Annotated in this window: 42 protein-coding genes and 1 other annotated feature; of the genes, 29 read left to right on the top strand and 13 right to left on the bottom strand. The window is 38.5% G+C overall.

Annotation, left to right across the window (positions count from 1 at the left end; genetic code table 11):
* Positions 1–123: 123 nt before the first annotated feature.
* From ACTQ46_RS09135 to ACTQ46_RS09110, 6 genes are all read right to left on the bottom strand, one after another.
* On the bottom strand, positions 124–1,110 hold the full coding sequence (locus ACTQ46_RS09135) for a siderophore ABC transporter substrate-binding protein (protein ID WP_441749203.1): 987 nt from the start codon (positions 1,108–1,110) through the stop codon (positions 124–126).
* A 15-nt stretch (positions 1,111–1,125) separates the two neighbouring features.
* Positions 1,126–1,878: an iron ABC transporter ATP-binding protein gene (locus ACTQ46_RS09130; RefSeq protein ID WP_441749201.1), complete on the bottom strand. Its 753-nt coding sequence runs from the start codon at positions 1,876–1,878 to the stop codon at positions 1,126–1,128.
* Positions 1,878–2,876 (bottom strand): iron chelate uptake ABC transporter family permease subunit, encoded by a 999-nt coding sequence (locus tag ACTQ46_RS09125; protein ID WP_441749199.1) that lies wholly within the window; start codon positions 2,874–2,876, stop codon positions 1,878–1,880. Before ACTQ46_RS09125 ends, ACTQ46_RS09130 begins: the two co-directional genes overlap by 1 nt.
* A complete protein-coding gene (locus ACTQ46_RS09120; protein ID WP_441749207.1) occupies positions 2,876–3,871 on the bottom strand; it encodes an ABC transporter permease in 996 nt (331 codons plus the stop codon). Before ACTQ46_RS09120 ends, ACTQ46_RS09125 begins: the two co-directional genes overlap by 1 nt.
* 418 nt (positions 3,872–4,289) lie before the next feature.
* Entirely contained in the window at positions 4,290–5,402 is a 1,113-nt protein-coding gene (locus ACTQ46_RS09115; protein ID WP_441749198.1) for a 5-bromo-4-chloroindolyl phosphate hydrolysis family protein, read from the bottom strand.
* 127 nt (positions 5,403–5,529) lie between these two features.
* Positions 5,530–8,424, bottom strand: coding sequence for an insulinase family protein (locus ACTQ46_RS09110; protein WP_441749196.1), 2,895 nt, complete (start codon positions 8,422–8,424; stop codon positions 5,530–5,532).
* Positions 8,425–8,510: 86 nt separating this feature from the next.
* Between ACTQ46_RS09110 and ACTQ46_RS09105 the strand changes: the two genes are divergently transcribed.
* Genes ACTQ46_RS09105 through ACTQ46_RS09095 form a run of 3 tightly spaced genes read left to right on the top strand, consistent with a single transcriptional unit; the run spans position 8,511 to position 11,457 of the window.
* Positions 8,511–9,275 carry an exodeoxyribonuclease III gene (locus ACTQ46_RS09105; RefSeq protein ID WP_441749194.1) on the top strand — a complete coding sequence of 255 codons (765 nt, stop codon included), beginning with the start codon at positions 8,511–8,513 and terminating at the stop codon, positions 9,273–9,275.
* 35 nt (positions 9,276–9,310) lie between these two features.
* Positions 9,311–10,156: a dTDP-4-dehydrorhamnose reductase gene (rfbD, locus tag ACTQ46_RS09100; protein WP_441749192.1), complete on the top strand. Its 846-nt coding sequence runs from the start codon at positions 9,311–9,313 to the stop codon at positions 10,154–10,156.
* An 11-nt stretch (positions 10,157–10,167) separates the two neighbouring features.
* Entirely contained in the window at positions 10,168–11,457 is a 1,290-nt protein-coding gene (locus ACTQ46_RS09095) for a dicarboxylate/amino acid:cation symporter (RefSeq protein WP_441749190.1), read from the top strand.
* 130 nt (positions 11,458–11,587) lie between these two features.
* Here the strand turns inward: ACTQ46_RS09095 and ACTQ46_RS09090 are convergent, their stop codons facing one another.
* Genes ACTQ46_RS09090 through ACTQ46_RS09070 form a run of 5 tightly spaced genes read right to left on the bottom strand, consistent with a single transcriptional unit; the run spans position 11,588 to position 15,332 of the window.
* Entirely contained in the window at positions 11,588–12,172 is a 585-nt protein-coding gene (locus ACTQ46_RS09090) for a LysE family transporter (protein WP_441749188.1), read from the bottom strand.
* A gap of 10 nt (positions 12,173–12,182) precedes the next feature.
* Positions 12,183–12,440 carry a hypothetical protein gene (locus tag ACTQ46_RS09085; protein WP_441749186.1) on the bottom strand — a complete coding sequence of 86 codons (258 nt, stop codon included), beginning with the start codon at positions 12,438–12,440 and terminating at the stop codon, positions 12,183–12,185.
* Positions 12,424–12,876: a YaiI/YqxD family protein gene (locus ACTQ46_RS09080; protein ID WP_441749184.1), complete on the bottom strand. Its 453-nt coding sequence runs from the start codon at positions 12,874–12,876 to the stop codon at positions 12,424–12,426. Before ACTQ46_RS09080 ends, ACTQ46_RS09085 begins: the two co-directional genes overlap by 17 nt.
* A 1-nt stretch (position 12,877) precedes the next feature.
* Entirely contained in the window at positions 12,878–14,254 is a 1,377-nt protein-coding gene (locus ACTQ46_RS09075; protein ID WP_441749182.1) for a UDP-N-acetylmuramoyl-tripeptide--D-alanyl-D-alanine ligase, read from the bottom strand.
* A 1-nt stretch (position 14,255) separates the two neighbouring features.
* Positions 14,256–15,332, bottom strand: coding sequence for a D-alanine--D-alanine ligase family protein (locus tag ACTQ46_RS09070; protein WP_441749180.1), 1,077 nt, complete (start codon positions 15,330–15,332; stop codon positions 14,256–14,258).
* Between the two features lie 252 nt (positions 15,333–15,584).
* Between ACTQ46_RS09070 and ACTQ46_RS09065 the strand changes: the two genes are divergently transcribed.
* From ACTQ46_RS09065 to ACTQ46_RS09040, 6 genes are all read left to right on the top strand, one after another.
* Positions 15,585–17,948 carry a glycogen/starch/alpha-glucan phosphorylase gene (locus ACTQ46_RS09065; protein ID WP_441749178.1) on the top strand — a complete coding sequence of 788 codons (2,364 nt, stop codon included), beginning with the start codon at positions 15,585–15,587 and terminating at the stop codon, positions 17,946–17,948.
* Between the two features lie 98 nt (positions 17,949–18,046).
* Positions 18,047–19,090: a magnesium/cobalt transporter CorA gene (corA, locus tag ACTQ46_RS09060; RefSeq protein ID WP_441749176.1), complete on the top strand. Its 1,044-nt coding sequence runs from the start codon at positions 18,047–18,049 to the stop codon at positions 19,088–19,090.
* An 82-nt stretch (positions 19,091–19,172) separates the two neighbouring features.
* Positions 19,173–20,549: an NAD(P)/FAD-dependent oxidoreductase gene (locus ACTQ46_RS09055; protein WP_441749174.1), complete on the top strand. Its 1,377-nt coding sequence runs from the start codon at positions 19,173–19,175 to the stop codon at positions 20,547–20,549.
* Positions 20,550–20,612: 63 nt separating this feature from the next.
* Positions 20,613–21,176 (top strand): hypothetical protein, encoded by a 564-nt coding sequence (locus ACTQ46_RS09050; RefSeq protein WP_441749172.1) that lies wholly within the window; start codon positions 20,613–20,615, stop codon positions 21,174–21,176.
* A complete protein-coding gene (locus ACTQ46_RS09045) occupies positions 21,166–21,693 on the top strand; it encodes a dihydrofolate reductase (protein ID WP_441749170.1) in 528 nt (175 codons plus the stop codon). Before ACTQ46_RS09050 ends, ACTQ46_RS09045 begins: the two co-directional genes overlap by 11 nt.
* A 295-nt stretch (positions 21,694–21,988) precedes the next feature.
* On the top strand, positions 21,989–23,341 hold the full coding sequence (locus ACTQ46_RS09040) for a cell wall-binding repeat-containing protein (RefSeq protein WP_441749168.1): 1,353 nt from the start codon (positions 21,989–21,991) through the stop codon (positions 23,339–23,341).
* 45 nt (positions 23,342–23,386) lie between these two features.
* Here ACTQ46_RS09040 and ACTQ46_RS09035 read toward each other — a convergent pair whose 3' ends face one another.
* Positions 23,387–24,640 carry a phenylacetate--CoA ligase family protein gene (locus ACTQ46_RS09035; protein ID WP_441749166.1) on the bottom strand — a complete coding sequence of 418 codons (1,254 nt, stop codon included), beginning with the start codon at positions 24,638–24,640 and terminating at the stop codon, positions 23,387–23,389.
* A 33-nt stretch (positions 24,641–24,673) separates the two neighbouring features.
* Positions 24,674–24,895, bottom strand: a binding site (T-box leader).
* A gap of 110 nt (positions 24,896–25,005) precedes the next feature.
* On the opposite strand from ACTQ46_RS09035, the gene ACTQ46_RS09030 reads away from it, so the two are divergent.
* The 20 genes from ACTQ46_RS09030 (at position 25,006) to proC (ending at position 46,321) form a co-directional block, all read left to right on the top strand.
* The gene (locus ACTQ46_RS09030) at positions 25,006–26,076 is read left to right on the top strand and encodes a zinc-ribbon domain-containing protein (protein ID WP_441749164.1); all 1,071 of its coding nucleotides are present in this window, start codon (positions 25,006–25,008) and stop codon (positions 26,074–26,076) included.
* A 10-nt stretch (positions 26,077–26,086) separates the two neighbouring features.
* Entirely contained in the window at positions 26,087–27,019 is a 933-nt protein-coding gene (locus ACTQ46_RS09025) for a 1-phosphofructokinase family hexose kinase (protein ID WP_441749162.1), read from the top strand.
* A gap of 56 nt (positions 27,020–27,075) precedes the next feature.
* On the top strand, positions 27,076–28,845 hold the full coding sequence (locus ACTQ46_RS09020) for an ABC transporter substrate-binding protein (RefSeq protein ID WP_441749160.1): 1,770 nt from the start codon (positions 27,076–27,078) through the stop codon (positions 28,843–28,845).
* Positions 28,846–29,227: 382 nt separating this feature from the next.
* Entirely contained in the window at positions 29,228–30,241 is a 1,014-nt protein-coding gene (gene aroF / locus ACTQ46_RS09015) for a 3-deoxy-7-phosphoheptulonate synthase (protein ID WP_441749159.1), read from the top strand.
* Positions 30,242–31,075, top strand: a complete 834-nt coding sequence (locus tag ACTQ46_RS09010; protein WP_441749157.1) for a prephenate dehydrogenase — start codon at positions 30,242–30,244, stop codon at positions 31,073–31,075.
* A gap of 3 nt (positions 31,076–31,078) precedes the next feature.
* Positions 31,079–32,137: a 3-dehydroquinate synthase gene (gene aroB / locus ACTQ46_RS09005; RefSeq protein WP_441749155.1), complete on the top strand. Its 1,059-nt coding sequence runs from the start codon at positions 31,079–31,081 to the stop codon at positions 32,135–32,137.
* Position 32,138: 1 nt separating this feature from the next.
* Positions 32,139–33,395 carry a 3-phosphoshikimate 1-carboxyvinyltransferase gene (gene aroA, locus ACTQ46_RS09000; protein ID WP_441749153.1) on the top strand — a complete coding sequence of 419 codons (1,257 nt, stop codon included), beginning with the start codon at positions 32,139–32,141 and terminating at the stop codon, positions 33,393–33,395.
* On the top strand, positions 33,376–34,476 hold the full coding sequence (gene aroC, locus ACTQ46_RS08995; protein WP_441749151.1) for a chorismate synthase: 1,101 nt from the start codon (positions 33,376–33,378) through the stop codon (positions 34,474–34,476). The genes aroA and aroC overlap by 20 nt, the downstream gene beginning before the upstream one ends.
* The gene (locus tag ACTQ46_RS08990) at positions 34,457–35,593 is read left to right on the top strand and encodes a bifunctional chorismate mutase/prephenate dehydratase (RefSeq protein ID WP_441749149.1); all 1,137 of its coding nucleotides are present in this window, start codon (positions 34,457–34,459) and stop codon (positions 35,591–35,593) included. Before aroC ends, ACTQ46_RS08990 begins: the two co-directional genes overlap by 20 nt.
* A gap of 9 nt (positions 35,594–35,602) precedes the next feature.
* The gene (locus ACTQ46_RS08985) at positions 35,603–36,838 is read left to right on the top strand and encodes a shikimate kinase (RefSeq protein ID WP_441749147.1); all 1,236 of its coding nucleotides are present in this window, start codon (positions 35,603–35,605) and stop codon (positions 36,836–36,838) included.
* Positions 36,819–37,259, top strand: coding sequence for a type II 3-dehydroquinate dehydratase (gene aroQ, locus ACTQ46_RS08980; protein ID WP_441749145.1), 441 nt, complete (start codon positions 36,819–36,821; stop codon positions 37,257–37,259). Before ACTQ46_RS08985 ends, aroQ begins: the two co-directional genes overlap by 20 nt.
* A gap of 9 nt (positions 37,260–37,268) precedes the next feature.
* Positions 37,269–38,489 (top strand): aminopeptidase, encoded by a 1,221-nt coding sequence (locus ACTQ46_RS08975; RefSeq protein WP_441749144.1) that lies wholly within the window; start codon positions 37,269–37,271, stop codon positions 38,487–38,489.
* Between the two features lie 568 nt (positions 38,490–39,057).
* Positions 39,058–39,933: a substrate-binding domain-containing protein gene (locus ACTQ46_RS08970; protein WP_441749142.1), complete on the top strand. Its 876-nt coding sequence runs from the start codon at positions 39,058–39,060 to the stop codon at positions 39,931–39,933.
* A 25-nt stretch (positions 39,934–39,958) separates the two neighbouring features.
* On the top strand, positions 39,959–40,846 hold the full coding sequence (gene pstC / locus ACTQ46_RS08965; protein ID WP_441749140.1) for a phosphate ABC transporter permease subunit PstC: 888 nt from the start codon (positions 39,959–39,961) through the stop codon (positions 40,844–40,846).
* Positions 40,847–41,683, top strand: a complete 837-nt coding sequence (gene pstA, locus ACTQ46_RS08960) for a phosphate ABC transporter permease PstA (RefSeq protein ID WP_441749138.1) — start codon at positions 40,847–40,849, stop codon at positions 41,681–41,683. It abuts the gene before it with no gap.
* Complete coding sequence (gene pstB, locus ACTQ46_RS08955) at positions 41,676–42,425, top strand: phosphate ABC transporter ATP-binding protein PstB (protein WP_441749136.1); 750 nt, start codon at positions 41,676–41,678, stop codon at positions 42,423–42,425. Before pstA ends, pstB begins: the two co-directional genes overlap by 8 nt.
* Before the next feature lie 9 nt (positions 42,426–42,434).
* Positions 42,435–43,073 carry a phosphate signaling complex protein PhoU gene (gene phoU / locus ACTQ46_RS08950; protein WP_441749134.1) on the top strand — a complete coding sequence of 213 codons (639 nt, stop codon included), beginning with the start codon at positions 42,435–42,437 and terminating at the stop codon, positions 43,071–43,073.
* 21 nt (positions 43,074–43,094) lie between these two features.
* Complete coding sequence (locus ACTQ46_RS08945) at positions 43,095–43,778, top strand: response regulator transcription factor (RefSeq protein ID WP_441749132.1); 684 nt, start codon at positions 43,095–43,097, stop codon at positions 43,776–43,778.
* A gap of 9 nt (positions 43,779–43,787) precedes the next feature.
* Complete coding sequence (locus ACTQ46_RS08940) at positions 43,788–45,011, top strand: sensor histidine kinase (protein ID WP_441749130.1); 1,224 nt, start codon at positions 43,788–43,790, stop codon at positions 45,009–45,011.
* A gap of 497 nt (positions 45,012–45,508) precedes the next feature.
* Positions 45,509–46,321, top strand: a complete 813-nt coding sequence (gene proC / locus ACTQ46_RS08935; protein ID WP_441749129.1) for a pyrroline-5-carboxylate reductase — start codon at positions 45,509–45,511, stop codon at positions 46,319–46,321.
* Between the two features lie 303 nt (positions 46,322–46,624).
* On the opposite strand, the gene ACTQ46_RS08930 is transcribed toward proC, so the two are convergent.
* On the bottom strand, positions 46,625–46,999 hold the full coding sequence (locus tag ACTQ46_RS08930; protein WP_441749205.1) for a pirin-like C-terminal cupin domain-containing protein: 375 nt from the start codon (positions 46,997–46,999) through the stop codon (positions 46,625–46,627).
* Positions 47,000–47,209 lie beyond the last annotated feature (210 nt).

Genomic DNA, 47,209 nt, shown 5'->3' with positions numbered 1-47,209 from the left:
AAGAATTCAAAGCAAAACAAAATGGATGCCTCCTACAAAATATAGGCTAGCATCCACTTGTAAATAATTAATTTAATATTGTGTCCAGTTTTATGGGTACACATCATTTTCCCGGTTTTTTTTCTATTTAAGAAGAGCGTTTTCTAAATCTTTTAACATAACATCCATGGCTTGGACTCCGCCTTCGGCAAGATACCATGCTGTTGGTGTCAAGTAGACAATCTGGTTATTTTGTGCGGCTTCTGTTTTATTGACTAATTCGTTGTTCATAATATCTTTAGCAAGTTTCGCGCCGTCTGCATTAATGGCAGAATCACGGTCTAATACGAAAATATAGTTTGGATTTTGTTCTACTAGAAGTTCGAAAGAAGACTCGTTGCCATGTGTGGAATCGACATCTTTTGCAAGGTTTTCAAATCCGATTTCGTTGCTGATTAGAGATCCTCGGCTTCCGTTTCCTAGTGTTGAGAAGTTAGAACTTGTTACCATTCCGATTACAGCAGTTTTGCCTTGGGCTGCTTCTTTTAATTTTTCAATACGAGAATCAAAAGCATCTGTTTGTTCTTTTGCTTTTGATTCTAGACCAAAGATAGAAGAGATCATCTGTGCATTGTCTTTTGTACTTTGAAGAGATCCTTTTTTATAGTCTAGATTGTTTACTACTACAGGGGCGATTTTAGAAAGTTCATCATATTGTTCTAATAATCTTCCGCCGATAAAAATAATATCCGGCTGAGTAGACATTAAAGCTTCCATATCCACTTCTTTTAATGTACCAAGGTTTACGATATTTTCGTTGTCGTTATAATCGGTTAAGTAATCAACACGGGAAGCTTTCGGCATGCCTACGACAGAATCTCCCAGCTCCCAGCTGTCGAGCATATCAAGAACGGCCATATTCAGTACAGCGATCTTTTTAGGGTTCTTAGGGACTTCTACTTCTACAGGTTCTTTTTTGCTGTTGATCGTTGTAACGGTAATGTTGGCGCTGTCTTCTGCTGAAGCCGTTTGTGCTGTTTCAGAAGTGTTTTGAGCGGAATTTCCTCCGCATGCCGTTAAAAAGATACCCATTCCTAGAATAAGGCTTAATGCTGCAATAATTTTTTTCATATACCTCTCCTTTGATTAATAATATATAGACAAGGGCTTGCCTTGTATTTCCTGCATTTCAAAATCAACATTGTAAATAGAAGATAGATTTTCTTTTGTCATCACTTCCTCTACGGTACCATAGGCAGCGATTTTTCCGTCTTTAAAAGCACAGATATAATCGGAATAGAAGGCTGCAAAGTTGATTTCATGAAGAACGAGAATCATTGTTTTTCCCAGTTCGTCGCAGAGTCTGCGGACGATTTTCATCATATTTGTAGAATGATAGATATCCAGGTTGTTTGTCGGTTCGTCTAAGAGAATATAGTCCGTATCTTGGGCGATAACCATGGCGATATAGGCACGCTGCCTTTGGCCGCCGGAAAGTTCGTCGATAAAGCGGTCTTGAAATTCTTCCAATTCCATATAAGAAATAGCTTGTTGGATAATCTCGTCGTCTTCTTTTGTAATACGGCTTCCGCTGTAAGGGAATCTGCCAAAGGTTACAAGTTCTTTCACCGTAAGTTTCATTTGTATATTATTGCTTTGTGTAAGTATAGATAGTTTCTTGGCTAGATCGCGGCTTTTCCACTGGCTCAGTTCTTTTCCCTGAAAGATAATTTCGCCGCCGTCTTTTTTAAGAAGCCTTGAGATAATACCCATAACAGTGGATTTACCGGCTCCGTTCGGGCCGATAAAGGATACAACCTTCCCCTGAGGGATTTCGAAGCTTATATTGTCGAGGACTTTCTTTTCGTTGTAAGCCTTCGAGATGTTTTTTATAATCATTAAATTCTCCTTTCCAAAATGAGAAGATAGAGGAAATAAATTCCGCCGCCGATGGTAATAAAGACGCTGATCGGAAGGCTGAAAGCTGCGATATGTTCTACTATGATTTGCCCGCCGATTAGAACAACCATACCGATTAAAGCAGAGCCCAGTATCAAATACTGGTGGCGGTATGTTTTAAATAACTGTCGCGATAGATTCGCTACGATAAGCCCCAAAAAAGAAATAGGACCCACCATTGCTGTAGCGATAGCGATAAAAAGCACAACACCCAAAAGAAGCTTTCGAATGGTTTTGTCATAATCCACGCCTAAGTTTACAGCCTGATCTTTTCCCAAGGTGATGATATCCATAAGTTTCAATTCTTTTCTTAAGGTGAAAAGGACTGCAGTCATTAAAAGGATAGAGATTGCAATGATTCCCGTGTTAATATTGGAAAAGTTCGCGAATAAAGAGGATAATAAACTGTCGTATTCATTCGGATCCATAGTACGAACGAGGGAAGATTGAATACTTGTAAACAAGGTTGCCATAATGGTTCCTGTAAGTAAGATGTAGAGCACATTATGTTTTGTCTTTTTAAAAAGATAGTTGTAAATAAAGGACGCCGTAACGCCCATGATGGATACATCGATCAGAAAGGCAATATTCGCATTTCGAACCAGCAGGCTGGAAGACCCCAAGACGAAAACCAATAATGTATGGATCAGTCCGTAAAGAGCGTTCATTCCTAGAAGACAAGGTGTTACGATTGTCGTGTTGATAATCGATTGAAAAACCATGGAAGCGCTGCCGATACAAAAGGCGACAAGGAGCATTACCACAAGCTTAGGAGCTCTCAAGGACATGGCATATTCAAAATATTTCATATCTACGGAATAAAAAAGATAGATGATAGATGCCAATAGGGACAGCAGCGCAAGCGCCATAAGTTTTGAATTGTATTGGTTTAGAGTATTTGCTTTATTCTTGATTCTTTTTAATTCATATTCTGCCATCAATGTTCTTCCACCTCCTTAAGTGTTGTTTCTCTGCAGCTGATACATCCTCTTTGACCGAATTTAATAATCTTTCTGCCATTGTTGAGTCGATAGAATAGTAAACCGATAAAGATAATACTTCCCAGTACTCCTACGATAAGTTCGATAGGCAGTTCATAAGGAGCAATGATTGTTCTTCCGATCATATCGCTGATTAAGACGAATAAGGCGCCAAATAGTGCAGTGTCGATTAAGGTTCCCTTTATTTTATCTCCTTTAAACATCGATACGATATTTGGAACAATTAGTCCGATATAGGAAATACTTCCTACTACAACAACAATACTTGCAGTAATCGCAGCGGCGATAGAAAGACCGAAAAACAGCACTAAATTATAGGGGATTCCAAGGTTTTCAGAAAAATCTTTTCCCATACCCACAATATTAAAATGATTGGCAAAGAAAAAAGAAAGAAAAACCAATGGAACGATTAAGTATACGATTTCATAGCGCCCTCTAAGTACTAAGGAAAAATGTCCCACAAGCCAAGAGGAGAGGGACTGTGTCAATTCAAACTTATAGGCTAAAAAACTAGTGGTGCCACCGATAATATTTCCAAACATGATTCCTATAAGAGGAACCATAACCACATCTTTAAAAGAAACTTTCTGAACAAAGAAAACGAAGATCCAAGTTCCAATAAGTGCTGCGGCAAAGGAAAATAACGCTCTTCCCCATAAAGTAGAGTTCGGCATGAAAATCAGTGCCAAAAGAATTCCGAATTGTGCCGAAGAAATAGTAGCTCCTGTTGTAGGAGAAACGAATTTATTCATACAAAGCTGCTGCATAATAAGTCCTGCAATACTCATTCCGACCCCTGTACAAAGGACAGCTAACAGTCTTGGCAGACGGGAAATGAATAAAACTTCAAGTTGTTGAAAATCTCCTTGGATAATACCGGATAAATCCATATCGAGTACGCCGATAAAAAGCGAAAGAAAAGATAATAGGATTAATACGGCAAATAGTATAATAGTCGTACGATATTTTGCGATAGAGCATCCTCCTTTAAAGGTTAGCGCACGCTAACTCAATGATGAATTTGTAAAGTAGTTTTGACTAACTCACTTAGACTATAATACCAGCAGGATTTTCAGAAGTCAAGATTTTTGAAAACAATTATCAATTAGAAAGGAGGAGGGCTAAAGAAAGAGCTAAAAAAAAGAGCTATAAAAAGGAGTGTGAGAGTGGGGAGAGTGAAAGAGGGGAGTTATGGAGGAAAAGGAAAGAAAGATTTCCTTTTCATCTTAAGATAGATGGCATCTAAGTTAGGGAGATGTTGATTATGTCTCGGTTAAATATATGAATAGAAAAAAATAAAAAGCCTAGGTATGTTGTACCTGGCTTTTGTTTTGATAAGGGATATTCTTTTTAAGGTTGTTCTTCGGAGAGGCCGTCCATTTTTAGAACGGAATCCAAGACGGATGTTTCGGTCATAATATCCAGTCTTTTATCTTCAAAGAGTTTTGTAAGAATCTGAGTATAAGCAGTATTAATAGAGTTGAAGCTGAGGTTGATTTCTCTTTTTGCATCTTCCAGTTCGGAAGAAATATGAGAATTGTTTTGAAGTTCGATATAACTTTCTAAAAGCTTCACTGTCGTGGGCAGATAATAGTCGACAAATTTTTTCGATACAGATAATAGAGCTGGTTTTTCGCTGATCCGTTTTAAGATGCCTGCAGTCAGTGTCTTTGTTTCTTGTACCTTTTCCAAGAGCTCTTTGTTCTCTATTTTTCCTTCCAGAAAGCCGATGGTTTCCAAACTGCTTCTTCCGCTGGCTAAAATTCTTTCATATTCCCCGCTTTGTTTCGGGTCGGTAAGTTTAATATTATTAACGCGAAAAGATCTGTCTTCTGCCAGTTTTCGTTCCCTGTTTTCTTTATAAAGCTTATAAGTATCCCGGTCGAGGATAAGAATCTGATCTTTTTCAATGTAGCGTGCTTCTAGAAAATAGTCCTTGGCGATTAATTCTTGAATATCTTTTACAGTTCGGCTGACAGGCAGCTGAGCGAAGAGAGCGAGATCTTCTATCATGACTACAGGATTATCTTGTATTTCCCGAAGATATTTCATATAGCGGCTGTTTAAAACCATACCATGACGGCCCTTCATAAAAGAAACAACACCGAAGCCGCTGCTGGCAAGTCCCAATAAAAGGAGAAAAGCTGGATTGTTCAAAATAAAGAAATTCAATAAAAAGAGAATTCCCAGAAAGATTGCCACAATACCAACAGACTGCTGCAGAATATAGAAAAGCTGATTTTTAGGACCCTGTACACAGATTTTTGGATCTTTGTTGAGCGGCAGCTTTTCCGGAGGTCTTCTCGTTAAGACGGAGGATACTGTTTTTTGCAGCGTGTTTACAGAACGGGTAATGGTTCTTTGAATCATATTGTTCCAGTCCATATAGTTTGGATGGATGTTTTTTTCTTTATAATCAGATTTAGAAGAATTGTCGTTTTCGCTTTTGTATTTATTTGACATATGTTCCTCCTTTATCATTAGTTTAAGATATGTTTCTAAGTCTATAGTAGCATAAAAAACTTCCCGCTACTTAGGAGACGGGAAGTTTTATTCGCATTTTTAAAGACCTTATAGCGGTTAACAACTGTTAATCTTTTAAAGTTCTCACGGTATCAAAGAGTTCTTTGTTTTTGCCGATAGCATCCGCATTTCCGATAACGGTGATATAGTTCTGGTCAAGAGATTCTTTTAAAAGAGGAATGATCTCTTTAAATTCTTCTATATCGGCCTCGATCGCTTCTTTCATCGCTTTTTTAGTGTCTTCCGGTGTTTGTCCTGTGATATAGAGAAGAAGACCCAGTTTGCCTTTGGTGGCATTGGTTGTAGGAGGATCGAATTTATTTAAACTGCCGATAATAAATGTTTCCAGTTCTTTTTGAGGAAGATCCAAACCTTGTATGATCTCGGGAAGATTTTTGTATATATCCAAGGTTTGTGCAATATTCGGATCTCTGTAGGAATAAAGTCCGAAACGTCCGCTTCTGGAAATTCCCATGCCAGTACCGTAGGCGCCTCCCTGTGCCCGTATAAAGGAATAAAGATAGGTGTTGGATAATATGTTTGAAAGGACTTCAAAGGAACCTTTATAACCATTCGGGAAGGCAAGAGGGCCTGTTTGGACCACATAATTGATATTGGCTGAGGTTGTAATACCTTCATTTTTCGGTTCCAATAAAAATTTGAGATCATAAGCTTCATGCTCGAGATCCGAAAGTTTTTCAAGATATTTTTCAACGGCTTTTAAAGCATTTTCTTTCTCTTCTGTTGTAATATTTACAATCAGCTTGTTCTTGTTAAAAATCTTTTGAGACAGCTCATGAAGACAAGTTAACAAAGATTCGGCTTTTTCGTCAAAATGGTCTTCTAGGTCAACGATAAAGTCATAATAAGAGAGTCCGCCGATTTTTTCGTCAAAAGCCCCCTGCTGGGAGTAGTTGCTTCGGTTGCGCATTAAAGCGTATTGATGGCCGCTTTCTACAAATCCGTTTTCTAATTTCAAGCGGATCATTTGAAGGATTTCTTTTAGACGTTTTTTATCTTCGAATTTTGTAAAACGAGTCGTTTCGTCGATCAGGTCAAACATGTTATCTAGAAATTCCGGTTTTGCCTTTGCGTGGATGGAAAACTTCTTGGTATAGCTGTTCTCTTTTTCTAGAAAATAACTGCTTAAGGAAGAATGGATGCCTCCTGTATAAAGATATTCTTCTGTGCCTAAACGCTGATAGCTGTAGTTTTTCGTGTCCATAAGACCAATGGCGTCGCTTAAAAGAGACAGAGGCTGAATTTCTTCTTCTCGGATAAAGTCCAGATTAAAAGCTAAGGTAAAATAGTCGATTCTTTGAGTAAAAAGATCATGAATGAGAATCGTAGTTTTTCCTTTTTGAATCTCTTCGGTAGGGATTTCCAGTGCTTTTGCTTTGATATCGGATAAGGATAAAGCCGGAATAGTTTCTTTTTCTTCAGCAGTATCTTCTTTGTTCTGCATTTCTTCAAGTATTTTATTTTCTTCGATAATCTTTACTATTTCTTCCTCGGATAAAGAAGATTTGTATTCTTGAAGAGCGTTATGAACATCTTGATCTTTTTTTGTGTTCAGACCTTCTTTTGCTTCTAAAGAAATCAGAACCTTGTGAGGATTATCCAAGATTTTTTCTCGTACGAAATTCTCGTAGTAGTCCGTATCGATGGCATCTCTTAATTCATCCAACAGTTTGTTGAATTTAAATTGAATTTTCGGATCTTCATCATAGAGCCAGCTCTCTAAGGACTGGATCATATAGATTACACCTTTAGTAGGGTAATTGTCGCATTCCCGAAGCTGGAATTCAATTTTATTGAGGCTTGCTAAAAGTTCTTCTTTTGAAAATCCTTTCTCTACGGTTTCTCGAATAGAGTTTTCTATAATTTCAAAGAATTCATCTCTTCTATTTTTTGAAGTGTTGATCGCGCAGATTCCCATACCCTGCTGCAATCCGTCTGTGCTTAAAGTCATCGTATCTTCCCCTAAACCTGCTTTAAGAAGAGCGTTTTTAACAGGAGAGGATTCTTCAGAGAAAAGGACTGCCCGTATAATAGAATTTGTTAGACTTTCTTTACGATTCTTTTTATCGTTGGTAAGGGCTCCATAGATCAAATAATCTTTATTATCTTCGGATTCTCCCGGTGTTAAGGGGTAGCTTGCTTCAATGGTTTTCATTTCCTTAAAAGGTTTTTGCAAACCAATGCTCGAATCTATTTTCTCTGCAGGAAAATGGTTTAAATATTCTTCAATATGAGACAGCTGTTCTTCTAAATCCAATTTTCCGTAAAGGAAGATATAAGAATTGGAAGGATGATAGTATTTTCTGTGGAAATCCAAAAAATCTTCATAGCTTAAGTTCGGAATTTCATAAGGATCTCCGCCGGAATCGCTGCTGTAGATAGAATCCGGATAAAGTGCTGAATCAAGCTCTTTATAGACATAAGAGTCGGGAGAGGAGTAAGCGCCTCTCATTTCGTTGTAGACGACACCTTTATAACGAAGTTCTTCCTCCGGTGTTCTTAATTCATAATGCCAGCCTTCTTGAAGAAAGATCTCTTTTTTATCATAAATGCGGGGATAAAAGACAGCATCTAAATACACATCCATCAAATTTTCAAAATCTCTATCGTTTCTCGATGCTACTGGATAAATCGTTTTATCGGAAAAGGTCATCGCATTCAAGAAGGTCTGAAGACTTCCTTTTAACAGATCCATAAAAGGTTCTTTTGTTTTATATTTTCTAGAACCGTTTAATACACAGTGCTCTAAGATGTGAGGCGTCCCCTTGGAATTTTCAGGGGGAGTCCGAAAACCAATCCCGAATACTTTGTTTTCGTCATCATTTTCTAAATAGAGAAGTTTAGCACCTGAATAGTCGTGTTTCAGAAGATAGGCCTTTGATTTTATGTCATCTAAATATTCTTCGGATTCGATAGTGAATCCTGTATTTTTATATTTCAAATTATCACTCCTAACATAGTATATTATTATACCCCTTTTCTGAGAAAAATGGCATATATGGTATAATACTAGGGTGAGGTGACGAGATGAAGTTTATATCATGGAATGTGAACGGCATGAGAGCCGTGATGAAAAAAGGCTTTATGAACTATTTTAACGAATTAGATGCGGATGTATTCAGTGTTCAAGAAATAAAGATGAAACCAGAGCAGCTGGAATTCGAAATGGACGGCTATCATATTTATTTGAATTCTGCAGAGCGCCCCGGCTATTCTGGAACTGCAACCTTTACAAAAGAGAAACCGATCGCAGTTACATACGGAATAGGGATAGAAGACCATGATAAAGAAGGCAGGATTCTTACATTGGAATTCCCGAAGTTTTATCATGTAAACTGCTATACTCCCAACTCTAAAAGAGGTCTTGAAAGATTGGAATACCGACAGGTGTGGGAAGACGAGATCAAGGCGTATTTAGACGAGCTTAGGAAGAAAAAGCCTGTTGTCTACTGCGGTGATTTAAATGTGGCTCATAAAGAAATCGACCTTAAAAATCCTTCTACGAATCGAAAGAATGCCGGTTTTACTGATGAAGAAAGAGAAAAAATGACTCAGCTTTTAGAGGGCGGCTACATTGATACCTTCCGATATTTTTATCCTGAAAAGGAAGAAGAATATACATGGTGGAGTTATTTGACAAAGGCTAGAGAACGAAATGCAGGCTGGAGAATCGATTATTTTATTACATCAGAAGATTTGAAAGATGCTCTTGTGGATGCATCCATTCATCAAGAGATTATGGGCAGCGATCACTGTCCTGTAGAACTTGTTTTAGACTTAGAACAGTTCTAACAATATATAGATAGAGAATTTAGGAGGAAAGAATCATGATTTACAGCAATAAAATATGGATTTCCGGTGCTGACGGAAGATTAGGATCTAAACTTGTTGAAATGCTGAACCCCGTAGATGTTGAAATTTTAGCAACAGATAAAGATACAGTAGACGTGTCTGTTTCTTCTGAAGTTATTAATTTTGCGGACAGAAACCGTCCAGATTATATCATCAACTGTTCTGCCATTACAGATGCAGGAAGATGCGAAGAAGATAATGACGAAGCGTTTCGCACTAACGGTTTAGGGGCGAGGAATATGGCAGTGGCTGCCAATCGGATTAATGCAAAGCTGATTCATTTATCATCGGATGATGTGTTTGACGGAATGGCAGAATTTCCTTATAAGGAATACGACGAAACGAAACCAAAATCTTGTTATGGAAAATCAAAGCTTTTTGGAGAGAAACAAGTTATGAGTTTCTGTTCCAGATACTTTATTATACGAAGTTCATGGATTTACGGAGCGAAGTATAGAAGAGTAGAGGAAATTATCGAAAAGGCGAAAAATGGCGAAGACATCCTAGTTCCTAAAAATCAATTTGCAGCACCAACCAGCGCAAAGGAATTAGCAAAATTTATTATCTATATAATGGAAACAACGGAGTACGGTATTTACCATGCAGTATGCCAAGGGTCTTGTTCGAGAAAAGAATTTGCTGAGAAAATTTTAGAGTTTAAAGGCTTAGAGGCGAATGTAATCGAGACAGAAGAGATTGTGGATGCGAGCTTTAGACCGGATTATTCTGTTTTGGATGATTTTATTTTGCGGATTTCCGGAAACTACGAGATGCCTCACTGGGAAAAAGCGTTAGAAGAATATATTAATACAATAAAATAGAGAGGGAAATTATGGAGAAAAAAGAAAGAAAAAAGTTAAGTTTAACGACGCGGATCTTTATCGCCTTGATTGTAGGAGCAGTTGTTGGAATTATTATACGTTATCTTATTCCTGCAGGATATATTCGCGATGATATTGTTGTAAATGGTATTTTTACCGTACTTGGACAGGGTTTTATCCGTTTGATGCAGATGCTGGTTGTCCCTTTGGTATTCTTTTCCCTTGTAACAGGCGCGATGAGTATCGGGGATACAGAAAAGCTGGGACGTGTCGGTGTTAAAACAGTAGCCTTTTATATTTGTACCACAGCTCTTGCTGTAGCTATTGCTTTAACAGTAGCAAATATTGTTCGTCCGGGAGTAGGGATGGGAATGTCTGTCCAAGATCCTGGAGCGGTAATGCAGGGGGCAGAAGAAACACCTTCTATAGTGGATATGCTTTTGGGAATTATCCCTACAAATCCGATTCAAGCTCTAGCAGAAGGAAACATGCTCCAGCTTATATTATTTGCACTTGTAGTGGGAGTTCTTCTGGCGAATATGGGAGGAAGAGGAGAGAGGCTTCAAGTTTTATGCGCCGAAGGAAATGATCTTATGATGGATATGACTTTAGCAGTGATGAAGTTTGCGCCTATTGGAATTTTTTGTTTAATCGCAAAAACCTTCTCCGAAATCGGCTTTGAAGCTTTTGCTCCGATGCTGAAATATATATTCTCGGTAGTTCTTGCATTGATCCTTCAATTGTTAATTGTATATATGGTGATGCTCTTTATCTTTGCACGAGTGAATCCTTTTAAGTTTTTAAAGAATTTTGCACCGGTTATGGGATTTGCTTTTTCTACTGCAAGCTCCAACGCGACAATACCGACTTCTATTAATACATTGGAAAAGCTTGGTGTTTCAAAAAAGATTTCATCCTTTACAGTTCCTCTAGGAGCTACTATTAATATGGATGGGACGGCGATTATGCAGGGTGTTGCAGTTGTCTTTGTAGCCTTTGCTTATGGAATAGACTTGTCCTTGGCGGATTTTGCAACTGTAATCTTAACGGCAACCTTAGCTTCCGTAGGAACTGCGGGAATTCCTTCTGTAGGTTTGATTACTTTATCTATGGTCTTTACTTCTGTTGGCCTTCCAGTGGAAGGAATTGCTATGATTATGGGAATTGACAGAATTCTAGATATGAGCAGAACTGCTGTTAACGTAACTGGAGATGCTACTGTAACAGTAATTATGGCGAAACAAGAAGGGGAAGAAATGTTTAATAAGGAACGTTATAATGCTGTAGTAGAAAGTGAATAATCTGTACTTTATAAAAACATACAATAAACCGGAGCGAAAATATTCTGCTCCGGTTTGTTGTTCAATTAGAAGTTTTGTGCTGCATATAAAAAAGCCTTTGTTATAGAAAGTATAACAAGGGCTTTTTAATTTAAGTAGTGAAAATCATATAGGCGCAGTAGACTAAAAGCAGTCCCATAATGATACGCAGCGGTTTTTCATGCCGGGAGAAAAGTTTTTGAAATAACACACCGAACAGCGACCATAGAATATTTCCCACTAAGGCGATAGCAGCGAGAATCACGCTAAATCCCAAAAGTTCCCCGGCGGTAGAGAAATAAGGCAGTATAAATCCGGATATCGCAGTAATTCCATAAAAGTAGACTTTTGGATTGATAAACTGAATCAAAAATCCTTTCGGGAAAAGACTTTCTGCTGTGGACTGTTTTTCGAAATCTGCACGGCTTACAACGGTTTTCCAAGCTAAATACAAAATATACAAAGCTCCTAAAAATCGTAGCACTCTTGTAAGCGCCGGTATCCATGCTTCCAAGGTTTTCATAAAAAAGGAAATTAGAATCATAAGAAGAGTAAAACCTGTGAAGATTCCAAATATAAAAGAAAGGGATCGTTTAAAACCCACAAGTCTTCCGTAATTCATAGAAAGAACCGTGTTGGGACCGGGTGTATAGGTTGTTGTGACGCAAAATATTAAAAATGTAATCCAGTTGAACATTCCCTCTCCTTTATCCTAAGTCAGCACCGCATTTAGGGCAGTTTTTCATATTCTTCTTATCTTTTACATACCATAAATGGGCTTCACAGCGGGGGCATTTATACCTTGTTGCCAGTTTATAATAGAAAACTCCCCCGATAAAAGCTGAGGGTAGAAGGATCAGCGGGTTCTTGAGAAGAAAGGTTAGCAGAATTCCCAGTGCGATAGATCCGATTAAAATACCTAAGGCCAAAGCCGGATAATGTCTTACTTTATCGAATGTATTCATTTTTTCCCTCCTCTAATATCTTGATTAAGGTTTGTTCAAAACGGATATTGTTTTCAGGAGTTCTTGCAGGAACACCCTTGCCGTATTTTTTGTTTCTTCGTCCCTTTGCTTTTACATGCCTTGAGTGAAGGAGAAAATCAATATTATTCTGATCGATAATATTGCCGTAAAAATTGATACAGAATGTGTTTTTTCCGAGAACGAGAGAAGCCAGCCCCATATCGTTGGTAATAATAAGATCCCCGTGAGAAACCATATTTGCGATATAGAGATCGGCGTGATCGTTTCCCTGTTCCAAGGTGACGACGTCGCCGTATTCTAAATGAAGCTCATGATTATAATCTTTTACTGCCACGAGGGGAATCTGATAATCTCTGCAATTTTTTTCCGTCAAGGAGATTACCGGACAGGCATCTGCATCGATATAAACAATCATTCTAATCTAAATCCCTTAATTCTTCCACTACAGTTTCCAAATGAAGAGCACGGGATGCTTTTACAAGGACTAATGTACCGGGGATAATTAATTCTTTCAGTTTTTCCATCATTTCTTCTTTCTCAGAGAAGTGAAACACATGGTCTTCAGGATAAAAGTCTTTTGCATTATTGTAGATGTAATAAGCTAAATCGCCATAAGTAATAAGATAATCCAGTCTTTCCGAATCGATATTTTTACCAATATTTTCATGGATTTTCACTGCATCTTCTCCAAGCTCCAGCATATCTCCGATAACCGCTATCTTGCGAGGATATTGGTCCAAGGTATAAGCTGTTTGAAGAAAAGAGTTTAAGCTTTGGGGATTTGATTTATAGCTGTCGTCTAAAATGCTGAAGTTTTTCAAATGGATCAGTTCGTTTCTCATGCCCGTTAGACTAATGGTTGTAAGCCCTTTGGCGATATCGGAATAATCCAAGCCGAACCATTCTGCGAGAATAATAGCGCAGGATCCGTTATACATCTGATGTTCTCCCAATAAAGGAATCGTATAGATATGATCGTTTAACGAGAAGGTGTTTCCTGTCTCGTCGAATTTCATCGGTTCGAGTATATGGTCGTTTCCTTCGCAAGTGCCGAAACTGTAAGAGTTTTGAGGAAGGACATACTCGGTCAAAACCCGCTTCATGATAATATCATCGCCATTATAAAGGAAAAATCCATTTGGTTTCAGTCCTTCGAGGATTTCCAGTTTTGCTCTGGCGATATTTTCTTTGCTTCCTAATGTTTCCAAATGGGAATCACCCACATTTAATAGAAGGGCAAAATCCGGCTGAGCAATTCTTGTAAGAAGAGAGATATCGCCCATATGATCTGTGCCCATTTCAAGAACACAGATTTCGCAGTCTGAGTCTAAATCGAGTATGGTTTTGCTAAGTCCGATTTCGTTATTGAGATTCGCAGGAGTTTTTTCTACTTTATACTGCTGTTTGAGAAGGGCGGAGATGACATCTTTTGTGGTGGTCTTCCCATTAGAACCGGTTAAACCGATAATCTTTAGACCCTCTATGGAATTTCTATAGGCGGTAGCCAGCTGAAACATTGCTTCATGAGACTCTTCCACTAAAACTGCAGGAAGATCCGTTGAAGGAAGTTCTCGTTCCTTTTCCCAAATAAATCCGGCAGCTCCTTTATCGAGAGCTTGTTTTAGAAAATCATGGCCGTCAAAAATTTCGCCTTTTAAAGGGAGATAGAGATTTCCTTTTTGAAGGCTTCTAGTATCCGTGGAAACACCGTTCATTTCTATGTTTCCATCTTTTTCATTTAATAAAGTGCCGCCGCACATTTCTGCAATGCGGGCGAGGTTTACGTTTAACATATTAACTCCTATCTACGACCAAGCTGTTTCTTTCTTTGTGAGCCTCCTCTGCAAGCTCGATAAGCATATCCATAAAGGCCGGATAATCTAGACCGTAGGTTTCCTCCCATAATCTTTGAGCTAAAGATATCGTAGTCATTCCTGGAAGAGTATTGATTTCGTTGACCAATAGAGCACCGTCGTCTTTTCGAATGAAAATATCTACTCGGGCAAATCCCATACAGCTGCAGGCTTTATAGGCTTTTACAGCTAATTTTCTAAGTTCATTTTGTGTCTTTTCATCCTTTGGATAGGGGATTTCGGGAACTCGGTCTGGGGTGTTGTATTTTCCGTCATAGTCTAGAAACACGTCTGTAGACATATAGCTTCCAGGAAGAGAAGCGCGAATGGTTTTATTTCCTACCACTGTGAGCTCCACTTCGACACCAAGCACTTCTTCTTCCAGAAGAACTCGGGTATCATATTTAAAAGCCAGTTCAAAGGCTTCTTTAAACTCTTCTTCCTTTTTAACATGAGTGATTCCCACAGAAGAACCGGCGTTGCAGGGTTTCACGTAAACAGGAAGACCTAGTTTTTCTATAATTTTTTTTGTGTCGATATCTTCTATACTGTCTATACTCCATCGATCGAGTACCATAAATTTTGCTTGCGAAATATCGTTTTCTGCAAGCAGACGGTTTGTAATTCCTTTGTCCATAGTGACAGCAGAGGAGAGCACGCCGTTTCCTGTAAAAGGTACATTTAAGGTTTTAAGAAAGCCTTGCATAGCACCATCTTCGCCGATCGTTCCGTGGAGAACTGAAAAGAACACATTCTCCTTCGAAGAATCGAAGTCTTTATGTAAAAAGTCGGCGATAGATTCTGCAATAGATAAATCGGAGCTTTTCACTAGATCTTCTTCTTGGACATCCGGGCCTGTTATTCCAAGGGGATGCCAGACGCCTTTTTTATTAATATAAATCGGATGTACATCGTATTTATTTCGGTCCAAATATTGAATAATTGTTTTGCCGCTGCGGATAGAAACCTCATGCTCGGCAGAGATCCCTCCATAGAGTACATATACATTTTTTTTCATTATTGCCTCCTGTGGTGTTGGATATAAGTATAATACTACAATGAATAATTTTTATCAACGAAACCGGCCTTCAATACGAAGATTTAGAGCTTTTAAGATAAAAAAGCCTATACATTCTTCATAGAATGAAAAAATAGCATTAAAATGCCGTTAAAATAGTGTAAAATAGACATTTCAAGCTGTGTATAATATAATAAATTAGTAATGAGTAAAGGATCAACGAGCCAACGAAACTCCATAGGAGGTAACAATATGGACAAAAAATTATTTAAAGATAGTATACACAAGGAAATGCTTTATAAATATGGAAAAACAGTAGAAGAGGCCAATGCAAAAGAAAAATACGATATTTTATCGACAGTGATCATGAGATTGCTAAGCGAAAGATGGAAAGCCTCAAAAGAAGAAAGCAGAGAAAAACGAAATGCCTATTATTTTTCGGCAGAATTTTTGGTGGGGAGAAGTCTGGGAAATAATCTCTTGAATTTCGGCATCACTGAAGAAGTTGAAGATGTGCTGGAAGAGATGGGCATGAATTTAAATGCTTTAGAAGAGGAAGAAGAGGATGCAGCTCTAGGCAATGGAGGATTAGGAAGATTGGCAGCCTGCTTTATTGATTCGGCTGCAACTTTGGATCTGCCTTTACAAGGATATGGAGTCCGTTACTCCCAAGGACTATTTCGACAGAAAATTGTAGATGGTTTTCAGGTAGAAGAAGGAGACGACTGGACACGTTTCGGCGATCCATGGTCTATCCGAGTCGATTCTGAAGCTCGAATCGTGGCTTTTAATGACGACAAAGTGTTGGCTGTTCCTTACGATATGCCGATCGTCGGCTATGGAAACGAACGGATCAACACTTTAAGACTGTGGCAGGCGGAAGCACTAGATGGATTTAACTTCCAAGACTTCAATAATTTCTGTTACGATGTGAGTTTGAAAGAAAAGAACAGAGCAGAAGATATCACAAGGGTTTTATATCCCAACGACAGTCAAAAACCGGGGAAGGTGCTTCGTTTAAAACAGCAGTATCTTTTCGTGTCGGCTTCGATACAAGACCTGGTTGCAAAATATAAAAAGAACTTCCCGGAAGACAAGAATTTTAAATATTTTTCAGAGTATCATATTATCCAGCTCAACGACACCCATCCGGTGATGGCTATTCCAGAACTGATGCGCTTGCTGCTGGATCAAGAGCATCTAGAGTGGGACGATGCTTGGGCTGTCGCTTCAAAAGTTTTTGCTTTTACAAATCATACGATTTTAGAAGAAGCGATGGAAAAGTGGGATATCGACATTGTCGATGCAGCTTCTCCAAGATGTCTGGAAATTATTACAGAAATCGACAGACGCTTTACGGAATTTCTAAACAGCAAAAGATTTTCTGAAGCAGAGATCGAACACTTGAGAATTATCAATCATAATCAAGTCCGCATGGCAAATCTTGCGATCTACACATCTATCAGTATAAACGGTGTAGCAGAGCTTCATACTCAGATCTTAAAAGAAGATACCCTTCATCTTTGGTATGAATTGTTCCCGGAAAGATTTTCCAATAAAACAAACGGAGTGACTCCTAGACGCTGGCTGATGTACAGCAATCCTAAGCTTAGCGAATTTATTACAGATCTTCTAGGCTCAGAAGGTTGGAAATCCGACTTGATGGAATTGAAAAAACTGGAAGCTTTTGCGGATGACGATGACGTATTGGACCGACTTAACGAAATCAAACATGAAAACAAGGTGAAGCTGGCAGAATACATCCGAAAAGAAGAGGGAGTTGAAATCAATCCCGATCATATTTTCGACATTCAGATCAAACGCCTTCATGAATATAAAAGACAGCTTCTAAATGCCCTTCAGATACTGGATCTTTATTTTAGAATGAAGAAAAATCCGAATATAGAATACACACCGAAAACATTTATCTTTGGAGCAAAAGCGGCCCCGGGATATTTCAGAGCGAAAGCAATTATCAAGTTTATTAATGAAGTAGGACGAATGATCAATGAAGATCCAGAAGTGAATTCAAGACTTCAAGTTGTTTTTGTGGAAAATTACAACGTCAGTTACGGAGAGAGACTATTCCCGGCTGCAGATGTATCAGAGCAGATTTCTACTGCAGGAAAAGAAGCTTCCGGAACAGGAAATATGAAGTTTATGATGAACGGGGCAGTCACTATCGGAACATTAGACGGAGCGAATGTTGAAATCTTTAGAGAAGCTGGTTTAGAGAACAACTATCTTTTCGGAGCGAAAACGGAAGAATTGGCAGAAATATTCGACAGCTATAATCCGATGGAATATTATATGAAAGATCCGGATATTAAAAAGGCTGTAGATTTTCTAATGGATGAGAAATTAGACGATGATGGAACCTATATGCTTTTAGAAATCTATAAGAGCCTTATTGATCCTCATCCAGGCCATAAAGCAGACCGTTATTTTGTATTGAAAGATTTTGAATCTTATAAAAAAGCACAGCAGCAGATCGGAAAAGATTATAAAGATCGAAGAGGCTGGGCGAAAAAATGCTTGATAAATATTGCGAACTGCGGGAAATTCTCATCAGACCGTACGATTCGCGATTATGCAGAAGGAATTTGGAAAATTTAAAGTAGAATAAGAGAAAGTCCAAGGCTTTCTCTTATTCTAAGTCAAGGGGATTTACAATAGCCTTTCAGGAATGATATAAATAGAGAAGGGGTGATAAGATGAGCCGAGAGTTTGAAAACCGACTGCAGAATATTCTAGACAATATTTCGAAAGAAAAAGAGGAGATTGTAGAAGATCAGATCCTTTTTATCTCTTTTAATAAAAAAGAGTTCAATATGACTGAAGTGGACGATATCGAAGATATAGAGCTTATCGACGGCAATGTAAACTGGATTTATATGGTTGGCCTTCGAAATGTAGACGATATTATAAAATTAAAGGATTTATATTCGATTCACCCGCTGGTTATAGAGGATATTTTATCCGGGGACCAAAGAACCAAGGCGGAATCTTATCGAAACTCTCTTTATGCAGTAACGGATATTGTAGATTATTCCGATTATAACGAGACAGAGGAAATGCGTTTCGATCAGGTTTCCTTTATATTAAAACATGATGTGCTGATTACTGTAGATGAAAGAGACAATCATCTTTTTGACAACATTATCAATAAACTGGACTCGGTTCAGGCCTACAGGCATAAATCGACGGATGCCCTGCTCTTTACCTTAATCGACCGTATCGTCGACAACTATTTTGTTGTATTCGATATTATCGGAGAGACAATTGACGATTTGGAAAATATGATGGAGGATCCGGAAGAGGATGCTTTAAAGAGCCTCTATCGTATCAAAAAAGATTTGATTTATCTGAGGAAAACTTTGTGGCCGTTAAGGTCTGTCATCAATTCTATTTCGAAATCACAGTTTAGTCTAATAGATGATGTAACAAGTTATTATTTCCGAGATGTGTACGATCATATTATACAAATGATCGATTTAATAGAGATTTATAGAGATACCATTACGTCTATGATCGATTCCTTTAATACGAATATCGGAAATCGGACAAATGATGTAATGATGACTCTAACAGTTATATCGACAATTTTCCTGCCCTTGACCTTCCTTTCCGGAGTCTTTGGTATGAACTTTATGCTGCCGGGACAAAACAATCCCATGTCCTTTCCTTTATTTTGGATGCTGTGTTTTATCATTGTCCTCGGCATGATTATTTATTTTAGGCGAAAAGGCTGGATTTAACGGCTTGCAGAAACGAAGAGTTGTCTATATAATACTATAGTAAGATATAGCGTTAAAGATAGAGAAAAGGAGACCGATTAGGTTGAAAACATACGATATCATTCTAGTAGGAGCAGGGGCCAGTGGCGTTTTTGCATCTTACGAGTTTACCAAATTGAATACAAATGCCAAAATATTAATGGTGGATTCAGGATTTCCCATTGAGAGAAGAATTTGTCCGATTAAGACAGGTAAAACACCTACATGCATAGGCTGCAAACCATGCGCCATTATGAATGGTTTTGGCGGAGCGGGTACTCTATCCGATGGTAAATACAATATTACCAATAATTTTGGCGGAAATCTCCACGATTATGTTGGGGAGGAAGAAGCTATCGAATTAATGGAATATGTAGATGATGTGCTTTGTGAATTTGACGGAGGTGTGGCGAAACTATATTCCACAGCATCTTCTGATTTGAAAACTATCGCACTGCGCAATGATCTTCATTTATTAGACGCGAAGGTTCGCCATTTTGGTACAGAGAGAAATATTGAAATTCTTAAAAAGATGAGCGAATACATCAGCGATAAAGTAGAAATGAAATGGAGAGTCACTGTTGATATTGTAGAAGCAAAAGACGGGGGATTCTATCTAAAGACAAGCGACGGAGAAGAGTATTTTTGTAAAGATTTAATTCTTTCTGCGGGACGTTCCGGCTCCAAGTGGATTTCGAAAGTCTGCAAAGATAACGATATTCCATTGAGCAGCAACAAAGTGGATATCGGAGTGCGTGTAGAGCTTCCAGCGGAAGTCTTTAAACATATAACAGACGATGTGTATGAAAGTAAAATCGTCTACCAAACTAAAAAATACAATGACCTTGTGAGAACATTCTGTATGAACCCAAATGGGGAAGTCGTAACAGAAAATACGAATGGTGTAATCACTGTAAACGGCCATTCTTATACAGATCCTGAGCTTCAAACTGAAAACACAAACTTTGCATTATTAGTATCGAATACATTTACAGAGCCCTTTAAAGATTCAAACGAATATGGAGAATCCATTGCCCGGTTATCGAATATGCTTGGAGGAGGGGTGCTTCTTCAGCGTTTTGGGGACTTGGTAAGAGGCCGAAGATCCAGCGAAAGAAGAATGCAGAAATGCTTTACAAGACCGACTCTTAAAGCAACAGCAGGAGATCTTTCTCTAGTAATTCCAAAAAGACAATTAGACGATATTATCGAAATGATCTATGCTTTGGATAAAATTGCTCCAGGTACAGCAAATGAAGATACTTTATTATACGGAGTGGAAGTTAAGTTCTATAATTCCGTAGTAGAAGTCAACGATAAATTAGAGACTAAAATAAAGGGACTTTACTGTGTAGGAGACGGATCGGGAGTAACACATTCCCTTTCTCAAGCATCTGCCAGCGGGATTCATATAGCAAGAATTCTCGACAGCAAATATTAATATACGAAGAGGCTGCGAAGCCTCTTTTTTATCAGAAAAAACAAATGAAGGGATGTGATTCCATTGTTGAATAACTTTTTCTCGATGTCCGATGAACAAAGAAAACAGAAAGAAGCCTTTAAGAAAACCTTAAGAATCTACTCCGACGGAGTAATCGATTATAATATACGTTTTGATGTCATAGACTATGATTTTAGCCAAGACGAAGAATTCAAAAACATACTCGACAGTTTTGAAAACAGCTATACTCTAGAAAGTATAGAATCTTTAAAAAAAGAGATCTCCATTACAGGAATTTTTGAAAAAAGAAAATATATCTTTATGTACGATGGAAAAAATAAATTTACAAAAGACCGCAAAAAGACACTGGAGCAGTATCCTGAAGATTTCAAAATCGGCTTTTGTCTAAGCAAATGGATCAAATACTGCGAAGAGATCGAGTATGACTCTACCGTTTCTCTTCAAAATGCCTTAATGGATATGATGATAGATTTTGCCTTTACAAAATCCGGATATACAGTAATTCGTGTAAAACAAGATGCCTTTGACTGGACGGACAAAGGAGCGTTGAGATATTTAGAAGAGATGATAGAGCAGGCTAAAAGAGGTGAGTTTTGTGAAATATGATATTTCATTGGCAGTAGATCGTAATTTTAGTATTGGTGTAAAAGGGGATATGCTTTTTTATATCAGTGAAGATTTAAAGAAGTTTAAAGAGCGTACTACAGGAAACATTCTTGTGATGGGACGGAAAACATTGGATTCTTTACCGGGCGGAAAACCGTTACCAAACAGAGACAATATTGTCGTTTCCAGAAGCGTAAAAGAGATTCCCGGAGCGTATGTAGTGGGAAGTATTGAAGAAATAGAGCCGATGGTGGAGAGAATACAGTCCTCAAGCAGGGAAGAGAAGAAGGTGTATCTAGTAGGAGGAGGAAATCTTGTCCGCCAGCTGATGGATCAGGTAGAATACTGGTATATTACTTATGTAGATAAAGAATACGACAACTTCGACACTCAAGTTCCGAATCTTTTTGAGGAAGAGGATTTGGAAATTATCGAAGAAAGCGAGTGGAGAGTCCAAGACGATCTAAGATACCGCTATATTACTTTTAGAAATAAGAATTTTCCAGAAGAAGAATAGTATTTTCATGAGGACATCGAAAGATGTCCTTTTTATGTGAAAAAATTCTTTGACATTTTGTGGATTTTGAAATGTTAAAATCACAAAGGTTAAAATACAACAATTAAATCTAGATTTTGTCAAGGAAGTATAAGGATTCTTTACTGGTGTACGTCGAAATCGTTAAACTGTTACTTATTTGTAACGACATTATAATATATATTAGATACAATAAAAATAACAAAAGATTAACCGGTGATTTTTTGAAAAACTTTAGGAGGCACTAGATATAAAAAAGATTGTATCGATTTGTTTAATGTTTGCATTTATTATAGCAGCGGCATCAGGAACGTCCTATGCAAAAGAAAAAGATCCCTTGGTAAACTATGAAATGACAGGTCTTTCTATGGCGTTAGGGGAAGATATGGATTTTTATTCTGTAGATGATAAGGTCGTTATCAAAAAAAATTCTGAAATCGTTTTTCAAACAGAAGACGGAACGTTAAAGAAATTCAAGGCAATAAGCCTTACAAATGGAAAAAACTATCTCTTCAGTTTTAAATTAGATCAGCTGGGAGTCTGGAAATTAATTGAACTGGATGGAAAAAAGGTAGAAAGCAGAAGCCGAGACTTTACAGTTTACAAAGACAGAAAAGAAGCCGATAAAGCGGATAACGATAAGCTGGATAAGATTATAGCTGAGAAGAGAAGAGAACTCAAGGAGTTTAAAGAGCTTATAGAGCAGGGAAAAATGAAGGTTGCCCGAGTGGAGGGAAAAGATCGCTATGAAACAGCTCTCAAAGCAAGCCGATATGCATTTGAAGATGGAAGCAAATATGCAGTGATTGCTACAGGAGAAAACTTTATCGATGGTCTTGTGGGCGGAAGTTTAACAGCTCAAGTGGAAGCTCCTCTTCTATTAGCTCGAAAGAATACCATTTCGAAAGAAGTACTTAATGAAATCAAACGCTTAAAACCTGAAGAAATATTTATCTTAGGAGGAGAAGGAGTCGTATCCGAGAAGGTAGAAAAAGACATAAAGGCTCTAGGAATCACAGTTGAAAGATTAGCGGGTAAAGACAGAGTAGAAACAGCAGAAAAAATCAATGAAAAAAGAGAGGCTCTTTTGCCAAAGGCTTTTGCGAAAAAACACGTTGCTATGGTCAGTGGTACAAACTTCTCGGATGCTCTAACTGCGGGGCCTCTTATAGGTGAAATGGCAAAACTTGGCGACAGCTTCTACAGCCTGATTCCTTATATGAAAGGACATCAATATCCGAAAGTTGATTTAGCGATTGGAGGAGAAAAAGCAGTTCCCATTCAAGCAGGAGATCGTATAGATGGAAAGGACAGATTTCAAACAGCAAGATTAGTAGGATATCGTTATACGAACCAAAATTATTTAGAAAAGAATGCAGATACGATTATTGTAGTAAATGCTAGAAATTATCCGGATGGACTAACAGCTGCATCTCTTGCCAGCACACAAAACGGTGTTGTTTTATTAACAGATAAAGATCAGTTTTCAAAATATACGTTCCAATTCTTAGAAAGTTATAGAAAGATCAAAAATGTTGTGATATTAGGGGGAGAGGCTGCAGTTGGAGAAAATATAGAGAAGTTTTATCAAGGAAAATATGAAATTCCTGAATGGACAAATATGGACTAAAGATATAAAAATCGGCTTTCTAAAAAGAAAGCCGATTTTTCCATATTAGTATCTATTATCAAAGATTCGTGTTGACTTTTTCTCGCTTCGAGGCAGATCGCAAAGATCTACTGCTTTCGGTACGATAGTGATACCGATCAGTTCTTTGAAGATTTTGCGAACTTTGTTTTCCACTTCGCTTCGGTGAGCCCCTTCTTGAGCGTCGGTTTCGAAATATACAGTGACGATATCTCTGCCGTTTAAGTGATCGATCATCATCTGATATTCGCTTAATACATTATCGACCTTTTGAAGGATCTCTTCGATCTGTGCAGGGAACATATTTACACCCTTTACTTTAACCATATCGTCGGTTCGTCCGACTAAGGTGTCGATACGGGGGAATTCGCATCCGCAGGGACATTCATCTGGAAGGAATCTTGTCAGATCATGGGTTCTATAACGGATAAGAGGGGCTCCTTCTTTGTGAAGAGTTGTAATAACAAGCTCTCCTGTTTCTCCGAATGGAAGAATTTCTCCTGTTTTCGGGTCGATGATTTCAAAGAACAGATAGTCGTTGAAATAATGCATTCCGTTGTTTTCATCGCAGCTGATGGCGATACCCGGTCCGTAGATTTCTGTTAAACCGTAGATATCGTATAAAGAAGCACCGAGAGAATCTTCTATGCTTTTACGCATCTTTTTGCTCCATCGTTCGCTTCCGATAAGCCCTTTGTTTAGATGGATTTTCTCTTTGATACCCTGTTTTTCGATTTCTTCTGCCAATAAAAGAGCGTAAGAAGAAGTCGAACAGAGTACTGTTGATTTAAAATCCTCCATCATCTGAAGCTGTTTTTCTGTATTTCCGGGTCCTAGAGGGATGGTCATAGCACCTAGATGTTCTGCTCCTAATTGAAAACCGATCCCTGCAGTCCATAAGCCGTAGCCTGGAGTAATTTGAACACGGTCCATAGGAGTAACGCCTGTGATTTCATAACAGCGGGCAAAGAGCATAGACCAGTCGTCTACATCTTTTTGAGTATAGGGGATAACGACAGGAGTACCTGTTGTACCGGAAGAAGAGTGAATGCGCACAATCTTTTCTTCTTCGCAGGCCATAAGTCCAAGGGGGTAGGCCTCTCTGAGGTCGCCTTTTTCGGTAAAAGGAATGTTTTTGAAGTCTTCGTAACTTTCAATATGTAAATCAAGACCTTCATATTTTTTGCTGTAAAATGGGCTTTTTTCTCGGATTGTACCAAGTTTTTCTTTTAAAATTTCCAATTGTTTTTCATTTAATTCGTGAGCTGAATATGCTGCCATAATTTCCTCCAAAAAATAAAAAAACCGTCCTCTAAAAAGGACAGTTTAAACTGCGGTGCCACCTTTGTTGGTCTAAAGACCCACTCTATAAGTACAAACATACTGTTCCAAGATAACGGTAGGTTTCCGTAACCGGCTACTTCATTTCGCCGATTCTCTCCGAAGTCCATATGATTCGCTGCCATTGCAAAGTCCCAGCTTCCCTTTGCTCTCTGAAAATGGTCGTGCGAGTTTTCTCTCCATCAACGATTTCGTCCATTATAGCATAAAAGCGTTATTTTTCAAATGAAAACTGCTTTCTATCACTAGGCGGGAAGAAAAAGGGAAAGTGGTATGATATAATAATTTTATAAGGGGGAATGTTTATGTTTTGTCCAAATTGCGGAAAATCAATCCCTGAAGATGTTAATTTCTGTCCTTATTGCGGAGAAGATATCGAGAGCTATCTTCGGTTAAAGGATAGTTTAGCGGACAAGGAAAAAACAAATGTATCGAAAAAAGAACGAAAAACGATGCAGATTGAAGATATATTTAATACGAAGAAGTCAAAAGAAAATAAGAAAAAAGAAGACATACCGTATGAAGCAAAATATCGGGATGAACTTCAGGGTTTTAAGGAAACAGAAGAAAATATAGATGAAACTATTTTTCGTTTGGATCCGTCGGAAAAAACGAAAATCCATTTTGAAAAGAAGGAATCGGAAGAAGAAATTCAAGAAGAAACTATAGAAAAAGAATCAGCCTTCAGCCGATTCTTTTCGAAATATAAAACAAATAATTTTCTGAATAAGATTCAGAAAATGGGGAAAAAATCTTATAAAGCTCTTCTAGCGGGACAGGAGAAACTTTATAAGCGCACTGCAAAACCTGTGAACAAAGTGCTGTCAAGCGATAAGGCGCTTTTAATTATGATCATTATATTTGCTGTATTTCTCTTGATGCCATTATTTCTTTACGAAAAATCCATTAGTGCACAAAGAGGTGTTATAGGAAGCTATATTGTGATCGTTCTTTTAGCAGCATTTGACGGACTAAGCACATTTGTATCATTAAGTGCGGCTCAATATTTTATGCAGAGCCGATTTCAGGAGAAGCCGTTGAAAGACGAGATTTTTAAATATTCTTTAATTCTCTCTATGTTAATGGCGGTGATTCGTTTCGTGATCTATTTAATCGGAAACTATCTAGTGGTGATAGATTCTATTTTATTGGCGAAACCTTTAGGAGCTCATCCAATCTTGTTTATCGTATTGGCAGCAGCTGCATTATTTGGATTATTGTCTCTGCACTGGAATAGATTTGATAAAAAAGATTATTCGGCGGTTTTAGGTCTTGCAGCCGGGGGAGGATTAATTACGGCAATACTGATGTTTTTAGTAGGCAGTACAATATTTAGAATGCTGATTGTGGGATTGGCACCGCATATAATCGGCTAAGGAGGAGTATATGATTTATACAGTAACCCTGAATCCCTCAATGGATTTTTTTGTGGATTTAGAAGAGCTGGTTATTGGAGAATTGAACCGTATGTCGAACGACTATAAAGTTCCGGGAGGAAAAGGGATTAATATTTCCAGAGTATTAAGACAGCTGGGGATGCCTTCTGTTGCGACAGGATTTATCGGCGGTTATACAGGTCAATTTATCGAAGACTGGCTAGAACGGGAAGATATACAAAGGGGCTTTATTCACGTAGATGATGATTCTAGAATAAATGTAAAGCTCTTAAAACAAGAAGAAACAGTGATCAATGCAAAGGGTCCGAATGTTTCTGTTATGGAGTATCAGGAGTTTTTATATTATATGAGCCGTGTAGAGGAAGGGGATACTGTGATTATGTCAGGATCCCTTCCGCCGACGATTACAGAGGAAGTTTACGACAGGGTAATTTCTATCTGCAATGCAAACAAAGCCCGATTTATTATGGATGTATATCCTCAGGAGATGGTAAAACTTTTAGATAAAGGGCCGATGCTCATCGTCGCAGACCACGAGATGATAGAAAAAATGCTTGGAGTAGAAATCAAAAATCCTTCTGACCTTCATAAATACGCAAAGATCATCCTTGATCAAGGGGTAGATTATTTGATTTCGCCGGTAGAGGGCAGAGGGTCCATTCTCTTCACGAAGGATAAAGCGTACCACGGTCTTCGGATTACGGGAGAGTATGTGAATTCGGAAGGGGTTCGGGAAGCGATGATCGCCGGTTTTATTGCGACCTATATTAGATTGTCGGATCCTGTAGAAGCTTATCGGGTAGCTATAGCCTGCGGAGCGGCTACCGCATTTACACGAGATATGGCGAAAAGACCAGAGATTGAAGAAATGATTGAGAAAGTGGAAATCAACAAGATTGATTCTTCTACAGATATTTTTTAGGCATATAAGAGTTTCCCCTTGTTTTGAGGAGGAGACTCTTTTTATAGGGGAATGAGATGAAGAAAATATTTCTGATGTGTACAGCAGTAATCCTTCTTTTTGCAGCAGCTTGCGGCAGAGAAAACCAAGAAACAGCTGAAATAGTGGAAGAAGGAAAGAAAGGAGTCGTCAGCCATTCCGGGGAACCCGTTCCTGGAGGGGTTTTTAAAGTCGGCTTAAGCGGCGAGACTTCTTTCGACGGTGTTTTTTCCTACTTGTATTATGAAAACCCTATGGATTGGAAAATCATGGAGGATACAATGTACGGTTCTTTGGAAAGGGGAGAAGATCTAGAGTATAAATCTTCTGAAGTACTGTCCTTTGAACCGAATACGGAAAATGGAACATTGAAGATGGAGATTTTAAGCGATAAATTTAAATGGTCCGATGGATCGAAGGTTACGTCAAAAGATTTTGCCTATGCTTATGAAATTATAGGACATCCCGACTATACAGGTCTTAGATACGACGATGCAATGAAAAATATTAGAGGAATGGAAGAGTATCATGCAGGAGAAGCGCAAAGGATATCCGGTGTCCGTACACCAGACGAGAATACGATTATTATAAGCTACAAGGAGTTTTCTCCCGATATATTGTGGGGGGAAGGGGTCTTAACGGAACCTGTTCCTTCTAAGCAGATGGAGGGGGTATCCATAACAGAACTTCCGAATTCAGAAGTTGTGCGTGTCAGTCCTCTATCAGCAGGTCCTTTTTCTATATCCCAGATTATTCCACAAGAAAAGATTGTTTTTAAAGCGAATGAGCATTTTTGGGCAGGGAAACCTTCTTTAGAAGGGGTAGAGTTTGAGTGGATGAAACCCATTGAAACCTTAGCGGCGTTAGATCAGGGGAGGTTTGATTATATAGAAGGACTTGATCCTACTTTATACTCTCAAGTTTCAAAGTATACAAACTATTCCATACTGAAAAAACAAGATCTTACTTATACGTATTTAGGTTTTAAACTAGGAAAATTAACAGGAGAAGAAGAAATAGAGGTTCAGACAGATTCGAACAGCAAGATGGCTAATGGAAATCTTAGAACAGCTATGGCTTATGCCATCGACCGGGAAAAAGTAGCTGCAGAATTTTTTAGAGATTTAAGATCTTCGGGGAATTCACTGATTCTTCCCATGTATGAAAATCTTTCTCCTAAAAATCCTCCAGGATTCCCCTATAATCCAGAAAATGGAAAGCAGCTTCTAGAGGATGCAGGGTATAAAGATATAGATGCAGACGGCTATAGAGAAGATCCAGAGGGGAATCCTTTGAGTATATCCTTTGCACTGGCAGAGGATGGATATCTTTCTGAAGAATTAGCAGCCTACTATATCGGAGCTTGGAAAGAGATCGGTTTAAATGTAATCCTGACAGATGGGAAGCCTTTAGAATTTCAGGATTTATACAATCGTTTAAAAGACGATGATCCAGCGATAGATGTGTATCAAGCTACTTGGGGACTGACACAAAATCCGAATCCTTCACTTTATTACGGAAAAAATTCAGAATATAATTATCCCAGATTTTCCACAGAGGAACTGGAAGAGAATTTAAACAGAATCAGCAGCCGGGAAAGCTTCGATTTCGACAAGAGAAATGCCAATTATGGAGAATTTCATCAGATTATGACGGTCGAAACGCCGGTAATCCCTCTGTATTACAGAGATCAGTACTCTGTGATTAATAAACGAGTAGATCATTTTGAAGATACATATCCGGATGGAGAGACAAGAAATTGGAGATGGAATCAGATTATTTTAAATCGAGAAGAGCCGGTTTCTTAATTATTAAAAAAATGTAACAAGTCTAAAAAGCTTTTAAAACATTGGAAAATAGACTTTCCAAATTGATAATAAATAACCAATTCATTTTATGCTTTTAAGTGTTAAAGTATTTTCTAGGCAGGAGATAGAAATTATGTTATTATTAATTCATCTTAGAAAACAAGGAGAAATTGTTATGAAAAACCTAATGTCTTTTGCACAATTTTATTTTAGCTTTTACTTTACTTATTTTTATGGTAAAGCTTTTTTGGGTTGCATGCATAGACATTTAAATTATTCTGAGATTGGTATATAATTACAGAAAAATTAAGTCTATTAGAAGCTCCCAAAACAGCCGTTTTGGGAGCTTTATTTATTTAAAATCAACTAGGAGGATACAATTATGATTATCAAATTAAAACAAAACCCAGACAAAGAACAGGTAGCTCGATTAAAAGAATGGTTGACAAACCAAGGGGTGGAAGTTAGACCTACTGTAGGAGAAAATATTACGATCTTGGGACTTGTAGGAGACACAACGAAGATTGATGCAAGTTTGATCAATGCTTTAGAGATTGTTGAAGCGGTGAAGAGAATTCAAGAGCCGTACAAAGAAGCAAACAGAAGATTTCATCCGGAGGATACAGTGATTACTTTAGAAAATGGAACAAAAATCGGAGGAAACAACTTTACAGTCATTGCCGGTCCGTGTTCTGTAGAATCAAAAGAGCAGATTATCGAAGTGGCGAAAGCTGTTAAGAAATCAGGAGCTACGATCCTAAGAGGGGGAGCATTCAAACCGAGAACATCGCCATACGCATTCCAAGGAATGGGAGCCGAAGGAATCGAGCTTCTGCTAGCCGCAAAAAAAGAGACAGGTCTTCCTATCGTTACAGAGATTATGGAGTCTTCACAATTGGAATTATGCGATGATGTAGATATTATTCAAGTTGGAGCGAGAAATATGCAGAACTTCGAACTTTTAAAACGACTTGGAAAAATCGACAAGCCGATTCTTTTAAAACGAGGACTTTCTGCTACGTACCAAGAGCTTATTATGAGTGCTGAATATATTATGGCTGGCGGCAACCGAAACGTCATTCTTTGCGAAAGAGGAATCCGTACCTTCGAAAGAATGACTCGAAATACCCTTGATATCTCAGCGGTTCCGGTTTTAAAAGAAGAAACACATCTTCCTGTTATTATCGATCCAAGCCATGCAGCAGGAATGAGCAGAATGGTAGAGCCTTTATCGTTAGCAGCAACAGCAGCAGGAGCTCATGGTATGATCATCGAAGTGCATAACGATCCGGAACATGCTTTATGCGATGGTCCTCAGTCCTTGAAACCAGAGACTTTCGATAATGTGGCTAAGAAAATTTTCAAGCTTCACGATGCACTGGCAGAGCTTTCATAAATGAAAGTCGGTATTTTAGGACTGGGGCTGATCGGAGGAAGTTTTGCCAAGGCGCTTCATCGGATTTCTTCTCATACAGTTTTAGGATTTGATACAAATGAAAGCACGATGGAAGCTGCATTAGCAGAAGGGATAATACAGGAAGAGTTAAATCAGGAAAATATAAAGAGCTGCGAGCTGATTCTTTTAGCAGTACGACCTGGGGCAGCTGTTGATTTTGTGAAAAAAAACAAGGAAAATATACGAGGAACCCTCTTAGATCTCTGCGGAGTAAAAAGAGTGCTGGAGGAGGAAATTCTTCCTCTTGCAAAAGAATATCAGTTTTCATATCTGGGAGGCCATCCTATGGCGGGCAGAGAACGAGGCGGCTATGACCGCTCTTTGCCTGAGCTGTATGATAAAGCATCTATGATCTTTGTGGAAAATGAAACTTCAAAAGGTTTAGGTAAAAGATTAGAGCCTCTTTTTCGAGAAATCGGGTTTAAGAAAATTGTTTATTCCAACAGCTGTGAACATGACCGCATCATCGCGTATACGTCTCAGCTTGCCCATGTAGTTTCAAATTCCTATGTCCAGTCTCCAAGCCACAACGAGGAATACGGATTTTCTGCGGATAGTTTAAGGGACTTGACTCGGGTTGCAACACTAGACGCAGAGATGTGGACAGAGCTTTTCTTTAAGAACAAAGATAATCTCTGCAGAGAAATACGAAGAATAAGCAGTCAGCTGGAGAGCTACGCCGATGCGATCGAAAAAGAAGAAGAAGAAATGTTAAAAGAAATGCTGCATGCCGGATGTGCTGCAAAAAAAGAAATGGAAGATAAAAGGAGATAATCCATGAGCCAGATACAAATCGAAACAAATCCCTCTTATCCTGTCATAATAGAAAAGGGATTGCTTAACATACTAGGAAAATCGATAAAGCCTTTTCTAAAAGGAAAACTGCTCATTATTACAGATGAAAATGTAGATTCTTTCTATGGAAGAGTTATAGCAGAGCAGATGAACGAAAATAATATTGAGTGGGATAAATATATTATCGTTCCAGGGGAAGAAAGCAAATCTTTAGAAGTTTATGGCCGAATTTTAGAATATATGGCAGCACATAATTTTCATAGAAACGATACAGTTCTTGCTTTTGGAGGAGGGGTAGTAGGCGATTTGTCTGGTTTTACGGCGGCGTCCTTTTTAAGAGGAATCGATTATATACAAGTACCTACAACATTGCTCGCTGCAGTGGATTCTTCTGTTGGTGGCAAAACTGCTGTAAATCTTAAGGAAGGTAAAAATCTTGTAGGAGCTTTTAAACAGCCCCAGGCGGTTTTATGCGATCCGGATCTTTTTGCTACAATGAAAGAAGAGCGTTTTCTGGATGGTGTTGCAGAATCTATAAAATACGGCATTCTTCGAGACGAAGAGCTCTTTGCTGAATTTGAAACAGCCTTAACTCAAAGGGATGCCCGCCTTTCCAATATCATAGAACGATGCGTGAAACATAAAGCTGAAGTGGTGAAGAAAGATGAAATGGAAAAAGGAGAACGGCAGTTTTTAAACCTCGGGCATACTATCGGACATGCTATAGAAAAAGCAAGCGGATATGAAGTAAGCCATGGGCATGCAGTCGCTATGGGTATGGGCATGATGGCAAGAGCATGCGAAAAAATCGGGGTTTTAAAAAAAGATAACAGGGGAAGAATTCTTAAGGTTCTCGAAAAGAATGGACTTCCTACAAAAACAAGCTATTCTACTGAGGATTTATTTGGAAAAGTATATAAAGATAAAAAATGCAGCAGCGATAAGATAACTATTATTGAAATCGAAAGAATCGGAAAATGCAGGCTTCATAAGGTTCTAATCGAAGATTTCCGAGAATATATTGAGAAGGGCAGAGTTTAATATGAAAGTACAGATAACAGCGGACCGTCTGGAGGGGGAACTAGAAATTTTATCTTCTAAATCCGACGGACATCGAATTTTGATCTGCGCAAGCTTGGCAGATAAAAATTCGATTATAAATATTAATAATACTTCAGAGGATATCGAAGCGACAATCGGTTGTTTAAGAGCTCTCGGAGCTGGTATTGAAAGAAAAGAAAATCAGCTGATCGTAACGCCTATCCGAGAAGTGCCGGAAGATGTTTTTATCAACCCGAAAGAAAGCGGATCGACACTTCGTTTTCTTCTCCCTGTAACGGCAGCTTTAACAAAGAAAGCATCCTTTACAGGAGAAGGGAGACTGCCGGAAAGACCCTTAAAAGATCTTCAAAATGCCATGGAAGAAAACGGAACTTCTTTTTCCACAGAGAATCTTCCCTTTGAAACGAAGGGGCGTTTAAAAGGCAAGACTTTCACAATGCCAGGAAATGTTTCTTCTCAATATATATCAGGAATTCTTTTTGCCGCTCCTTTAATGGGAGAAGAAGTAGAAATCCATTTAACAAGTCCTTTAGAATCATCAGCTTATGTGGATATGACAATGGAGACGATGAAGCGTTTCGGTATCGATGTAGAATATTTTGAAAGTGTGTTTCGGGTAAAGAAAGGTTCCTATAAAAGCCCTGGAGAGATCGATGTAGAAGGAGACTTTTCAAATGCAGCCTTTTATCTTGCGGCAGGAGCTTTGGAAGGAACGGTTGTGCTAAAGGGATTAAAAAAAGATACTCTCCAGTCCGATGCGAAAATTCTTGATATTTTAGAAGCAGCAGGAGCTGATATTGTTCGGGGAGAAAAAGTCGCCGTACAAAAAGGAAAACTTCAGGCAATAAAAGTCGATTTGAAAGAGATTCCAGATCTTCTGCCAATCCTTGCGGTAATCGCTTCTGTAAGCGAAGGAGAATCGGTTTTTTATAATGGAGAGAGACTTCGTTATAAAGAAACAGACCGTTTAGAGACTACGGCCAGAATGATCCGAGATCTAGGCGGAAAAGCAGAAGAAACGAAAGACGGTCTGATCATACAGGGAGGGAGTCTTTCTGGAGGGGAAACCTCAAGCTTTGGCGATCACCGGATTGCAATGGCGGCAAGTATTGCAGCGATTAAATGCGAGAAAGAGGTTATAATCGACCGTGCAGAAGCGGTTAACAAATCCTATCCTGCATTTTATGAAGATTATAAATCATTAGGAGGCCAGGCTCATGTCATCGACAATCGGTAAAAATATAAAAATTTCAATCTTCGGAGAATCCCACGGAAAAGGAATTGGTGTTGTGATAGACGGTCTTCCAGCAGGAGAATCTGTAGATATAGAAGAACTGAAAGACTTTATGAAAAGAAGAGCTCCTGGTACAAGCGATTTGGCTACGAAACGAAAAGAAGGAGATATTCCGGAAATTCTATCCGGCCTTTATCAGGACAGAACAACAGGAAGCCCTTTGGCAGCGATGATTCGCAACAGCGACCAAAGATCGAAAGACTATTCAAACTTAAAAGACATTCCCCGGCCTTCCCATGCAGACTATACTTCTTATTTGAAGTATGGGGGTCATGCGGATATGAGAGGGGGAGGACATTTTTCTGGGAGGCTGACGGCGCCTCTTTGTATCGCTGGAGGAATTGCGAAACAGATTTTGGCAGCAAAAGGAATCTATATCGGCGCTCACTTGTCTTCTATTGAAAAAATCGAAGATAAAAGATGGGACCCTGTTGAGATCACAAAGGAAGAACTTTTATCTCCTGGAAAAAAAGAAATTCCTGTAATAGACGAGGAAGCTGGCAATAAAATAAGAGAAAAAATCCTTGAGATGATAAAGGATTTGGACTCTGTAGGCGGAGTGATCGAATGTGCTGCCATTGGAGTACCGGGAGGTCTTGGCAATCCTATTTTTGACGGTTTGGAAAATAGAATTGCACAAATGATCTTTGGCATTCCGGGAGTGCGGGGGATCGAGTTCGGAACAGGATTTGAAGGGACTAGAATGCAGGGATCTAAGCACAACGATTCTTTACAGATCCAAGGGGAAGAAGTAAAAACCCTTACAAATCATGCGGGAGGAATCAACGGAGGTATCTCAAACGGCATGCCGATTCTTTTCCGAGTGGGAATGAAACCTACAGCCTCTATCAGCATGGAGCAGGATTCTTTCAGCATATCCGAAATGAAAAACAAAAAACTTGTAATCAAAGGCCGTCACGATCCATGTATTGCGATTCGCGCAATTCCTGTAGTAGAGGCGGCGTTGGCGATAATACTATTAGATGAAATGGCAGGTGAAGAAAGTGGATTTAAAAGAGATTAGAGATAAGATTAACGAAGTAGACGATCAGCTTTTAGAATGCTTTATAAAGAGGATGGAACTTTCTTATGAAGTAGCAAAGGCGAAACATAAAGAAGGACTTATTATAAAGAATAAAAGCAGAGAAAGAGAAATACTCGATCGTGTGACAAAAAATGCAGGAGAATTTGCGCCCTATGCAAGGCTCTTATACTCCACATTGTTTGACTTAAGCAAATCTTATCAATCGGAATTTTTGTTAAAGTCCCAAGAATTGGAAGATCAAATCAAAGAAGCGGTAAAAAACACCCCTGAGCTTTTGCCGAAAAAGGGAATGATTGCTGTTCAAGGAACGGAAGGATCTTATTCTCAACAGGCATCGGATAAACTTTTTCCCATGGGACATTTAATGTATTTCGATACTTTTGAATCTGTTTTCGATGCAGTAGAACAAGGACTATGCGACTATGGAGTTTTGCCTATAGAAAATAGTTCAAACGGCTCTGTGAAAGAAGTGTATGAGTTAATGGAAAAGAAAAACTTTTCCATTATTTCAAGCTTCCGTTTATTTATCCATCATGGTTTATTGGGGAAAAAGGGTATTAAGAAAGAAGATATAAAAGAAATCATCTCCCATCGACAAGCTTTGGAACAATGCAGCGGCTATCTGAAAAAAATTAGTGACGTTGAAATAACTTCCGTAAGAAATACGGCGATGGCGGCAAAAACAGTTTCCGAATCGGATAGAAAAGAGTTGGCAGCGATATCTTCTCTTCATTGTGTAGAATTATACGGTTTAGAAGTAATAGAAGATGGAATACAAAACAGCGACAACAACTATACCCGTTTCATCTGTATTTCAAAAAAACTTGAGATTTATCCAGGAGCGAATAAAATCTCTATAATGCTTACAGCTTCCCATGAGCCCGGGGGACTTTATAAAATTATTGCACGTTTTGCATCCCTTGGCCTTAATTTAACGAAGATTGAAAGCCGTTCGATAGTAGGCAGAGACTTTGAATTTATGTTCCATTTTGATTTTGAAGGTTCTGTATTGATGCCGGAAGTGATGGGGCTGCTTTCATCTTTAAAGAAGGAAAATCCAGACTTTGTATTTTTAGGAAACTATTCAGAAACTTAAGGAGTTTTTATGATTTACGGTTTATTAGGAAAAACGCTTAAACACAGTTTTTCGCCAGAAATTCACAGCTGTTTCGGTTCATATAAATATGAACTGTTCGAGAGAGAAGAACAGGAAATCGAAGAACTGATCCAAAGAAAAGATATAGCAGGTTTTAATATTACCATTCCTTATAAAAAAGCCATCATGCAGTACTGCGACGACATCGAAGAAAATGCTTTAAAAATCGGTGCTGTAAATACGGTTATAAAAAGAGAAGGAAAAGTTCTGGGCTATAATACGGATTTTTACGGTTTTCAGTATCAGCTGAAAAGAGCTTCTATCGAAGTGGAAAATAAAAAGGTTATTATACTGGGAGACGGTGCCACTTCTCAAACGGTAGAAGCGGTACTGAGCTTTCTAAAGGCAAAGGAAGTGCTGAAATTTTCTAGATCGGGAAACAGAACATTTCAAGAACTGTACAGCCATTATGATGCGGAGATTATTATCAACTGCACTCCGGTAGGAATGTATCCTCATAATTTGGAGAGGATTATCGATTTAAAAGACTTTTCCCTCTTAGAAGGGGTGTGCGATGTGGTATACAACCCTCATCGTACAGCCCTTCTTCTTCAAGCTCGAGAGCTTGGAATAAAACACAGCGACGGTCTGCCTATGCTTGTGGTTCAGGCAAAGGCTGCGGCTGAACTTTTTATGGATAAAAAAATAAGCGAAGTGATTACTGAAAAGGTAATACAGAAGCTTCGCCGAAAAACAGAAAATATCATACTCATCGGAATGCCTGGTTCAGGAAAATCTACCTTGGGAAAAGCTCTGGCAGAAAAATTATCGAGAAAGCATATTGATACAGATTCTGAAATCGAAAAGAAAGCGGGAAAATCAATACCTGCTATTTTCGACTCCGAAGGAGAAGAAGCCTTCAGAAAATTAGAGCGGGAAGTGATACTGGAATTCGGAAAGATGACGGGAATCGTCTTATCTACAGGAGGAGGTTCTGTATTAGACGAAAGAAATTATTTACCTTTGAAGCAGAATGGAAGAATTTATTTTTTAAATCGAAAACTTGAGGATCTTCCGATACAAGGCAGACCCTTATCAAAGGGTGGACTTTCTTCTTTAAAGAAAATGCAGGAGATAAGGCTGCCTAAATATCAGAGGTTTTCCGATGTGGAAATACAAAACGGTAAAATAGATGAATCTGTCGAGAAGATACTGGAGGATTTTAATGAAAATATTGATCATTAACGGACCCAATATTAATATGCTGGGGATTCGGGAACCGGAGATATACGGGAAAGAAACCTATGATGATTTGATCGACTATATCAGAGAGAGGACAGAAGGAGATTCTGAAACTTTGGAGTTTTATCAAAGCAACCACGAAGGCGATCTTGTAGATCGGATTCAGCAATCCCACGGACGGATGGATGGAATCGTGATTAATGCTGCAGCTTATACTCATACCTCGGTAGCTATTCTAGATGCTTTGAAAGCAGTTCAAATTCCTGCCGTCGAAGTCCATATCAGCGATATCGAAACAAGGGAAGAGTTTCGAAAGATCTCTTATATCGGAGAGTATTGCGAGAAGATAATCAAAGGCCGGGGTTTTCAGGGATATGTAGATGGGATAGAATATTTAAGAGATAAATATTTCAAGAACAGATAAGGAGTTTCTATGAAAGAAAGAATAGAACGTTATGCAGAGTTGATCGTTGAAAAAGGAGCAAATATTCAAAAAGGACAACCTGTTATGATCAGCGCACCGATTGAAAGGGCGGATTTTGCCCGTATCCTAGCGGAAAAAGCTTACAAAAGAGGAGCTTCTGAAGTGATCATGAACTGGGCAGACGATGAGCTGACTCTTTTAAAATATGAAAACGCACCGATGGAAGTTTTCGAAGAATATCCAAAATGGGCCGTCGACAAGTCGAAATATTATTTCGAAAAGGACGGTGCTGTTATTTCGATTCATGCAGAAGATCCAGAGCTGTTGAAAGATGTAGATCCAAAAAAAATAGCAGCCTGGAACAAAGCAGCAGGTCTTGCAACAAAAGAAAATCGGAAATATACCATGAACGACTTAAATTCATGGTGTGTTGTTTCAGCTCCGACAAAAGCCTGGGCGAAGAAGGTGTTTCCTGAGCTTTCAGAGGCACAAGCAGTAGAAGAATTATGGACTAGTATATTAGACAGTGCTCGAGTCGGCGAAGATCCTATCAAAAACTGGAATGAACATGTAGCTGATATGGACTCCCATGCAGATTTTTTAAACGAGAAACAGTTTCGCTATCTTCATTATAAAAACAGCAAAGGTACAGATTTAAAAGTGGAGCTTCCTAAAAACCATATTTGGCTGTCTGCTGGCAGCAAAAACGCCAAAGGTGTGGAATTTATAGCGAATATTCCTACAGAGGAAGTCTTCACAATGCCGAAAAAAGATGGAGCAGAAGGGGTGCTTTATTCTACAAAACCTCTTAATTATGGCGGAAATCTTATTGACGGCATGCGTTTTGTTTTTGAGAACGGAAAAGTGGTTGAATACAGTGCAGAGATCGGAGAACAGTATTTAAAGGATATGTTTGGGGTAGACGAGAACGGAAAGCATCTGGGAGAAGTTGCCTTGGTACCTTTCGACAGTCCCATTTCCAACAGCAATATTCTTTACTATAATACGCTCTTTGACGAAAATGCATCTTGCCATTTTGCCTTTGGAAAAGCCTACCCTACCTGTATAGAAGGCGGAACAAAAATGAATGAGGATGAATTAAAAGAAGCCGGTGTCAACGACGCCTTGATCCATGAAGATTTTATGGTAGGTTCTGAAGATCTTTCCATAAAAGGAGAGACATGGGACGGAGAACTCTTTACAGTGTTTGAAAAAGGAAACTGGGCGTAAGGAATAGGCGGGATCGCTGCACGACCCAGGCGACGTGTCCAAGGACAGCCAGGCATTGGGCGGGATTGCTTCGCAACCCAGGAAAAGAAGGGGAAAGAAAGGAAAATAGGTTTTAGGGAATAGGGAAAGATAATTTTTCGCTATCGCTTAAAATTTGCTTGAGAAAAAATAGAATAGAAGTTTGTTAGAGTGAAGAGAAGGAAAGCGGCATTTTGCTGCTTTCTTTTTTGTTTGGAAAAGAAAATGTTAAGAATTATAAGTTCCTATCGACGTACATAAGCTGCATTTCATCAAAGGTAGAAAATAATTGTTCCTATTATTTTCGTCCACAACTTCACTCTTTCTTTTGAATCTCTCCACTCTATCTTTTTTGTTGGTTTTTTGAAGGAGTGATTTTTAAAATTTAAGCAAAGGTTTTCTTTTGAAATTATTATAGAAAAAGCGAAAATTAGAGGAATTATTAAATCATTTTACTTAAATTTAACATTCAACTCCGACCATATTTACATAGTCCCTTTACAATCATTATGAAAGTTTAAAAACAAAACAAAACTACTAGGAGGAACGAATGAAGAAAATCATTAAGGTATTATTAGCAACATTTGCAGTAGCTGTTGTATTAGTTGGATGCGGCGGCGGTGGAGGCGACACAGGAGCAGATACTGGTGCAGGAGAGAGCTTAACTGGTCCTATTACAGTTGTATCGAGAGAAGCAGGTTCAGGTACAAGGGGAGCTTTCGTTGAATTGACTGGTGTTGAAGAAGATGATAACGACAATACTACAGCAGACGCTGCGATCCAAAATAGTACAAATGCAGTGATGACTACTGTATCTGGCGATCCTGCGGCTATCGGATATATTTCTCTAGGAAGTTTAAACGATACAGTAAAAGCAGTTAAAATCAATGGAGTAGAAGCGTCAGCAGCAACGGTTTCAGATAAAACTTATCCGATTGCAAGACCTTTCAATATCGTAACTGGCGAAAACGTTGAGCCGGTTGCAGAAGACTTCATTAAATTTATCTTAAGCGACGAAGGACAAGCTATTGTAGAGGCAGAAGGTTATATCAAAGTAGACAGTACTGGTGCATATCAGGCTGCGGACGTAAGCGGAGACGTTACAGTAGGAGGATCTTCATCTGTTACTCCTGTTATGGAAAAACTAGCAGAAGGATATAAAGCAGTAAATCAAAATGCAAATATTCAAGTAAGCCAATCTGATTCTACTACAGGTGTTCAAAATGCAATCGACGGAGTTGTTCAAATCGGTATGGCTTCACGTGAACTAAAAGAAGAAGAAGCATCACAATTAACAGGTACTCCAATCGCAATGGACGGAATCGCAGTAATCGTTCATAAAGATAATGCTGCTGAAGATATTACTTTAGAAAATCTTAAAGGCATCTATACTGGTTCGATTTTAAACTGGGAAGACATTAAGTAATTAGAAAATATAAGGGAGCAAGGGTATGAGTATTCACACTGACAGTAGTAAGCGAGCTTTTTACGCGAAGGAGAAAGCCTTCCGCATACTGACTACAGTGGCTGCTACATTTTCCATCATCGCAGTTATTGTAATCTGTCTATTTATTTTTGGGAATTCAATCCCTGCTATAAGCCAGATCGGACTTGGTAATTTTGTGTTCGGTATGGAATGGAAGCCTACAGCAGGCAACCCTTCCTTTGGTATTTTCCCGATGATCGTAGGTAGCGTCTATGTAACCATAGGCGCTATTATTATCGGTGTACCTATTGGAATTTTGACTGCTGTATATATGGCTCAGTATAGCAAGGGGAAATTGTATAAACTAGTTTCAACCGGGGTTAATCTGATGGCGGGAATACCTTCCATCATTTATGGTTTTTTTGGTCTGGTTTTAATTGTACCGATGATTACAAGACTTACAAACCGTTCCGGTCTTACAATGCTTGCAGCCATTATAATTCTTGGAATTATGATTCTGCCGACTATTATCACTTTAACGGAGACAGCATTGAGAGCGGTACCGAAGGCGTATTTTAACGGTGCGGTTGCGCTGGGGGCTACAAAAGAACGAGCAATTTTTACAGTACAGATTCCGGCAGCAAAACAAGGGATCTTTTCAGCGATTATTCTAGGAATCGGCCGAGCAATCGGAGAAACGATGGCGGTTATTCTGGTAGCAGGAGGACAGGCGAGAATTCCTACCAGCTTATTTAGAGGCGTGCGTACAATGACCATGAACATTGTGTTGGAAATGGGTTATGCAGCGGGACTCCATAGAGAAGCCTTGGTTGCTACAGGAGCAATCCTCTTTATATTTATTCTGCTAATTAATCTAGCATTTGTATTAAGTAAAAGAAAGAAGGTGAAATAGATGAGAAAAGCAAGCAAGCTGTTAAAAGCTTTAGTGCATATAGCAGCACTTTTAACGATTCTATCTTTGTTTTTTATCATTCTATTTATTTTGGTTAAAGGGGTATCCTTCTTAAATCCTTCTATGTTCGAATGGACCTATAATTCTACCAATATTTCGATGATGCCTGCTATAATCAATACATTTATTATGGTAGCTTTATCTTTAGTCGTTGCAGTTCCCCTAGGAGTATTAACGGCAGTTTATATGATAGAATACGCAAACAAAGATAATATACTGGTACAAATTGTACAAGTTACTTCCGATACGCTGGCAGGAATTCCTTCTATCGTATACGGTTTGTTCGGCATGTTGTTTTTTGTTATTTTCTTAGAATGGAATTACAGTATTTTGGCAGGGTCTATGACCTTGGCGATTATGGTTCTACCTTTGATTATGAGATCTACTGAAGATGCGCTCTTAGCTGTGCCGAAATCTTATAGAGAAGGCAGTTTCGGTCTTGGAGCAGGAAAAGTCCGTACGATTTTCCAAGTTGTTCTTCCATCGGCGATGCCCGGAATTTTAGCAGGGGTTATTCTTGCTACGGGGCGAATCGTAGGAGAGACGGCAGCCCTCTTATATACATCTGGAACAGTAGCAGAAGTTCCGTCAAATATTGTTGGATCTGCTGCCAGCGGAAGAACCTTAGCCCTTCATATGTATGTATTATCCAATGAAGGACTTCATGTAGAAGCAGCATACGCAACAGGCGTGATTCTTCTTATTATCGTATTAATATTGAATTTTATATCGACACAATTTGCTCAAAAACTAGGAGGAGTACAATCGAATGGCTAAATTAGAAGTGAAAAATTATAATTCTTGGTATGGAGATTTTCACGCCATTAAAGAAGTAAATATGGAGATCCAAGAAAATAAAGTAACTGCATTCATTGGGCCTTCAGGCTGCGGAAAATCAACTTTGTTAAAGGCGATGAACCGTATGAACGACTTGGTAGATTCTTTTCGCCACGAAGGAAGTATTATGCTTGACGGTAAAGACATCTGGAATGATATCGATGTATATGATTTGAGAACGAGAGTCGGTATGGTATTTCAGCAGCCGAACCCTTTCCCGAAATCGATCTACGATAATATCGCTTACGGTCCCCGTACCCATGGTATAAAGGATAAAAAAGTATTAGACGAAATTGTAGAACGTTCTTTAAAGCAGGCAGCTATTTGGAACGAAGTAAAAGATAATTTAAATAAATCGGCCTTGTCTATCTCTGGAGGACAGCAGCAGAGAATCTGTATCGCAAGGGCGATGGCGGTTCAGCCGGAAGTGATATTGTTAGACGAGCCAACCTCTGCATTAGATCCGATTTCCACAGCGAAAATAGAAGAGCTTCTTTACGATATGAAAAAGAACTTTACCATTGTAATAGTAACTCATAATATGCAGCAGGCAACACGTGTATCAGATCAGACAGGATTCTTCTTATTAGGAGATTTAATAGAATTTGGAGATACGGAGCAGATCTTTGCAAATCCTAAGAACAGTAAAACAGAAGAATATATAACCGGACGTTTTAGCTAGGAGGAAAAAATGAGAAGAAGATATGATAGAGAGTTGGAAAAATTAAACGATGATCTATCGGATATGGGTTCCTTAATATCTGATAGAATTACAATGGCAATTTACTCTATGATAAACGGCGATAAGGATACTTCCCTTGTTATACGTCAAAGTGATGATGAAGTAGACGACTACGAAAGTAAAATTGAAAGCAGAGCTTTGAAGCTGATTTTGAAAGAACAGCCTGTTGCAAGCGACTTAAGACTGATATCTGCCGCACTTAAAATGATCACGGATATGGAAAGAATCGGAGATCATGCAGTTGATATCGCTGAAATTTCTTTGGAAATGACAGAACATAGAAGCCAGAAATCTTTCGAAAGAATGATCAAGATGGCGGAGCTTTCTATCGATATGGTAAAACACAGTATACGAAGCTATATTTCGGGAGATCTTTCTTTAGTAGACGGCATTTCAGAACATCATCAAAAGGTTAAAGAATATTTCGTTGAGATCAGAGATTTGGTTATAGAAGATTTAAAAAACAATGAAAAACCTGAATACGCCATAAATCTCCTTTTAGTTGCAAAATATTTGGAAAGAATCGGAAGTCATGCTAAAAATATCTCAGAATGGGTAACATATTCTATAGAAGGCGAATTAATATAAGATTAAGAAAGAAGGAAAAACATGGCTGCTATTTATATAGTGGAAGATGAAGAAAATATCAGAAATTTAATCTCTTATGCTTTAAACAACAGCGGCTATGAAGCCCTTGGTTTTGGAGACGGGGCATCTTTGTTTACACAGATAGATCAAGAGAAGCCGTCGTTGATAATCCTCGATATTATGCTGGATGGAGAAGACGGATATGAAATTTTGAAACAGATCCGCTCCACAAAAAACATCGAGGATATTCCCATTATTATGCTGACAGCAAAAGATCAAGAGTATGATAAAGTTAAGGCTTTGGATATGGGAGCCGACGACTATATCACAAAACCTTTTGGGGTAATGGAGATGATTTCGAGAGTCAAAGCAGTACTTAGAAGAATTCCAAGCCGAGAAGAAAATGTGGAAGAAGCCAATGTAGAGTTTAAAGATATTATTCTCGACTTGAACAAGCGGACAGTAGAGATTGATGGCGAGTTTGTCGATATGACCTTTAAAGAGTTTGAACTGTTGTACTATCTCATTAAAAATCGAAATATTGTTTTAACGAGAGATCAAATTACCAATGAGATCTGGGGATATGATTACGAAGGGGAATCGAGAACTGTGGATGTCCATATACGAAGTCTGCGCCAAAAATTGACCGATGACCGAAAATATATAAAAACGGTACGCAATGTCGGGTATATGATCGAAGATTAGGAATATAAAATGAGAAGATTACTGACTAGATATTTAATCGTCATTATCGTGGTGGTCACGATGCTGACGATTTTCTTGCAATCTGTAGCATTGCAGGATGATTTGATTTTTAGAAGACAACAGGTAATAGATGAGATTGCCCAAAACTACAAGGACAAGGAGATCGAAAATATCCCGACTACTTTTCAAAAAGCAAGGGTATCTGAAAATCCTTCCCTAAGCGGAAAGGTATCTGCCCAAACAAGGGACGTTAACGGGGAAGAATGGGTGTTTTTTGAAGAACCTCCGAACTATCTTGATCTTTTTATGGGTGTGCTTCCGTCGGCAGTAGGTATTATTGTTCTGGAAATATTAACCGTACAGCTGATCGGGTTTTTGATTACAAAGAAAATTTTAAAAGAATTTAATCCTGAAGAACATCTAGTAACGAAAATCTTTCAAAACGATATCGTGACCACAAAAATAGACGAGTTAAATCCGTTTATAGAAGAAATCCAGCTGGAAAAGCAGAAGATGGACTATTCCTATGATAAGATTCAGCAAAGCGAAAAGATGCGTACCGAATTTACAGCAAATATTACCCATGAACTAAAGACTCCTTTAACGTCTATATCCGGTTATGGAGAAATGATCCAGCACGATATCGCAAAAGGCGAAGACGTTAAAAAATTTGCTGGAATTATTCAGGCAGAAGCCAAGAAGCTTTTAGAGCTGATTGATAATATTATTAATTTATCGAAATACGACGGATCTACAAAACTAAATATCTTTTTTGAGGAATTTAATATAGGCGAACTAGGCCGGGAAATTGCAGAGGATTATCAGAATATTATCGGACATAAACGGCTGAAACTTGTTACTATGATAGAAGATATCGGTTTTTACGGCGATAAGGAAAAAATCGACGAACTCATTACCAATCTTCTTTCCAATGCAACAAAATACAATGTGGAAGAAGGAAGCATCAGTCTGAAAATTTACAGAGAGCTTAATAATGTGAAAATCATAGTAGAAGATACGGGTCTTGGCATGACGGAAGAGGAGCAGAGACGTATTTTCGAACGCTTTTATGTAGCAGACAAATCAAGAGGCAAAAAGTCGGGAACAGGGCTTGGGCTTTCCCTAGTAAAGCATGTGGCGATTATTCATGGCGGTAAAGTTTCTGTACAGAGCCAGCTGGATAAAGGCAGTGTTTTTGTTGTTACACTTCCCATAGAACTTCCAGAAGAATAAAAAGGATCTACTCTTTTAAAGAGCAGGTCCTTTTTGTTTTGCGATAAAGTGTAAATGTGAAAAAAAGGAAAGGGAAAAAGAGTAGTGAAAAAAAGAGTGGAAGAGTGAAAGAGCGGGAGAGTGGCCGATCATTTCTAGCCAGGAACGAAAAATACCGTTCCTGGGAAATGAGTGGCATGAGACCTGCAATCAAATCAAAATACCTGATTTGAGCTAGGGCTTCAGAGTTGTGGAGGAAAAATGAAAAGTGCATTTATTTTTCTGCATAAGATAAAAGCAGGTTTTTGGAGGAGAAAACGAGAAGCGGGATTTTTCTACAACAATTTCTCTTTTCTAATTATCAAAACTAGAGGCAGGCGTTTGTTTTTTAGTTTATTAAACAAAGTAGTATAGACTTAAGAAGGAGACGATACTTTATGGGCTATAAGACAAAAGTATTTGAATCAGAAACAGATCGGCTAAGATTTGATATAATAAAAAGAAAAACGAGGTGTTTTATGTATAAACTAGGATTTATCGGATCTGGAAATATGGGCCGGGCTATGGCTCTAGGCGCCATAAAAAACAAATATGCTTCTGCAGATGAAATCATCTTTTACGATGTCAATGAAGACAATACTTCTAAAATGGTTCAGGAAGGGATCTCTCTTGCAGAGTCCAATGAAGAAGTTGCGGAGAAAAGCGCTATTGTAATTTTAGCCGTAAAGCCCAATCTTTACGACGAAATATTAGACGATATTCAGCCATCCTTAACAGAAGAGACACTGCTTCTTTCTATAACTCCTTCTTTTTCCATAAAAAGCTTAAGAGAAAGACTCAGTCATAAAGCAAAAATCATAAGAGCTATGCCGAACACTCCAGCCCTTGTAGGAGAAGGAATGATGGGAGTATGTTTCGAATCAGATTTTGAAGAAGAAGAAAAAGAAAGAGCTTTTCATTTTTTAAGAAGTTTCAGCAGTGTAATAGAAGTTAAGGAAGAGATGATGGTAGGGGTTGGTTCTGTCAGCGGATCTGCTCCTGCGTTTATCTATATGCTGATAGAAGCGATGGCGGATGCAGCTGTTTCTTACGGTATTCCCCGCAAAGATGCTTATATCTTTGCAGCGCAAACGGTAAAAGGCGCCGCAGAAATGGTCTTGGAAACAGGAATTCACCCAGGGGAATTAAAAGATCAGGTTACTTCTCCCGGCGGAACAACGATAGCAGGCTGCCTGGAGCTGGAAAAACGAGGTTTCCGTTCCGCAATTGTAGAAGGAATGAAAGCAACAGGAAAAAGATTCAAAGAAATGGAAGAAGAAGCAGAGCAGTAGGAAAGCTCTATAGGAATACGGACAATAGAGAAGAAAGAGCTTAGAAACAGTGTGAATGTGTTGAGAGGGGAGTGGTTGTCAAAATAATAAAAGCGTTTATTTTCTGCATTTAATAAGAAACAGATAATTGTTTTCTGCAGGCAGTTGGTATAACTGAATTATTGTTCAAATTAAAAATGAATCGACTTTATTAAATCAGTAAAGCTGAGACATAATATATTTATATACTTGAATTTAAGCGGATAAATGCGAAGTTCTATTTTTTATTAAAAAAAGAAAGCGGTGTTTGTCCGCTTTCCTACTTCAACTCCGCTCTACCACTCTTTTTTTCGAAAGCTCTCCTTCAGGTTGTTCTTTTATGAAGGTTCCGTCTTTTAATTCTTGGAAGGCAAGGTTTAATTCTTCGTTTGTATTCATTACGATAGGGCCTCCCCAAGCGATAGGTTCTCTTAGAGCAGGTGCTTGGAAGTAGATGACTCTAGTATCTCCGTTAGAGGCTTTGATTTTTATACTGTCTCCGTCTCTTCTAAACAAAACTGCTGTTTTTTCTTTAATAAGTTCGTCGTTGATTTCTGCTTCTCCAAGGATTGTGAAGACAAATGCGCTTTCATCTGAAGAAGAAGGAATCTCGATTTCTTTTCCGTCTTTCAAGTCGATATCAAAGATGGTTGCTTGAATATGATGAGGTTTTGCCCCTTGGGCATCTTCGAATTTTCCAGAGATTACCTTTACTGTATAATCCTCTGTTTTTACTTCAGGAACATCTTCTCCCTTTGGACTTATGTCAATAAAGTAGACACGTAAAGTGAGAGATTTTTTTATGCAGCATGAGCTTCGCTTGGTGTTAGATAATCAATGCTGCTATGAATCCTTTTACGGTTGTACCAA

It is taken from the genome of Gallicola sp. Sow4_E12 (assembly GCF_052116305.1).
In the GTDB taxonomy this organism is placed as follows: Bacteria; Bacillota; Clostridia; order Tissierellales; family Peptoniphilaceae; genus JBQKLI01.
This window is presented reverse-complemented; position numbering and strand designations above follow the sequence as displayed.

Coding starts and splice junctions, on each gene's coding strand:
- ACTQ46_RS09135 (WP_441749203.1), bottom strand. CDS start 1,110: ATGAAAAAAATTATTGCAGCATTAAGCCTTATTCTAGGAATGGGTATC.
- ACTQ46_RS09130 (WP_441749201.1), bottom strand. CDS start 1,878: ATGATTATAAAAAACATCTCGAAGGCTTACAACGAAAAGAAAGTCCTC.
- ACTQ46_RS09125 (WP_441749199.1), bottom strand. CDS start 2,876: ATGGCAGAATATGAATTAAAAAGAATCAAGAATAAAGCAAATACTCTA.
- ACTQ46_RS09115 (WP_441749198.1), bottom strand. CDS start 5,402: ATGTCAAATAAATACAAAAGCGAAAACGACAATTCTTCTAAATCTGAT.
- ACTQ46_RS09105 (WP_441749194.1), top strand. CDS start 8,511: ATGAAGTTTATATCATGGAATGTGAACGGCATGAGAGCCGTGATGAAA.
- rfbD (WP_441749192.1), top strand. CDS start 9,311: ATGATTTACAGCAATAAAATATGGATTTCCGGTGCTGACGGAAGATTA.
- ACTQ46_RS09095 (WP_441749190.1), top strand. CDS start 10,168: ATGGAGAAAAAAGAAAGAAAAAAGTTAAGTTTAACGACGCGGATCTTT.
- ACTQ46_RS09090 (WP_441749188.1), bottom strand. CDS start 12,172: ATGTTCAACTGGATTACATTTTTAATATTTTGCGTCACAACAACCTAT.
- ACTQ46_RS09085 (WP_441749186.1), bottom strand. CDS start 12,440: ATGAATACATTCGATAAAGTAAGACATTATCCGGCTTTGGCCTTAGGT.
- ACTQ46_RS09080 (WP_441749184.1), bottom strand. CDS start 12,876: ATGATTGTTTATATCGATGCAGATGCCTGTCCGGTAATCTCCTTGACG.
- ACTQ46_RS09075 (WP_441749182.1), bottom strand. CDS start 14,254: ATGTTAAACGTAAACCTCGCCCGCATTGCAGAAATGTGCGGCGGCACT.
- ACTQ46_RS09070 (WP_441749180.1), bottom strand. CDS start 15,332: ATGAAAAAAAATGTATATGTACTCTATGGAGGGATCTCTGCCGAGCAT.
- ACTQ46_RS09065 (WP_441749178.1), top strand. CDS start 15,585: ATGGACAAAAAATTATTTAAAGATAGTATACACAAGGAAATGCTTTAT.
- corA (WP_441749176.1), top strand. CDS start 18,047: ATGAGCCGAGAGTTTGAAAACCGACTGCAGAATATTCTAGACAATATT.
- ACTQ46_RS09040 (WP_441749168.1), top strand. CDS start 21,989: ATGTTTGCATTTATTATAGCAGCGGCATCAGGAACGTCCTATGCAAAA.
- ACTQ46_RS09035 (WP_441749166.1), bottom strand. CDS start 24,640: ATGGCAGCATATTCAGCTCACGAATTAAATGAAAAACAATTGGAAATT.
- ACTQ46_RS09030 (WP_441749164.1), top strand. CDS start 25,006: ATGTTTTGTCCAAATTGCGGAAAATCAATCCCTGAAGATGTTAATTTC.
- ACTQ46_RS09025 (WP_441749162.1), top strand. CDS start 26,087: ATGATTTATACAGTAACCCTGAATCCCTCAATGGATTTTTTTGTGGAT.
- ACTQ46_RS09020 (WP_441749160.1), top strand. CDS start 27,076: ATGAAGAAAATATTTCTGATGTGTACAGCAGTAATCCTTCTTTTTGCA.
- aroF (WP_441749159.1), top strand. CDS start 29,228: ATGATTATCAAATTAAAACAAAACCCAGACAAAGAACAGGTAGCTCGA.
- ACTQ46_RS09010 (WP_441749157.1), top strand. CDS start 30,242: ATGAAAGTCGGTATTTTAGGACTGGGGCTGATCGGAGGAAGTTTTGCC.
- aroB (WP_441749155.1), top strand. CDS start 31,079: ATGAGCCAGATACAAATCGAAACAAATCCCTCTTATCCTGTCATAATA.
- aroA (WP_441749153.1), top strand. CDS start 32,139: ATGAAAGTACAGATAACAGCGGACCGTCTGGAGGGGGAACTAGAAATT.
- aroC (WP_441749151.1), top strand. CDS start 33,376: ATGTCATCGACAATCGGTAAAAATATAAAAATTTCAATCTTCGGAGAA.
- ACTQ46_RS08985 (WP_441749147.1), top strand. CDS start 35,603: ATGATTTACGGTTTATTAGGAAAAACGCTTAAACACAGTTTTTCGCCA.
- aroQ (WP_441749145.1), top strand. CDS start 36,819: ATGAAAATATTGATCATTAACGGACCCAATATTAATATGCTGGGGATT.
- ACTQ46_RS08975 (WP_441749144.1), top strand. CDS start 37,269: ATGAAAGAAAGAATAGAACGTTATGCAGAGTTGATCGTTGAAAAAGGA.
- ACTQ46_RS08970 (WP_441749142.1), top strand. CDS start 39,058: ATGAAGAAAATCATTAAGGTATTATTAGCAACATTTGCAGTAGCTGTT.
- pstC (WP_441749140.1), top strand. CDS start 39,959: ATGAGTATTCACACTGACAGTAGTAAGCGAGCTTTTTACGCGAAGGAG.
- pstA (WP_441749138.1), top strand. CDS start 40,847: ATGAGAAAAGCAAGCAAGCTGTTAAAAGCTTTAGTGCATATAGCAGCA.
- pstB (WP_441749136.1), top strand. CDS start 41,676: ATGGCTAAATTAGAAGTGAAAAATTATAATTCTTGGTATGGAGATTTT.
- phoU (WP_441749134.1), top strand. CDS start 42,435: ATGAGAAGAAGATATGATAGAGAGTTGGAAAAATTAAACGATGATCTA.
- ACTQ46_RS08945 (WP_441749132.1), top strand. CDS start 43,095: ATGGCTGCTATTTATATAGTGGAAGATGAAGAAAATATCAGAAATTTA.
- ACTQ46_RS08940 (WP_441749130.1), top strand. CDS start 43,788: ATGAGAAGATTACTGACTAGATATTTAATCGTCATTATCGTGGTGGTC.
- proC (WP_441749129.1), top strand. CDS start 45,509: ATGTATAAACTAGGATTTATCGGATCTGGAAATATGGGCCGGGCTATG.